Annotated in this window: 51 protein-coding genes and 3 tRNA genes (1 of these 54 running past the window's edge); 29 read left to right on the top strand and 25 right to left on the bottom strand. The window is 65.0% G+C overall.

Features of this window, described 5'->3' with window-relative positions; all coding sequences use genetic code 11:
- Positions 1–206, bottom strand: the 5' end (the start) of a protein-coding gene (gene trmFO / locus RIA72_RS03195) for a methylenetetrahydrofolate--tRNA-(uracil(54)-C(5))-methyltransferase (FADH(2)-oxidizing) TrmFO (protein ID WP_350030926.1). The gene continues 1,141 nt to the left of window position 1, outside the view; only the first 206 of its 1,347 coding nucleotides appear in the window; the start codon lies at positions 204–206; its stop codon lies beyond the left edge, outside the window.
- 78 nt (positions 207–284) lie between these two features.
- On the opposite strand from trmFO, the gene RIA72_RS03200 reads away from it, so the two are divergent.
- From RIA72_RS03200 to RIA72_RS03215, 4 genes are all read left to right on the top strand, one after another.
- Positions 285–983 carry a lysoplasmalogenase gene (locus RIA72_RS03200; RefSeq protein ID WP_350030927.1) on the top strand — a complete coding sequence of 233 codons (699 nt, stop codon included), beginning with the start codon at positions 285–287 and terminating at the stop codon, positions 981–983.
- A 62-nt stretch (positions 984–1,045) separates the two neighbouring features.
- Positions 1,046–1,780, top strand: a complete 735-nt coding sequence (locus tag RIA72_RS03205) for a hypothetical protein (RefSeq protein ID WP_350030928.1) — start codon at positions 1,046–1,048, stop codon at positions 1,778–1,780.
- 122 nt (positions 1,781–1,902) lie between these two features.
- Positions 1,903–2,283 (top strand): glycine zipper 2TM domain-containing protein, encoded by a 381-nt coding sequence (locus RIA72_RS03210; protein ID WP_350030929.1) that lies wholly within the window; start codon positions 1,903–1,905, stop codon positions 2,281–2,283.
- 166 nt (positions 2,284–2,449) lie between these two features.
- Positions 2,450–3,010, top strand: a complete 561-nt coding sequence (locus RIA72_RS03215; RefSeq protein WP_350030930.1) for a peroxiredoxin — start codon at positions 2,450–2,452, stop codon at positions 3,008–3,010.
- An 18-nt stretch (positions 3,011–3,028) separates the two neighbouring features.
- On the opposite strand, the gene RIA72_RS03220 is transcribed toward RIA72_RS03215, so the two are convergent.
- On the bottom strand, positions 3,029–3,352 hold the full coding sequence (locus tag RIA72_RS03220) for a DUF952 domain-containing protein (protein WP_350030931.1): 324 nt from the start codon (positions 3,350–3,352) through the stop codon (positions 3,029–3,031).
- Positions 3,349–6,057 carry a DNA gyrase subunit A gene (gyrA, locus tag RIA72_RS03225; RefSeq protein ID WP_350030932.1) on the bottom strand — a complete coding sequence of 903 codons (2,709 nt, stop codon included), beginning with the start codon at positions 6,055–6,057 and terminating at the stop codon, positions 3,349–3,351. Before gyrA ends, RIA72_RS03220 begins: the two co-directional genes overlap by 4 nt.
- Before the next feature lie 263 nt (positions 6,058–6,320).
- Between gyrA and RIA72_RS03230 the strand changes: the two genes are divergently transcribed.
- Genes RIA72_RS03230 through RIA72_RS03240 form a run of 3 tightly spaced genes read left to right on the top strand, consistent with a single transcriptional unit; the run spans position 6,321 to position 9,872 of the window.
- The gene (locus RIA72_RS03230; RefSeq protein WP_350030933.1) at positions 6,321–7,535 is read left to right on the top strand and encodes a hypothetical protein; all 1,215 of its coding nucleotides are present in this window, start codon (positions 6,321–6,323) and stop codon (positions 7,533–7,535) included.
- A gap of 58 nt (positions 7,536–7,593) precedes the next feature.
- Entirely contained in the window at positions 7,594–8,502 is a 909-nt protein-coding gene (locus RIA72_RS03235; protein WP_350030934.1) for a hypothetical protein, read from the top strand.
- Positions 8,499–9,872, top strand: coding sequence for a sensor histidine kinase (locus tag RIA72_RS03240; protein WP_350030935.1), 1,374 nt, complete (start codon positions 8,499–8,501; stop codon positions 9,870–9,872). The genes RIA72_RS03235 and RIA72_RS03240 overlap by 4 nt, the downstream gene beginning before the upstream one ends.
- Positions 9,873–9,900: 28 nt before the next feature.
- On the opposite strand, the gene RIA72_RS03245 is transcribed toward RIA72_RS03240, so the two are convergent.
- From RIA72_RS03245 to tpiA, 4 genes are all read right to left on the bottom strand, one after another.
- Entirely contained in the window at positions 9,901–10,584 is a 684-nt protein-coding gene (locus tag RIA72_RS03245; protein ID WP_350030936.1) for a Crp/Fnr family transcriptional regulator, read from the bottom strand.
- A 21-nt stretch (positions 10,585–10,605) separates the two neighbouring features.
- On the bottom strand, positions 10,606–12,237 hold the full coding sequence (gene pyrG / locus RIA72_RS03250) for a CTP synthase (RefSeq protein WP_350030937.1): 1,632 nt from the start codon (positions 12,235–12,237) through the stop codon (positions 10,606–10,608).
- A gap of 109 nt (positions 12,238–12,346) precedes the next feature.
- A complete protein-coding gene (gene secG, locus RIA72_RS03255; RefSeq protein ID WP_350030938.1) occupies positions 12,347–12,805 on the bottom strand; it encodes a preprotein translocase subunit SecG in 459 nt (152 codons plus the stop codon).
- Positions 12,806–12,918: 113 nt separating this feature from the next.
- A complete protein-coding gene (gene tpiA / locus RIA72_RS03260; RefSeq protein WP_350030939.1) occupies positions 12,919–13,665 on the bottom strand; it encodes a triose-phosphate isomerase in 747 nt (248 codons plus the stop codon).
- Between the two features lie 176 nt (positions 13,666–13,841).
- On the opposite strand from tpiA, the gene RIA72_RS03265 reads away from it, so the two are divergent.
- From RIA72_RS03265 to RIA72_RS03290, 6 genes are all read left to right on the top strand, one after another.
- Positions 13,842–15,788 (top strand): peptidylprolyl isomerase, encoded by a 1,947-nt coding sequence (locus tag RIA72_RS03265; RefSeq protein WP_350030940.1) that lies wholly within the window; start codon positions 13,842–13,844, stop codon positions 15,786–15,788.
- A 3-nt stretch (positions 15,789–15,791) separates the two neighbouring features.
- Complete coding sequence (trpE, locus tag RIA72_RS03270) at positions 15,792–17,309, top strand: anthranilate synthase component I (protein WP_350030941.1); 1,518 nt, start codon at positions 15,792–15,794, stop codon at positions 17,307–17,309.
- Positions 17,310–17,875: 566 nt separating this feature from the next.
- On the top strand, positions 17,876–19,126 hold the full coding sequence (locus RIA72_RS03275) for a lipoprotein-releasing ABC transporter permease subunit (protein ID WP_350030942.1): 1,251 nt from the start codon (positions 17,876–17,878) through the stop codon (positions 19,124–19,126).
- Positions 19,119–19,796 (top strand): ABC transporter ATP-binding protein, encoded by a 678-nt coding sequence (locus RIA72_RS03280; protein WP_350030943.1) that lies wholly within the window; start codon positions 19,119–19,121, stop codon positions 19,794–19,796. Before RIA72_RS03275 ends, RIA72_RS03280 begins: the two co-directional genes overlap by 8 nt.
- Before the next feature lie 323 nt (positions 19,797–20,119).
- Positions 20,120–20,467 (top strand): hypothetical protein, encoded by a 348-nt coding sequence (locus tag RIA72_RS03285; RefSeq protein ID WP_350030944.1) that lies wholly within the window; start codon positions 20,120–20,122, stop codon positions 20,465–20,467.
- A gap of 1 nt (position 20,468) precedes the next feature.
- A complete protein-coding gene (locus tag RIA72_RS03290) occupies positions 20,469–20,945 on the top strand; it encodes a glutathione peroxidase (RefSeq protein WP_350030945.1) in 477 nt (158 codons plus the stop codon).
- Positions 20,946–20,955: 10 nt separating this feature from the next.
- Here RIA72_RS03290 and RIA72_RS03295 read toward each other — a convergent pair whose 3' ends face one another.
- From RIA72_RS03295 to RIA72_RS03310, 4 genes are all read right to left on the bottom strand, one after another.
- Complete coding sequence (locus RIA72_RS03295) at positions 20,956–21,639, bottom strand: Fe2+-dependent dioxygenase (protein ID WP_350030946.1); 684 nt, start codon at positions 21,637–21,639, stop codon at positions 20,956–20,958.
- 99 nt (positions 21,640–21,738) lie between these two features.
- Entirely contained in the window at positions 21,739–23,976 is a 2,238-nt protein-coding gene (locus RIA72_RS03300) for a TonB-dependent receptor (protein ID WP_350031026.1), read from the bottom strand.
- A gap of 182 nt (positions 23,977–24,158) precedes the next feature.
- A complete protein-coding gene (locus RIA72_RS03305) occupies positions 24,159–24,878 on the bottom strand; it encodes an energy transducer TonB (RefSeq protein ID WP_350030947.1) in 720 nt (239 codons plus the stop codon).
- A 45-nt stretch (positions 24,879–24,923) separates the two neighbouring features.
- Positions 24,924–25,793 carry an alpha/beta fold hydrolase gene (locus RIA72_RS03310; RefSeq protein WP_350030948.1) on the bottom strand — a complete coding sequence of 290 codons (870 nt, stop codon included), beginning with the start codon at positions 25,791–25,793 and terminating at the stop codon, positions 24,924–24,926.
- Between the two features lie 106 nt (positions 25,794–25,899).
- Here RIA72_RS03310 and RIA72_RS03315 point away from each other — a divergent pair, with 106 nt between their 5' ends.
- On the top strand, positions 25,900–26,691 hold the full coding sequence (locus tag RIA72_RS03315) for an SDR family oxidoreductase (RefSeq protein ID WP_350030949.1): 792 nt from the start codon (positions 25,900–25,902) through the stop codon (positions 26,689–26,691).
- Between the two features lie 43 nt (positions 26,692–26,734).
- Here the strand turns inward: RIA72_RS03315 and RIA72_RS03320 are convergent.
- Positions 26,735–26,809: transfer RNA gene (locus RIA72_RS03320), tRNA-Val, on the bottom strand.
- Between the two features lie 70 nt (positions 26,810–26,879).
- Positions 26,880–27,257, bottom strand: coding sequence for a cell cycle two-component system response regulator CpdR (gene cpdR / locus RIA72_RS03325; protein ID WP_350030950.1), 378 nt, complete (start codon positions 27,255–27,257; stop codon positions 26,880–26,882).
- Positions 27,258–27,400: 143 nt separating this feature from the next.
- On the opposite strand from cpdR, the gene RIA72_RS03330 reads away from it, so the two are divergent.
- A complete protein-coding gene (locus RIA72_RS03330) occupies positions 27,401–28,276 on the top strand; it encodes an N-formylglutamate amidohydrolase (RefSeq protein WP_350030951.1) in 876 nt (291 codons plus the stop codon).
- Positions 28,277–28,459: 183 nt separating this feature from the next.
- Here RIA72_RS03330 and RIA72_RS03335 read toward each other — a convergent pair.
- Positions 28,460–28,536: transfer RNA gene (locus RIA72_RS03335), tRNA-Pro, on the bottom strand.
- Between the two features lie 109 nt (positions 28,537–28,645).
- Positions 28,646–29,077 carry a JAB domain-containing protein gene (locus tag RIA72_RS03340; protein WP_350030952.1) on the bottom strand — a complete coding sequence of 144 codons (432 nt, stop codon included), beginning with the start codon at positions 29,075–29,077 and terminating at the stop codon, positions 28,646–28,648.
- Between the two features lie 115 nt (positions 29,078–29,192).
- On the opposite strand from RIA72_RS03340, the gene thyA reads away from it, so the two are divergent.
- From thyA to RIA72_RS03360, 4 genes are all read left to right on the top strand, one after another.
- Positions 29,193–30,155 (top strand): thymidylate synthase, encoded by a 963-nt coding sequence (thyA, locus tag RIA72_RS03345; RefSeq protein WP_502957927.1) that lies wholly within the window; start codon positions 29,193–29,195, stop codon positions 30,153–30,155.
- A gap of 93 nt (positions 30,156–30,248) precedes the next feature.
- Positions 30,249–31,544 (top strand): 3-methyl-2-oxobutanoate dehydrogenase (2-methylpropanoyl-transferring) subunit alpha, encoded by a 1,296-nt coding sequence (locus RIA72_RS03350; protein ID WP_350030954.1) that lies wholly within the window; start codon positions 30,249–30,251, stop codon positions 31,542–31,544.
- Between the two features lie 20 nt (positions 31,545–31,564).
- Positions 31,565–32,569 carry an alpha-ketoacid dehydrogenase subunit beta gene (locus tag RIA72_RS03355; RefSeq protein ID WP_350031027.1) on the top strand — a complete coding sequence of 335 codons (1,005 nt, stop codon included), beginning with the start codon at positions 31,565–31,567 and terminating at the stop codon, positions 32,567–32,569.
- 71 nt (positions 32,570–32,640) lie between these two features.
- Positions 32,641–33,936: a dihydrolipoamide acetyltransferase family protein gene (locus tag RIA72_RS03360; RefSeq protein ID WP_350030955.1), complete on the top strand. Its 1,296-nt coding sequence runs from the start codon at positions 32,641–32,643 to the stop codon at positions 33,934–33,936.
- Between the two features lie 19 nt (positions 33,937–33,955).
- Here the strand turns inward: RIA72_RS03360 and RIA72_RS03365 are convergent, their stop codons facing one another.
- From RIA72_RS03365 to RIA72_RS03385, 5 genes are all read right to left on the bottom strand, one after another.
- On the bottom strand, positions 33,956–35,521 hold the full coding sequence (locus tag RIA72_RS03365; protein WP_502957928.1) for a PQQ-dependent sugar dehydrogenase: 1,566 nt from the start codon (positions 35,519–35,521) through the stop codon (positions 33,956–33,958).
- A gap of 77 nt (positions 35,522–35,598) precedes the next feature.
- Positions 35,599–40,692, bottom strand: a complete 5,094-nt coding sequence (locus RIA72_RS03370; protein WP_350030957.1) for a hypothetical protein — start codon at positions 40,690–40,692, stop codon at positions 35,599–35,601.
- A 68-nt stretch (positions 40,693–40,760) separates the two neighbouring features.
- On the bottom strand, positions 40,761–41,825 hold the full coding sequence (locus tag RIA72_RS03375; RefSeq protein WP_350030958.1) for a hypothetical protein: 1,065 nt from the start codon (positions 41,823–41,825) through the stop codon (positions 40,761–40,763).
- 74 nt (positions 41,826–41,899) lie between these two features.
- Positions 41,900–42,364, bottom strand: a complete 465-nt coding sequence (locus RIA72_RS03380; RefSeq protein WP_350030959.1) for a hypothetical protein — start codon at positions 42,362–42,364, stop codon at positions 41,900–41,902.
- Between the two features lie 11 nt (positions 42,365–42,375).
- Positions 42,376–43,380, bottom strand: a complete 1,005-nt coding sequence (locus RIA72_RS03385; RefSeq protein ID WP_350030960.1) for a hypothetical protein — start codon at positions 43,378–43,380, stop codon at positions 42,376–42,378.
- 166 nt (positions 43,381–43,546) lie between these two features.
- Here RIA72_RS03385 and RIA72_RS03390 point away from each other — a divergent pair, with 166 nt between their 5' ends.
- Both RIA72_RS03390 and RIA72_RS03395 read left to right on the top strand, forming a co-directional pair.
- Positions 43,547–44,773: an AI-2E family transporter gene (locus tag RIA72_RS03390; protein WP_350030961.1), complete on the top strand. Its 1,227-nt coding sequence runs from the start codon at positions 43,547–43,549 to the stop codon at positions 44,771–44,773.
- A gap of 43 nt (positions 44,774–44,816) precedes the next feature.
- Positions 44,817–44,893: transfer RNA gene (locus RIA72_RS03395), tRNA-Asp, on the top strand.
- Positions 44,894–44,971: 78 nt separating this feature from the next.
- On the opposite strand, the gene RIA72_RS03400 is transcribed toward RIA72_RS03395, so the two are convergent.
- From RIA72_RS03400 to RIA72_RS03415, 4 genes are all read right to left on the bottom strand, one after another.
- The gene (locus tag RIA72_RS03400; protein ID WP_350030962.1) at positions 44,972–45,202 is read right to left on the bottom strand and encodes a DUF2842 domain-containing protein; all 231 of its coding nucleotides are present in this window, start codon (positions 45,200–45,202) and stop codon (positions 44,972–44,974) included.
- The gene (locus RIA72_RS03405) at positions 45,199–45,792 is read right to left on the bottom strand and encodes a 5-formyltetrahydrofolate cyclo-ligase (RefSeq protein WP_350030963.1); all 594 of its coding nucleotides are present in this window, start codon (positions 45,790–45,792) and stop codon (positions 45,199–45,201) included. Before RIA72_RS03405 ends, RIA72_RS03400 begins: the two co-directional genes overlap by 4 nt.
- Positions 45,793–46,010: 218 nt before the next feature.
- The gene (locus RIA72_RS03410) at positions 46,011–46,457 is read right to left on the bottom strand and encodes a cell division protein ZapA (protein WP_350030964.1); all 447 of its coding nucleotides are present in this window, start codon (positions 46,455–46,457) and stop codon (positions 46,011–46,013) included.
- Positions 46,450–46,650, bottom strand: coding sequence for a hypothetical protein (locus tag RIA72_RS03415; protein WP_350030965.1), 201 nt, complete (start codon positions 46,648–46,650; stop codon positions 46,450–46,452). The genes RIA72_RS03410 and RIA72_RS03415 overlap by 8 nt, the downstream gene beginning before the upstream one ends.
- Positions 46,651–46,808: 158 nt before the next feature.
- On the opposite strand from RIA72_RS03415, the gene tkt reads away from it, so the two are divergent.
- From tkt to RIA72_RS03440, 5 genes are all read left to right on the top strand, one after another.
- Positions 46,809–48,776: a transketolase gene (tkt, locus tag RIA72_RS03420; RefSeq protein ID WP_350030966.1), complete on the top strand. Its 1,968-nt coding sequence runs from the start codon at positions 46,809–46,811 to the stop codon at positions 48,774–48,776.
- 36 nt (positions 48,777–48,812) lie between these two features.
- Positions 48,813–49,820 (top strand): type I glyceraldehyde-3-phosphate dehydrogenase, encoded by a 1,008-nt coding sequence (gene gap, locus RIA72_RS03425; protein ID WP_350030967.1) that lies wholly within the window; start codon positions 48,813–48,815, stop codon positions 49,818–49,820.
- A gap of 17 nt (positions 49,821–49,837) precedes the next feature.
- A complete protein-coding gene (locus RIA72_RS03430; protein ID WP_350030968.1) occupies positions 49,838–51,034 on the top strand; it encodes a phosphoglycerate kinase in 1,197 nt (398 codons plus the stop codon).
- A gap of 100 nt (positions 51,035–51,134) precedes the next feature.
- Positions 51,135–52,004 carry a fructose bisphosphate aldolase gene (locus RIA72_RS03435; RefSeq protein ID WP_350031028.1) on the top strand — a complete coding sequence of 290 codons (870 nt, stop codon included), beginning with the start codon at positions 51,135–51,137 and terminating at the stop codon, positions 52,002–52,004.
- An 18-nt stretch (positions 52,005–52,022) separates the two neighbouring features.
- The gene (locus RIA72_RS03440; protein WP_350030969.1) at positions 52,023–52,679 is read left to right on the top strand and encodes an O-methyltransferase; all 657 of its coding nucleotides are present in this window, start codon (positions 52,023–52,025) and stop codon (positions 52,677–52,679) included.
- Positions 52,680–52,782: 103 nt separating this feature from the next.
- Here the strand turns inward: RIA72_RS03440 and RIA72_RS03445 are convergent, their stop codons facing one another.
- Entirely contained in the window at positions 52,783–53,181 is a 399-nt protein-coding gene (locus tag RIA72_RS03445) for a hypothetical protein (RefSeq protein WP_350030970.1), read from the bottom strand.
- A gap of 35 nt (positions 53,182–53,216) precedes the next feature.
- On the opposite strand from RIA72_RS03445, the gene thiE reads away from it, so the two are divergent.
- The 3 genes from thiE to RIA72_RS03460 all read left to right on the top strand — a co-directional run bounded on the left by thiE (position 53,217) and on the right by RIA72_RS03460 (position 55,735).
- On the top strand, positions 53,217–53,867 hold the full coding sequence (gene thiE, locus RIA72_RS03450; RefSeq protein WP_350030971.1) for a thiamine phosphate synthase: 651 nt from the start codon (positions 53,217–53,219) through the stop codon (positions 53,865–53,867).
- Between the two features lie 386 nt (positions 53,868–54,253).
- Positions 54,254–54,817, top strand: coding sequence for an elongation factor P (gene efp / locus RIA72_RS03455; protein ID WP_058801378.1), 564 nt, complete (start codon positions 54,254–54,256; stop codon positions 54,815–54,817).
- A 99-nt stretch (positions 54,818–54,916) separates the two neighbouring features.
- A complete protein-coding gene (locus RIA72_RS03460) occupies positions 54,917–55,735 on the top strand; it encodes an inositol monophosphatase family protein (RefSeq protein ID WP_350030972.1) in 819 nt (272 codons plus the stop codon).
- Positions 55,736–55,766 lie beyond the last annotated feature (31 nt).

Consider the following 55,766-nt stretch of genomic DNA (forward strand, 5'->3'; position numbering starts at 1 on the left):
AGGCCGACGGCATTGCTGTCGCCATCGTCGCTGCGAAAACTGTTCGAGCAAACCATCTCGGCGAGCGTGTCGCCCTGATGCGCCGGGGTCATGTCGCCGCCTCCGCGCATTTCGGACAGGCGGACGCGAAAACCCGCTTCGGCAAGCTGCCACGCCGCTTCGGACCCTGCCAGGCCGCCGCCGATGATATGAATATCGTAACGCATTTACCGTGTCCGTTGACTTGCTTGGGGTGGGCTGCGCACTAGTCCGGTTGGGGCGAAGATGCAAAGGGGCGGAGGTTGATGGCGGCGAGAAGGGAATGGGAGCGGGCGCACTGGTTATGCCTGGCGGCGCTGGCTGGAGGGACAAGCTATTTCTTCGCGGTGGTGCTGCGCTGGGACGGCGCGGCGGTTCACATGTGGAAAGCGTCGGGGGTTGCGCTGCTCGCGGCATGGGCGGTGGTCAACGCGCGCACTCTCGATGGGCGGATGATCGCGGCAGTGATGGCGTGCGGGGCGCTGGGCGACTGGCTGCTCGACGCCGTCGGCATGTTGCAGGGTGCGGCGGCCTTTGCTGTCGGTCATGCGGTGGCGATCATCCTCTATCTGCGCCATCGGCGCGCCCGCCTGTCGGCATCGCAGCGCGCGCTGGGCTGGCTGACCGTGCCGCTGGCGCTGATCATCGTGTGGGCCTTGTCGCGCGGCGCAGCGCCCGATCTGGCGATGGCGGCGATCGGTTATACCGCGATCGTCGCGGCGATGGCGGCGGCGGCCTGGACCAGCCGTTTCCCGCGATACCGCACCGGGATCGGCGCGATGCTGTTCCTCGCGAGCGATCTGTTCATCTTTGCGAGCGAAGGCGGCACGCTGTCAAAGGATGTGACGTTGTGGCTGGTCTGGCCGCTCTATTTCGGCGGACAGGCGCTGATCGCCCGGGGCGTGGTGAGCACGCTGGCGCGCGAGGCGGACGCCCCTTCGAAGGGGACGGCTGGGGCGGGGTAGGCGGGTCAATCCATGTGTCTTGCCTGCGCCGGGCAAATTGGTATCGAGGGGCAGGGGGCGAAGTGGAAAAGCGCTGGGCTGCAGACCGGGGAAAGAGCTTTTATCTCGGCTTCGGGATAATCGGCCTCCTCATCGTCCTGTGCGGGTTTGGCGTAACCTATGGCCTTCCCATGGCGCGGGGCACATTTTCGGCGCCCTGGTATGTGCATTTGCACGGTGCGGCGGCACTGGGCTGGGTTTTGCTGTTCATTGCCCAAACGAGCTTGGTTGTGTGCGGGCGAAGCCCGCTGCATCGGCGGCTGGGTGGATGCGCGATCCCGATTGCTGCCACAATCTGGGCAAGCGGGGTGGCCACATCCGTCTGGGCTGCCGCACGAGACTTGCCCTTTTTGGGGAGCGTCGCGACATCGGCGATTGCGGGAACGCTGACCGGGCTGGGGTTTTACTTTTTCATCGTGCTGGGGGGCCTCGCCCTGCGACGGCGACCCGATTGGCACAAGCGGCTGATGATGTTGGCAACCATCCATCTGCTGTGGCCGGCATTTTTTCGCCTGCGCCATTTGCTGCCCCTGATTCCCGAACCCGAGATCAGCCTGGCGCTGGTGGTCGCCTATACGCCCATCGCAGTCGCGGCGATACGCGACCGTCGACAATTTGGCGCAATACATCCGGTCTGGCTGTTCGTGGCGCCGCTCCTCTTTGTCGAGCAATGCGTCGAAGTCGCGATATTCGATCAAGGATGGCACCGGAGTTTCGGCGAAGCGCTGTTCGGCCTGCTGAGCCAGCGAGGCAGTTGAGGCAAGGCGCCCGGAAAGCTGGTCGAAGCGAGGCTTTGCGGAATACGGGGAGGTAGCAGTTCAGCGGGGCGCCATCTTTGCTGTCCTAGACGGGGCATCAGCGAACAAGATGGAGAAGCGAGATGTTCCAGCTCAAGAAACTGGCGCTGACGGCGCTGATCGGTGCCAGCGCGATCGCGGCACTGCCGACCGACGCCGAGGCGCGCGACCGGCATCACCGCCATGGCTATTATGATGGCGGCTATGACCGCGACTATCGCGATTACCGACGCGATTATCGCCGCGACGCGCGGCGCGATTATCGGCGGAACTACTATCGCGACCGCCGCTATTATTGCCGCCGCGGCAGCGGGACGACCGGCATGATCGTCGGCGGGGCCGCCGGGGCGCTGCTGGGCCGCGAGGTCGACCGTTATGGCGATCGCGCACCCGGCACGATCATCGGCGCCGCCGCCGGTGCGCTGATCGGGCGCGAGATCGATCGCGGCGGTCGCCGCTGCTGACCGCGCGCCGCGTATCGGCCGATGCCGCGCCGCACGGGCCACAGGCTCGCGCGGCGCGGCGCGGTGCCGGCCGGTCGGCCATGGGTTTGATTGCGGTCTGCAAATTTCAGCGTAGAGTAGGCGCCGGAGCAGGATTGTCCTGCCGTTGGAAAAGGAGGCCGCTCAAATGACCTATCTGGCAAAATTTGCGCTGGCCGCCGGGCTGGGCCTGTCGCTGACGGCGCTTCCCGCGACCGGCATCGCGGCGCTCCAGCAAGGCGCGCAGGCGCCCGATTTCACATTGAACGCCGCGCAGGGCGGAAAACCGTTCAGTCTGTCGCTCAAACAGGCGCTGAAGAGGGGGCCGGTCGTGCTCTATTTCTTCCCCGCCGCCTTCACCCCCGGCTGCACGATCGAGGCGCATCTGTTCGCCGAGGCGAGCGACGATTTCAACCGACTGGGCGCGCGCGTCATCGGTGTGACGGCCGGTAATATCGAGCGCGTGGCGGAGTTTTCGCGATCCGAATGCCGCGACAAGTTCGCGGTCGCCGCCGATCCGGGCGCCAAGGTTGCGGCCAAATATGATTCGACGATGCAGCGTCCCGACGGGACGATGCTGTCGAACCGTACTTCCTATGTCATCGCGCCCAACGGCACGATCCTGCTCAGCTACACCGACAGCAAGCCGCAGGCGCATGTCGAAAAGACGATGGCCGCGGTGCGCGCGTGGAAGGCACGGCGACGTTAGGCGCCGCGACCGGACCCCTTATTCCGCGCCGTTGCTGCGCTGCCTTATGCTTACCACCGCCTCGATCGGTAGTTCGGCATAGATATGCGGGAAGAGATCGCCGCCGCGCGCCGCTTCCCAGCGGACGCTGCCGCCGAGGCGCGCCAGATCGACCTCGGCGATGATCAGGTCCGCCTCGCCGGCAAAATATTTGGCGATCGTCGCATCGAGCTGCGCCGCGGTCGAGAGGTGGATATAGCCATCCTCGATGTCGACCGGCGCGCCGCGGAACACGCGCTCGCGCTCGAAATCGGCCCATTGCTGTGCGGTCAGCACCTTGAAGGCCGTCGCGGGCCTCGTCATTCGGTCGGCGCTTCCGCGGCGGGGGCGTCGGTTTCGGCGTCCTCGCCGCCGTCTTCCTCGCCCTCGTCGATCAGCGCGGCCGAGACGACATGCTCGTCATTGGCGACGTCGAACAGGCGCACGCCCGCGCTGCCGCGACCGATGATGCGCAAGCTGTCGAGCCCCATGCGGATGAGCTTCGCCTGGTCGGTGACGAGCATCAGTTGATGCGCCTGCGTTGCCGGGAAGCTCGCGACGACGGGGCCGTTGCGGCCGATATTGTCGATGTTGGTGATCCCCTGGCCGCCGCGGCCGGTGCGGCGATATTCATAGGCCGACGACAGCTTGCCATAGCCGTTCGCACAGATGGTGAGGATGAACTGTTCGCGCGCGGCAAGCTCGGCCATGCGCGCGCTGTCCAGCGCCGGTTCATTCTCATTGTCCTTCCACGGTGCGGCGCGAAGATAGGCCTCGCGCTCCTCGCTGCTCGTGCCGACACGGTGAAGAATCGACAGCGAAATGACCTCATCGCCGTCGGCAAGCCGCATCCCCCTTACGCCGGTCGAATTGCGGCTCTGGAACTCGCGGACATCGTCGCCGGCGAAGCGGATCGCCTTGCCCTGCCGCGTCGCGAGCAGAACATCGTCGCTTTCCTCGAGCAAGGCGACGCCGATCAGCCGGTCGTCCTTATCCTCGCCCTCGAACTTCATCGCGATCTTGCCGTTCGAGGGCACATTGGTAAAGGCGTCCATGCTGTTGCGGCGCACGCTGCCCTTCGCGGTCGCGAACATGACATGCAGCTTGCCCCACTCGCCCTCGTCCTCGGGCAGCGGGAGCACGGTCGAGATGGTTTCGCCCTGCGCGAGCGGGAGCAGGTTGATCATCGGGCGGCCGCGCGTCGCGGGCCCGCCTTCGGGCAGGCGCCACACCTTCAGGCGATAGACTTTGCCCGCGGTCGAGAAGAAGAGTACCGGCGTGTGCGTCGAGGTGACGAACAGCTCGGTCACGACATCCTCGTCCTTCGTCGCCATGCCGGCGCGGCCCTTGCCGCCGCGGCGCTGGGCGCGGAAAGTGTCGAGCGGCGTGCGCTTGATATAGCCGTCCATCGTGACCGTGACGACCATCTCTTCGCGCTCGATCAGATCCTCGTCGTCAATGCCGTCGGCGGCGGGGGCGACGAGCGTTTTGCGCGGCGTGGCAAATTCGTCGCGTACCTGGACGAGTTCCTCGCGCATCACGCCATAGAGCTTGACCCGGTCGGCGAGGATCGAAAGAAGCTCTTCAATCTCGGTCGCCAACTCACCGAGTTCCTTGCCGATTTCGTCGCGGCCGAGCGCGGTCAGCCGGTGGAGGCGGAGATCGAGGATCGCCTTCACCTGAATTTCGGAGAGGCGATAGGTGGCGCTGTCCTCCATCTCGCCCTCGATCGCTTCGACGAGGCGGATATAGGGTGCGATTTCGCCGATCGGCCATTCGCGCGCGAGTAAGGCTTCGCGCGCCGCGGCGGGCGAGGGCGAGCCGCGAATGATGCGGACGACTTCGTCGAGGTTGCTGACCGCGACGACTAGGCCGAGCAAGATGTGCGCCCGGTCGCGCGCTTTCGCCAACTCGAACTTGCAGCGGCGCGTGATGACCTCTTCGCGAAAGGCGATGAAGGCAGCCAGAATGTCGTGCAGCCCCAGCATTTCGGGGCGGCCGCCGCGGATCGCGAGCATGTTCGCCGGGAAACTCGACTGCGCGGGCGTGTGGCGCCATAGCTGGTTGAGCACGACTTCGGCGGTCGCGTCGCGCTTCAGCTCGATGACGACGCGCACGCCTTCACGGTTCGATTCGTCGCGGATGTCGGCGACGCCCTCGATGCGCTTGTCGCGCGCGGCTTCGGCGATCTTCTCGACCAGGCCCGATTTGCCAACCTGAAAAGGAATCGATGTCAGAACAATAGATTGCCGGTCATTCTTTCCTTCCTCGATGATATGCGTCGAGCGCATCATGATCGAGCCGCGGCCGGTGGCATAGGCGTTCCGCGCGCCGCCCTGGCCGAGCATCATGGCGCCGGTGGGAAAGTCGGGGCCGGGGATGATGGCCATCAATTCTTCGAGGCTGAGCGGCGGCCCGCCTTCGAGCTGGCGGTCGATCATCGCGAGCGTCGCGTCGACGACTTCGCCCAGATTATGCGGCGGTATGTTGGTCGCCATGCCGACCGCGATCCCGCCCGCGCCGTTGACAAGCAGGTTGGGGAAGCGCGCCGGGAGCACCGTGGGCTCGTCGCGGCTGGCGTCATAATTGGGCTGAAAGTCGACCGTATCCTTGTCGAGATCGCTCAGCAGCACCATCGCGGTCTTTGCAAGCCGCGCCTCGGTATAGCGCATCGACGCCGGCGGATCAGGGTCCATCGAACCGAAATTGCCCTGACCGTCGATCAGCGGGACGCGCAGCGACCAATCCTGCGTCATGCGGGCGAGCGCGTCGTAAATCGCGCTGTCGCCATGCGGGTGGTAATTACCCATGACGTCGCCGACGATCTTCGCCGATTTCTTGTACGGACGCCCCGGAACGAAGCCGCCTTCCTGCGCGGCGTAAAGAATGCGGCGGTGGACGGGCTTCAGGCCGTCGCGCACGTCGGGAAGCGCGCGGCTGACGATCACGCTCATCGCGTAATCGAGGTAAGACGTCTTCATCTCGTCGACGATATTGATCGGCGAAACGCCGTCGTCGAACGGTTGCATAGGCGTATTTTCTTCGGTCAAGACCCGGCCTTTTTTCTGCTTATCGGGAGATGATTTGGGATTAGCGGATGGACGCGGTAAAGGCCAGCGATTCGGTCGGTTTTGTGCAGATTTTTTGCGCTGTGCAGTGGCAACGAGAAGGCGCTGTTCACCCTTCGGATTTGTGCCCCTGCGAAGACGGGTTCGAAAGGTGGCGGCTTGCCAATCGCCCGATCGACCCTAAAGCTTTTTTCGATGACGATTTGCCTGCCTGGGGGATGCAAATGGCGCTGATCGCGCTGGTCGGGGCCAGCGAAACCCTGCCCGAAGGGGGGCTGCGCGCGCTTGTCGCCGTCGCGGGCGAAACGCTGATCGAGCGGCAGGCGGCGCGCCTTGCCGATGTCGGCGTGACGCACATCGCCGTTGCGGTCGCGGCGGTTCCCGCCGAACTGACCGCCGTGTGCGATCGCATCCGTCGGCGCGGGATGACGGTGACGCCGGTGCGCGCGGCGCCCGACCTTATCGGACTGGTCGAACCCGACGACCGCGTCATCCTGGTCGCCGATGGCCTGCGCGCCGGCGGCACCCACTATGCCGCGATCGCGCGGCCCGGTTCGCCCGCGATACTGGTTACGGGCGACACTGTGTTGACGCAGGGGTTCGAGCGGATCGACGCGACGCGGCGCTGGGGCGGCCTCGCCTCGATTTCGCAGCCGATGGTCGCTGAACTGGCCGCGATGCCGGGCGAGTGGGACATGATGCTGACGTTGCTGCGGCTTGCCGTGCAATCGGGCGCGCGACGGCTGTATTGCGAACCCGCGCTGTTCGAGCAGGGCGAGATCGCGATCGTCGCGGATCGCCCCACCGCGGCGCTCATCGAGCAATCGAGTCTGCAACAGGTCGAATATGGCGGCATGGGACTGGGACGGTCGGCGATCATGATGCCGCTGGTACGCCTGGCGGGACCGTGGCTGGTCAAGTCGCCGAACATCGCCCGCTATCTGCCCTATGTCACCGCGGCGCTGTGGCTGGGTGTCGCGGCGCTGACGGCGAGCGGGCTTGCGGCGGCGGGCGCGCTGGCGGCAATTTTCGGCGGGCTCGGGCTGGCGGCGATGCGCTTCCTGTCGTCCTTTCGCGCCGAAAGCGCGGCGCGCGACCGGGTTCGTGCGATCATCCGTGGGTTCGCACTCGCCCTGCTCGCGCTTTTCCCGTGGATTCTGGCGCTCGGCGCACCACAGCGCGCAGCGCCGCCCTTTGCCGAAGCCGCGCTGGCGCCTTGCCTCGCTGTGACGATCCTGCTCGCGCGCGCGCTGTACGAGGACGGCGGCGAGCGGCGGCGGTTCCACTGGCTGCTTCCCGACGCCGATCAGGCGTGGATCATGCTGGCGCCCGCGCTCCTGTTCGGCCTTGCCCCGCCCATGTTCGCGATCCTGCCCCTGCTCGCATTGTTCCAGATCCTGCTCTGGCTGCGCCTCGCGCGGCGGCCCGATGGGCGCTAAAACAGGCTCCTACAAGGTTTAAGCCCTATTAACGCCAAGCTGCTATTGGCGGGGGCGCATGAGTGAATCGCTCTCCTTTTCCGGCGCCGAACCGCCGTCGCCGACCCTGTCTGCGCGGTTGAGTGAACTCGCGGGCTTTTTCGCAGCGCCCGCCGCGGGGCGGCTGACCGAGGAGCAGCGCGCGCTGTCGCTGGGCATCGCGCGGCGGCTGATCGCAGAGGTCGCCATGCGGATCGACCCCGCGATCGACAGCGGCGCGCTCTGGCAAGCATGGCTCCGCAGCGGCATTCCCGGTGGCACGCGGCTCGCCGGGGCCTGTTTCGCGCGCGCCGAAGAGCATCGGTGGCGGCGGCAATCGGCGGAACGCGTCATCGCGGTGCCGCTGCCAAGCGAGACGCCCGACGAAGCGGCTCCCGCCGACGCATCCATGACCGCGCGCGAGCGTGCCTATCTGGACCTGCGAATCGCCGACCGGCGGCGCTTCGACGCCTATGGCCAGCCCATGCTGGCGATCGCCGATCTCGACGGCGACTTGTTCCGCGCGCTGTTGCACGATGTTGCGGCGTGGAGGCTGGCGGCGGTCAGCGTCGATACCGGCCGCGCTGCCGATCTGGGCGAAGCCGTGCGCCAGGCGATCGAGCGGCAAGCGGATGAACCCGGCATGACCGCCGCGGCCATCGCCTACCACGACGCCCTCGACGGGGCACTACCCGATGCTGCGCGCGAGGCGATTGCCGCGCACGACTGGCCGGCGCTGATCGCGCTGGCGGCCGCGGTGCAGCAGCGTCGCTATGCCGATATGGCGCTGGCGCTGCTGACCGCCGAGCCCAGCGCACTGCCTTCGCTGCTCGCGCCCCTGCATCTCGATGCCGAGGCGCTGGCGCCCCTCGAAGCGTCGCTGGCGATGCTGCCCGCACGCGCGGTAAGCGATTTCGATGTCGGCGCCGGACCGGAGGGCGGGCGGTGACCGATCGCGTCATTTGCGGCCGGATCGACCGGGCGGGCGTCCTTGTCAATGCGGACACGCCGTTGCTGCGCTTGCAGCAGCGCGCGGGTTCCGGGCTCGGCAAACCGCTCGCGCTACCGCATCTCGCGCGGCTTGCCGCGCTGGCGCAGCGCTTGCAGCGCGACATCAGCCGTCCTCTGCGAACGGCCGACGACCATAGCGACGTTCACGCGCTGGTGCGCATCGCGCCCGACGCCGACGGCGCGAGCATCGAGATCAGCGACTGGCGGGCACGCGCCATGACCCCGCCGGAAATGGCTGCGGCTGCCGAAGACACTGCGTTGGCGGACGGCTGGACCTGGGAATGCGATCAGCAATTGCGCCTTGTCGCGCTGCGCGCCGCGGGAAGTACGCCGCCGGTGCCGCCGGGGTGGGAAGGGCGCTCGCTGTCCGAAATTTTCGAGCTGCGACCCGATGGCGACGGTCGCTTTCCCGTGCTGCGCGCGCTCGCGCGGCAGGCGCGTTTCGACGGGCAGAGCGTCAGCGTCGCGGGCGCCGCGATGACGCTCGCGGGCGATGCGCTGTTCGACGCGACGGGACGCTTCACCGGCTTCCGCGGCTTTGCTTCGGTCAGCGAACCGGCGGGGCCTGCCCCCGAGGCGAAACCCGCCCCCGCGTTCGTCGACCCCGCCTTCGGATCGCTTCCCTTGTCCGACCCGCAATTCGGCCGCCGCATCGACGGCGCGCTGCGCGGCCCGCTGAGCCGCATTATCGCCACGGCCGAGACGATTTCGGGGCAGTTCGACGGGCCCATTCGCGCCGATTATGCGCGCTATGCCGGCGACATTGCCCATGCGGGGCGGCATCTGCTCGGGCTGGTCGACGACCTTGCCGACCTTCAGAATATCGAGCGACCCGGGTTCAAGGCCGCGCGCGACGACATCGACCTTGGCGATCTCGCGCGCCGCGCGGTCGGACTGCTCGGCATGAAGGCCGAAGAAAAGGGGATTCGCATCTCCGCCCCGGCGGCCGACGACCGGATGCCCGCGACCGGCGAGTTTCGCCGCGTGCTGCAGGTGCTGCTCAACCTGCTCGGTAATGCCATCCGCTATTCGCCCGATCATTCGCAGATATGGCTCCGTGTCGATCGCCAGGGCGACCGCGCGACGATTACCGTTGCCGATCAGGGGCAGGGGATCGACGCCGACCAGCAGGCGGTCGTGTTCGAAAAGTTCGAGCGGCTGGGCCGTACCGACAGCGGTGGATCGGGGCTTGGGCTCTATATCGCGCGCCGCCTGGCGCGGGCGATGGACGGCGAGCTGACGGTCGACAGCGCGCCGGGGCAGGGCGCGCGTTTCACGTTGAGCCTGCCGGCGCGCGACGACGGATAGGCGGCGGGGAGACGGGGGCGAAAAGCTCTCAGCTTTCGCTTTCGCTGATGTCCTCGAGCATGTCGGGATCGAGCACGCGAACACGGCCCTGTTCGAGCGCAATGATGCCCGATTCTTCCCAGCTTTTGAGCTGGCGGTTGATATGTTCGCGGCTCATCCCCGCGAAATTTCCGAGTTCGGTCTGGCTGAGCTCGACGCGCTGCGCGACTCCGACATCCTTGCGGATCAGGCGTTTAAGGTAGCGCGCGAGCCTGGGGCCCGAGGCATAGGCGCGGTCGCTTTCGATCGTCTGATCCGCGGTGCGCAGCCGGCGCGCGAGTTGTTGCATCAGCGACCAGGCAAATTCGGGATGGCTGGCGGCGAAATCCTTGAGCGCGTTGCGGCCAAGCTGGAGCGCGCTGCCGGCGCTGGTTGCGGTGACGGATGCGGTACGGTCGCCGCCGTCGAGCAGCGCAATCTCGCCCAGCACCGCGCCCGGTTCGGCATAGGCAAGCACGATCTCGCGTCCCCCTGCCGTCAGCATCGATACGCGCGCCGTCCCTTCGGTCAGGATCAGCATCATGTCGCCCGGATCGCCCTGAACGAGCAATTCCTTGCCCTTGACGAAATTGATCTGAACGGCGCGGCTGACGATTTCGGCCCAGTCTTCCACCGAAAGACCCGAGAAAATGCTGTCGGGGCTCTGCAGCGCGGCAAGTCTTGCGTGATCCATGGCCCCAATCCCCCTTGTCGTTCAGACCAGCCGGCTCTGTTTCACCGCCGCTTCGATAAACCCTGCGAACAGGGGATGCGGGTCGAAGGGTTTGGACTTGAGCTCCGGATGGAATTGTACCCCGATAAACCACGGATGGTCCGGGCGCTCAACGATTTCCGGCAACATGCCGTCGGGCGACATGCCGGAAAAGACCAGCCCGCCCTTTTCGAGTTGCTCGCGATAGGCGCCGTTGACCTCGTACCGATGGCGGTGCCGCTCGCTGATCGCGTTCGCGCCATAGACGCTTGCGACATGGCTGTTCGGCGACAGTTTCGCTTCATAGGCGCCAAGCCGCATCGTGCCGCCGAGGTCGGTGTTGGCACCGCGCTTTTGAAGCCCCTCGGCGCTCATCCATTCGGTGATGAGGCCGACGACGGGCTCGTCGGTCGGGCCGAACTCGGTACTCGACGCCTTGGCGATCCCGCTCGTGTTGCGCGCCGCCTCGATGCACGCCATTTGCATGCCAAGGCAGATGCCGAAGAAGGGGACGCCCCGTTCGCGCGCGAAACGGACGCTGGAGATCTTGCCTTCCGACCCGCGCTCGCCAAAGCCGCCGGGAACCAATATGCCGTGCAACGGCTCCAGATTGGCGGCAAGTTCGTCGTCGCGTTCGAACATTTCGGCATCGAGCCAGCGGATATTGACCTTGACCCGGTGCGCCATGCCGCCGTGGACAAGCGCCTCGTTGAGCGACTTGTAGGCGTCGGGCAGCGAGACATATTTGCCGACGACGCCGATCGTCACCTCGCCTTCGGGATGCTGTTTGCGGTCCATGATGTCGTACCAGGCGGTGAGGTCGGGCGCGGGCGCATCGTGGATGCCAAATGCGTGGAGTACTTCGGCGTCGAGGCCCTCGCCATGATATTGGACCGGAACCGAATAGATGGAGTCCGCATCGAGTGCGGGAATCACCGCTTCCTTGCGGACGTTGCAGAATTGCGCGATTTTCGCGCGCTCATTGTCGGGAAGCGGCTTTTCGCAGCGGCACAGCAGGATGTCGGGCTGTACCCCCAGCGACGCAAGTTCGCGAACGCTGTGCTGCGTCGGCTTGGTCTTGAGCTCGCCCGCCGCGGCGATATAGGGCACCAGCGTCACATGGACCGAGATGGCGTTTTCGCGCCCGACCTCGTTCTTCAATTGGCGGATCGCCTCGATGAAGGGCAGCGATTCGATGTCGCCGACGGTCCCGCCGATCTCGCACAGGACGAAATCGAGGTCGTCGGTCTCGGCGCGCGCAAATTCCTTGATCGCGTCGGTGACGTGCGGGACGACCTGCACCGTCGCGCCCAGATAATCGCCACGGCGCTCCTTGGCGATGATGCCCTGATAGATGCGACCCGACGTCACATTGTCGCTCTGCCGCGCGGCGACGCCCGTGAAGCGTTCGTAATGGCCAAGGTCTAGGTCGGTTTCCGCGCCATCGTCGGTCACATAGACTTCGCCGTGCTGATAGGGCGACATCGTGCCGGGATCGACGTTCAGATAGGGATCGAATTTCCGGATGCGGACACGATAGCCACGCGCTTGCAGGAGGGCGGCGAGACTTGCCGCCATCAAACCCTTGCCAAGCGAGGAGACCACGCCGCCGGTGATAAAAATGAACCGCGCCATGGGAGGAAAGACTTACTCAAATCGAGGGGGACGGCGCAAGCCGTCGAATCGCGAACCGCGGAAATAAATTCCGCGGCGTGCGGGCTGATATGGTGGCCTGAGCCGCCGGTTATTTGGTTGGAGGCGGCGCCTTCTGCGCGTCGGCCGGCACCGCGTTCTGGTTCGCCGCGGCGGCGGCCGCAGCCGCCAGCGGATCGTCAGACAACTGGGCAGGCGCCGTGCCCGCCGCAGTGCCTTCGGCGGGCTGTGCCGGCGCGGTGATCGACGCCGCGGGGGCAGCGCCACTCGTTTGCGCCGATTTCGAAAGCGACGTGTCGATCGTCGAGCCGCCGCGCCCGACCGATGCCATCGCCGCGAGGACGATCGACAGGCCGACGAACAGGCAGGCAAGCACCGTCGTCGCACGGGTCATGAAATCCGCCGCGCCGCGTGCCGAGAGCAGCCCCGCGGGGCTCCCGCCGACGCCGAGGCCGCCGCCTTCCGATTTCTGCATCAAAATGACGCCGATCATCGCCGCGGCAACGAGCGCCTGGACGACGAGCAGGAAGGTGAAGAGGCTGGACATCATATTTTCCCGAACTTGCGCGGCCTCATGCAGACCGCGCCCGCGGCGCACATAGAGACGAAGCGGCAGGGGTTCAAGCCATACATGGCGTCACCCCTGCACCGCGGAGGCAGCGATTATAGCGCCGCCGCCGCTTCGACGATCGGTACGAACTTTGCGGCGGTCAGGCTCGCGCCGCCGACCAGCGCGCCGTCGACATCGCCGGCGTTCAGCAATTCGGGGGCATTGTCCCCGTTGACCGAACCGCCATAGAGGAGGCGCATCGCCTGTGCCGCGTCGCCGAAACGTTCGGCCAGCGCCCCGCGGATCGCACCGTGCATCGCGGCGACATCGCCGACCGTCGGGACCAGCCCGGTGCCGATCGCCCAGATGGGTTCATAGGCGATGGCCAGGCGTTGCGGGTCAAAGCTTTCGGGCACGGACCCCGCGACCTGCGCCAGCACAAAATCGATCGCGCCGCCCGATTCGCGGACTGCAAGCGGTTCGCCGACACAAAGGATTACCGACAGGCCCGCGGAAAGTCCCGCCTCCGCCTTCGCGCGCACATCGGCGTCGCTTTCGCCGAAGCCTTCGCGCCGTTCGCTGTGGCCGACGATGACGAGCGAAGCGCCAGCGTCGGCGAGCATCGGCGCGGCGACCGATCCGGTAAAGGCGCCCGACGCCGCGCCGTGGCAATCCTGCCCGCCCACCGCTTTGCCGGGTGCCGTCGCGACCATCGCGCCGATCAGCGTGAAGGGCGGGCAGATCGCGACATCGACGCTCGAATGGCTATCGGCGGCGGCAAAAATCGCCCGCGCTTCGCCGAGCGCGTCCGACAGCCCGTTCATCTTCCAGTTGCCGACCACAAATTTGCGCCGCGCCATCGTCCCGTCTCTCCCGTCCGTCCGAACACCTGTGTCCTGCCCCTAGCGGCGAAGGGCGCGGCGAGGCAAGCCGGGCGGAGCCGAAAGCAGCTTTCGCGCCTTGATGCCGCGGCATCGCGCCTCTAAAGCAGCGCGATCGCGCGTGATCGCGCCCTGCCGGAAAGACTGTCTGTTCCATGATTACCGCCATTCGCGCCCTTTTTTCCTCGACGATCGGCAAATTCATCGCCCTGGCCTTCGTCGTCCTCGTCGGCGTTGCCTTTGCCCTGAGCGACGTGACCGGCAATTCGACCTTTGGCGGTATCGGCGGTGCCAATGTTGCAAAGGTCGGCAGCGAAGAGATCGGCGTCGGCGAACTGCGCGACCGCGTGCGTCAGGCCTATGACCAGGCGCGCCGCGACCAGCCGGGGCTTACGATGGCGGCGTTTGTCGAAGGCGGCGGGCTCGACCAGGTGCTTGGGCAGCTCATCGACGGACTCGCCTTCGACCAATATGCGACCGAGCTGGGCTTCGGCGTCAGCAAGCGGCTGATCGACGGCCGCATCGCCGACCTGCCTGCTTTTGCAGGCGTGTCGGGGCGATTCGACCAGACGGTGTTTGAAAATTTCCTGCGCCAGAACGGGATCAGCGAAGCACAGCTTCGCCGCGACCTGCGCCAGCAGCTTCTGCTCGAGCAGCTGGCGGCGCCGATCGCGCAGATGCCGCAGATTGCGACCGCAATGGCCGAACCCTATGCCGCGCTGCTGCTCGAACAACGGCGTGGGCAGGCGACCTTCATCCCGTCCAGCCCCTTTGCGCCCAAGGGCGATCCGGGCGATGCGGCGCTGCGCCAGTTCCTGACGCAGAACGCTGCCAAATTCACCGTGCCCGAACGCCGCGTGATCCAATATGCGACGTTCGACCGGGCTTCGGTGCCGGTCCCGGCCGTAACCGACGCCGAGATCGCGGAGGTCTACAAGAAGAATGCCGCGCAATATGCCGCGAGCGAAACGCGCCGCTTTGCGCAGGTCATCCTTCCCGATCAGGCGGCCGCGAACGCCTTGGCGGCGAAAGTGCGCGGCGGGACGTCGATCGCCGCGGCCGCGGCGGCGGCGGGGCTTTCAGCCTCGACCACCGGGGACCTGACCGAGACCGCCTATGCCGCGACGGCCAGCGTTGCGGCCGCGAAGGCCGCCTTTGCGGCAAAGCGCGGCGACGTGGTCGGGCCCGTGCAGACCGGCCTCGGCTGGGCCGTCGCGCGGGTCGAGGATGTCACGGCGCGCCCGGCGCGAAGCCTGGCGCAAGCCAGCGACGAGATCCGCGTCGAGCTCGCCAAGAACAAGGCGAATGAGGCGATCGTCGATTATTACAATGCGATTCAGGACGCGGTGAACGGCGGGGCATCGGTCGAGGAGGTCGCCGCCGATCGCAAGCTGACGCTGGTTGAGACGCCTGCGATCCTGCCGAGCGGGCGCGCGCCCGGCCAGCCCGCCTTTGCCCCCGCGCCCGAACTCGCGCCGATCGTGGCACAGGCCTTTCAGGTCGGCGGGGAAGGCGAGGGGCAGATTGCCACGATCGCCGAGAATGAAAAATTCGCGGTCTTTGCGGTGAAGTCGATCGTCGCGGCGGCGCCGCCGCCCTTTGCCCAGATTCGCGGCGATCTTTTGAACGAATGGCGGTTTGCCGAGGGGCAGAAGGTGGCGCGCGACAAGGCGCGTGCGATCGTCAAGGCGGTCGAGGGGGGCAAGAGCCTGTCCGAAGCCATCGCTGCCGCGGGGCCGAATATCGGCAGCGTACAGGCGATCGGCGGCCGCCGCGCCGAACTTGGTGCCAATGGCGAACGCGTTCCCCCCGAACTCGCACTACTCTTTTCGATGGCCGAGGGCAGCGTCAAAACCCTCGAAATCCCCGGCAATCGCGGCTGGATGGTGATCGCGCTCAGCGAAGTGCAGCGCCCCGATCCCAAGGCGATCGAGCCCGAGCGCGTTGCGGCAATCGCGCGGCCGCTCGCGCCCGCTTTCGGCAACGAGCTGGTCGAGCAGATGGCCGCCGAAGCCAAGCGCCGCGCCGGGGTGACGATCAACAAGGAGCTGGTCGACCAGTTGCGCCGCGAATTGACCGGCACCGCGCCGGTTGCCGAATAAGCCGTGAGCCTCGAAGGCAGGGCCGCCGCGCTCGAAGCGCTGGCCGCGGGGCGCGGGGCCGCGGTGTGGCAGCGACTGATCGCCGATGTCGAAACGCCGGTATCGGCTGCGCTCAAGCTCATCGAGCCGGGGCGCGGCGACTGGGTGCTCGAATCGGTCGAAAGCGGCGAGACGCGCGGGCGTTACAGCTTGATCGGGCTCGATCCCGACCTGATGTTCGAGGTGCGCGGCGATACCGCGCGGATCAACCGCGACTGGCGCCGCGACCGCGAGGCCTTTGTGCCGCTGGAGCACGGCGCGCTGCAGGCGCTGCGCGATCTGGTCGCCGAATGCCGCTTTGACGTGCCGGGCGCGCTGCCCAAGGCGCTCGCGACGCTTGTGGGCTTTTTCGCCTATGAAACCATCGGGTTGGTCGAGCGCATTCCGCGTGCACCGGGGGCGGGGCTGGGCCTGCCCGACATGATCTTCGTGCGCCCGACCACGATCCTCGTGTTCGACCGGCTGGCCGACGAACTGTTCCTGATCGCGCCGATCTGGCCCGATCCCAAAGGAGCGATCGACCGCATGATCGAGGCGGCCGAAGAGCGGCTCGAGAGCATCGCCGCGCGTCTGTCGAGCGCCAGCGCACACGCCGACCGCGCGATCACGGTCGTACAGCCCGACAGCATCGCCGCCACACCCGCGACCCCGCCCGATCGCTTCGCGGCGATGGTGGCATCAGCCAAGGACTATATTGCCGCGGGCGATATTTTTCAGGTCGTGTTGTCGCAGCGCTTTTCGACGCCGTTCGACCTGCCGCCCTTTGACCTTTACCGCGCGCTTCGCCGCGTCAATCCGTCGCCTTTCCTCTATTTCCTCGACCTGCCGGGCTTCGCGCTGATCGGCTCGTCACCCGAGATATTGGTGCGTGTCCGCGATGGCGAGATCACGATCCGGCCCATCGCGGGCACGCGCCCGCGCGGACGCACCAGCGCCGAAGACGCCGAGAACCGCGAATCGCTGCTCGCCGATCCCAAGGAACGCGCCGAACATTTGATGCTGCTCGATCTCGGGCGCAACGATGTCGGCCGCGCGGCGGTCGGCGGCAGCGTGACCGTGACCGATAGCTATACGGTCGAATTCTACAGCCATGTGATGCACATCGTGTCGAACGTCATCGGCCGCATCGCGCCGGGCAAGGACGCGATCGACGCGCTGTTCGGCGGGTTTCCGGCGGGCACCGTCAGCGGCGCGCCCAAGGTGCGCGCCTGCCAGATCATCGCCGAGCTGGAGGCCGATGCGCGCGGGCCCTACGCGGGCGGCGTCGGCTATTTCGCGCCCGACGGCAATATGGACAGCTGTATCGTGCTGAGGACCGCGATCGTCCAGGACGGCATGATGCACGTCCAGGCGGGCGCGGGAATCGTGGCCGACAGCGATCCGGCGTATGAACAGCGCGAGTGCGAGGCAAAGGCGGGCGCGCTGTTTGCCGCGGCGCGCGAGGCGGTGCGCGTGACGGGAATGCCGGGTTACGGGCAATAGGGGGCAGCGCCCCATAATTGCACTCCGCCGCATTGAACAGGATGTCGGTTTTTGCCCGACGGGGAACATTTCTTTCATCGTCATCCCGGACGTGATCCGGGATCCATTTTTCCAACGTCGCGCAGATGGATCCCGGATCAGGTCCGGGATGACAAAAATGGGCAATAATGAAGACGAATTGGGGCAAAGGCTGGCGCCCACGCCATTTCAGCCAACCTCACCCGCCGGAATCACAACGCCCGGGCCTTGTTCCCAAGACCCGGGCGCCTGTGACGAACACTCGCCATCCCCCTTGTCGCAGGCCTGGCGAAAGGCCTGCACTCCCTGGAGCCGGGCCTTTGGCCGCGTTGATCCAGAAGCCATGGGGGTAGGTGCGCGAAGGCTCTTTGTCACCCTCCTGTGGGCGTTTCGGCACGCTTTTGCGCGCCGCTGTGGCCATTGAGCAACATTTGCTGCGAATCGCTCGCACCGAAGCAGGGGCGGGTGCCCATTGCCAGCGCCGTATGACCTGCCTAAAGCAGCGCAATGCGTGACCCTTTTTCTGCGCCGCAAAGGCCGCGTTTCCCATGATCCTCCGCCCCTATGAGCGCATGATCTTCAAACGCTATATGCTGCCGCAGCGCGGCGAGGGCTTCATCTTTGTCGCAGCGGCATTCAGCTTCACCGCGGTGATGCTGGGGGTTGCGGCGCTGATCGTCGTGATGAGCGTGATGAACGGCGTGCGCAGCGACCTGTTCGACAAGATCGTCGGGCTGAACGGCCATGCCGTCGTCCAGGGTTTCGGCGGGCGGCTCGACGACTGGCAGAGCGTGCTGAAACAGGCCAGGGCGACGCCGGGCGTGACGTCCGCGACGCCGCTGATCGAACAGCCGCTGCTTGCCACCTCCAGCGGCCGGGTCGAGGGGGTGCTGGTCCGCGGGATGACGGTTGCCGACATTCGCAGCAACGCGGTGCTCGGCGGCAAGGTGTTGCAAGGCCGCCTCGACACCCTGACACCGGCCTCAGGCAACGTCGCGATCGGCAGCGAACTCGCCCGTAATCTTGGTGCGACGGTTGGGTCGAACATTACGATCATCAACCCACAGGGCCGATCGACACCGTTCGGAACGGTGCCGCGCGAGATCGGCTATCGCGTATCCGCCGTGTTCGAAATCGGCGTCTATGATTTCGACAAGGCCTATGTGGTCATGCCGATGGAGGATGCGCAGCTGCTGTTGCTGACCGGCGACCAGATCGGGATGATCGAAGTCAAGACCGAGGACCCCGACCGCGTGGACGAGATCTTGCAGCCGCTCAAGGAAAAGCTCGCAGCACAGGCGGTGATCAGCGACTGGCGGTCGATGAACGCCAGCCTGTTCGAAGCGCTGTCGATCGAGCGTGTGGCGATGTTCGTCATCCTGTCGCTGATCATCCTTGTCGCCTCGTTCAACATCATTTCCTCGCTGATCATGCTGGTGCGCGCCAAGACGCGCGACATGGCGATCCTGCGCACGATGGGCGCGCCGCGCGATGCGGTGATGCGCATATTCATGGCGATCGGCCTGTCGATCGGCGTTGCGGGCACGATCGCGGGAATGATCGCCGGTTTCGGGCTGCTTTATTTCCGGCAGGGCGTGCTGCGCGGGGTCGAGTTGCTGACCGGTCAGCCGCTGTGGGACCCCTCGATCCGCTTCCTGACCGAATTGCCGTCGAAACCCGACCCGGTCGAGGTCGTCGGCATCGCGGTAATGGTGATCGTCTTCAGCTTTCTCGCGACGCTCTACCCCGCCTATAAGGCGGCGAATACCGATCCGGTGCAGGTGCTGCGCTATGAATGACGCGGTTCTGGAACTTGTCGGCCTGAAGCGCAGCTTCACCCAGGGCGACGTCACCATCGAGGTGCTGCGCGGGGTCGATGCCTCGCTGCGCCGCGGCGAGATTGTCGCGCTGCTGGGGCCATCGGGATCGGGGAAATCGACGATGCTGCAAGCCGTCGGCCTGCTCGAAGGCGGGTTCGGCGGCACGATCCGCCTTGATGGCGAGGATGTAACACGCTTTCAGCAGGGCGAGCGGACCAGGGCGCGGCGCGAAAAGATCGGCTTCGTCTATCAGTTCCATCACCTGCTTCCAGATTTCAACGCGATCGAAAATGTCGTGCTGCCGCAGATCATTCGCGGCGCAGCGCAGGGGGAGGCGGAGGAACGCGCCGCCGACCTCCTCTGCCGACTGGGGTTGGGGGAGCGGTTGCATCACAAGCCGAGCAAGCTGTCGGGCGGCGAACAACAGCGCGTCGCGGTGGCGCGCGCGCTCGCGAACCGGCCGTTGCTCGTGCTCGCCGACGAACCCACGGGCAATCTCGACGAGGCGACCTCCGATCGGGTGTTCGAGCAGTTCGTCGGACTCGTCCGCGACCATGGTTCGGCGGCGCTGGTTGCGACGCATAACGAGCGGCTCGCGGCGCGTATGGACCGGGTGTTGCGCTTGCACGAGGGGCATATCGAGGCTTAGGTTGTCGTCTGTACGGGGAAGAGGATCTGTCGATGACCGTCCATTCGATGATTATGATGGTCGCTCTGCCGCTGATGGGAACAGGCGCCACGTCGGCTCAGTTTCCATCTCCGCTTCCGCCCCCGCTTCCTCCATTGTCCGCGCCCCCACCACCACCGCCGTCGCCACCCCCACCGCCGCCAACCGTACCTGCGCCGCCTCCGCCGTCCGCGCCGCCTGTCTGCGCCGGCGCGGATTATCGTGCCTTCGATTTCTGGGTCGGCGAGTGGGACGTTTTTCCCAACGGCGGGGCGACGCAGGTTGCAACGAGCAGTATCGAAGTGATGTTCGGCGGCTGTGCGATCCGCGAGACATGGAAGCCCTTTAAGGGCGCGGGCGGTGGGTCGTTCAGCCATTATGACAAGGAACGCCGCCATTGGCGGCAGGCGTGGGTGGATAGCAGCGGCACGCGCGTGGACTTTGACGGGGGACCTGTGCAGGGCAAAATGGTGCTCACCGGCCGATGGGCCAATGTCGCGGGAGCGGGCCGGGACGGGCTGATCCGCATGACCTATAGCCGCGAGGCGGGGGGCGCCGTGCGGCAGCGTGGCGAACAGTCGCTCGACCATGGGCTGAGCTGGACGACAAGCTTCGATTTCATCTACAAGCCGCGCAAGGCGGGGGAGAATTGAGATGGGGTTGTACGATCTTTCGGCGAAGCTGCCCGGTGGTGGCGCGCAATCCCTGGCCGATTACAGGGGCAAGGTGCTGCTTATCGTCAACACCGCCTCCAAATGTGGCTTCACCCCGCAATATGAAGGGCTGGAGGAGCTATATCGCGATTACAAGGATCGCGGGTTCGAGATATTGGCGTTCCCGTGCAACCAGTTCGGCGCGCAGGAACCGGGCGATGCCGAAGAGATCGCGAATTTCTGCTCGCTGACCTATGACGTCTCCTTCCCGCTGATGGCGAAGATCGACGTCAATGGCGACGATGCCGATCCGATTTTCAAGCATCTGAAGAAGGAAAAGACCGGATTGCTGGGCAGCGCGATCAAATGGAATTTCACCAAATTTCTGGTCGATCGCGACGGCCATGTCGTATCGCGTCATGCGCCGACGACCACGCCTGAGCAGCTGCGCAGGGAGATTGAAGAATTGTTAGCCTAGCCTCCGGAGCCTAGCTGTCGGCCCAGAGCCGCAGAAGATTGTGATAGACGCCGGTGAGTTCGATCACCGAGCGATCCTTGCCACCCAGTTCATCCGTCAGCCGCTGCACTGCGCGGTCGAGATCGAACAAGGTGCGCCGCTTTTCGGCGTCGCGGACCATCGATTGCAGCCAGAAAAAGGAGGCGACGCGGCGGCCGCGCGTGACCGGGGTGACGCGGTGGAGGCTCGACGAGGGATAGACGACTGCGTGTCCCGCCGGCAGCCTGACGCGCTGGACGCCGTAATGGTCCTCGACCTGCAGCTCGCCGCCGTCATAGTTTTCAGCCGCCTCCAGAAAGACGGTAATCGACAGGTCGCTGCGGATCCGAAAGTCGCTGCCGCGCTTGATGCGGATGGCATTGTCGACATGGGTGTCGAACGCCTGCCCCTCGCCATAGCGGTTGAACAGCGGCGGAAAGATGCGAAGCGGCAGCGCGGACGCAAAGAAAAGTGGCGAGCGGCCGAGCGCTTCGAGGATCAGGCGGCCCGCGGCTTGTGCGGCGTCGCTGTCTTCGGGCAATTGCTCATTGTTCTTGGCGAGCGCCGACTGATGCCCCGAGGTGGCGTTGCCGTCGATCCATTCAGCGTCGTCAATGATCGCGCGAACCTCGGCAAGTTCGGCGGGCGACAGCAGGTCGGGAATGGCAATCAGCATCGGCGGGGTGTCCCTTGGCGGCGTTATGGGTGTGCGCTGCCATAGCTAGGGGCGCTTATCAACGAGGGGAGCAGGTCGCCGCCTGCTCCCGCCCGCTCGTCAATAGCTGTAGGTCAGCGAGAAGACCGCCGCGCGGCCGTCGCCCGGCGTGGCCCAGCCATTGTTGCGAATGCGCGTGAAGTACAGCTTGTCGGTGAAATTCTTGACGTTGAGCTGGGCCTTCAGCCCGTCGTTGACCGCGTAGCTAACATAGGCGCTGTGGACGAGATAATCGTCCGACCGGAAGATCGTCGTACTTGTCGCGGTCGGCAGGTTGAGCGCAAAGCTGCCCTGATAGGTCAGGCTGTATCCGACGGTCAGCCCGAAGGGCAGTTCATAGGTGGTGAACAGGCTGCCCGAATGTCTGGGCGTGTTCTGAAGCTGCGCGCCGGCGGCAGGATCGGGCAGGCCGTCGGCAACCGACTGGATCAACTCGGCGTCGAGATAGGTGTAATTCGCAGTGATCGACCAGGCCGGGGTGATCTTGCCGATCACGCTCAGCGCAATGCCGTCGACGCGCGAATGGCCATCGAGCACCTGATCGGGAATAGTCGGATTGCCCGACGGTACGCGATACTGGTTGCGTTCGTTGCGGAACAGCGAGCCGGCGAGGAGCAGTTTGCCGCCCGCGACCTCTGCCTTGGCGCCGATTTCGTAATTGCGGGCGGTTTCGGGATCGACGTTACAGGTTTCGGCGGTGCAGCTGCCGTTGACCGAGCTGATCGAAGGCGTCTTGGAATTGCCGTAAGCGGCGTACAGCGTCACCGTTTCGACGGGCTTGTAAACGAGCCCGATGCGATAGGAGAAGAGGTCGGCGTCGTTGCGGAAGATTGCGCCCGGCGTCACGACACCCGACGGTGCAACCGTATCGGCGCGGCGGTTGGCGCTGTTGTTTTCCCAGCGAAGTCCGCCGTTGAGTTCGAACTTTCCGAGCTTCATCGTGTCGAAGAGGTAGAGCGCGTAATTGTCGACCTCGCCGCGCTGGCGGCTCGTTTCGATAAAGTTGATCGGACCCGTGTAGACGTTGCTGCCATAGGTGAAACCCGGCGGTCCCTGAACCACCTCGTTGGGATTGGCGATGTTGATGAGCGGGTAAGGGGCGAAGGCGGGCGTACCGTCGGGGTTGCGATAGACATTGCCCGACGAGAGCGAATATTTCTCCCAGCTCGCCGACGCGCCGGCCACCAACGTATGTTCGATCGCGCCGGTGTTGAAAACAGCGCGCAGGTCGAGCTGATTGTATAGAATCTCATTCCTTGAATCGCGCGTATTGCCGCGTGGTCCGCCGATCAGATAATAGCCCGCCGGAACCGTCGCCGGGCAGGCGGCGCCCGAAGGCTGGAGACCACTGGCGAGGCAATAGGTGCCCTGCGGCGGGCCGACGATGGTGAACTGCGTCACCTGTTGCCAGCGCGAAAGATTGCGAAGCGAGACGCTGTCGCCGATGTCGGTTTCAAAGATGGCGGTCGCCTGATCGACGGTGATGTCCTGCCTATCGACATTGCGATAGCCGAAATAGTCGCTGCGATGGACACCGGGCAGCATCCCGCCTGCGACCGCGTGATAGGGGACGCCATATTGCGCGATATTGTCGTCCTCCTGATGCAGATATTGCAGCGTCAGGCGCGTCGGGCCGTCGATGCCGATCGTGGCCGATGGGGCGACGCCCCAGCGCTTGTAATCTTCCACGTCGCGGCCGGGCACGTCGTTCCTGTGCGCCATGGCATTGAGTCGAAAGGCGATCAGGTCGCTTGCGCGGACATTGGCGTCGACCGTTCCGCGATAATAATTGTCGGTACCGATGCCGCCGCTGACGACGACGCGCGTGGCGGCGAGCGGGCGCTTGGTCACGAGATTGATCGATCCGCCGACCGAACCCGACCCGCCATAGACCGAGTTCGCGCCGTTGACGACTTCGAGCTGTTCGAGGTTGAACGAATCTGAGCGGTTATAGGCGCCACTGTCGCGAACGCCGTCCTGCGTGATGTCGGAACCAGCGGAATAGCCGCGCAGGTTGATCGAATCGGCGGGCGGCGAGCCCCCCTCTGCCGCGCCGAAGGTGATACCGGGGACGGTCGAGAGCATATCGCGTAGCGTCAGCAGATTTTGTTGTTCGATCGTCTCGCCGGTGATGACCGTCACCGTCTGCGGTGTATCGCGCACGGGGCGCGTCGATTTCGGCGATTCCTGTTGCGTCTGATAATGCTGGCCGGTGACGATGATCTGTTCGCGTTCGGCACGGCGTTCGCGCTCGCTTTGCTGATCGGCCGACAAATTTGCGTCGGTATCGGCCGCCATCGCCGCGGTGCTGATCAGGCTGCCGACGCAGGAAAGGGCCAGGAAGGTGGCGGAGGTCGATGATTTCACGGCTGATACCCCTTGTTGTTGTCGGGGCGCGGCTATTGCGAGTCCTTCTCAGAGTCAATGAGATTGATAATCGTTCGCATTTAAGTTTGAGGGATTGAATGTCGAAAACGGGATTATCGCCGCGGTTCGAGCCACCAGCGCTGTCGCCACCCATATCGGCTGGCGATGGGGTGTCCCGCGGCGTTGGTCGCGGGTCGGAAACGAAAGCGGGCCTCGATCAGATCGCAGGTCGTCCGATCGAGCGCGGCATTGCCGCTGGATCGCGTGACGCGGCATCCGGTGACGCGGCCGTTCGCTTCGATGACGAAGCCGACTTCGACCTCGCCGCCTGCCCGTTCACGCCTGGCGTCGCGCGGATAGTCGCGGTCGCGGATCGTGCCGCTTCGCCACACGGCCTTCGTTCCGCCGCCGGTCCCCGCCCCCGATCCGCCCGCCCCGGTGCCGTCGCCGCGGCCGCCGGCGCCCGATCCAGGGCCGGGATCGGGGGTCGCTCCGGCCGATGCATCGCTGCCAGCGCCGGGCTGCGGTGCGGCGGCAACGGACGGGGTGAGCGGCAGAAGCTTGGGCGGCGGGGCGGCGACGGCCGTGGCCTTCCGGTTCGCCGCCGATGCCTTTCCCGCGGCGCGCGGGGTGGGGGCCGGGGCGGGCACGGCCTCTTCGCCCGGTGGCGGCGGCGCGGGCAGGGCGATTGCGGTGATCGCTTCGCTCGCCCGGCGCACGACGTTAAGATCGAGCCCGCTGGCAAGGCCGAAACCGACGGCGAGCATCGCTGCGACCGCTGCGCCGCCCGACACCATCTTTTGCGGCCCGGAAACCTGCCCTGAATAGGTCATCGCGCGTCTCATCTTCCGCGGCTGAAAGTGCCGCCGACGCCCGTTTTAGAGGAAATCGTCTAACGTCGCGATGAACCGTTCGAACTGATCGTGATGAAGCCAATGGCCGGCATTTTCGAACTCGATGACGTTTGCGCTGCTGAAATGCGTTATCCGCCCATCCTTTTCGGGGTTCGAGGCCCAACTGTCGGCGCCGTAAAGCAGCAGCGTGGGGCAGGTGATTGCACCCCATAGTGACTGAAGATCGTCCTGCGGCACATCGAACGCCGGCCAGACGTTCAGATAATTGTCGAACTTCCAGCTCCAGCTGCCGTCCTCGTTACGGCTGACGCCATGGATGGTAAGGTGGCGCGCCTGCGCGTCGGTCAAATAGGCATTCTCTGCCATCATGCGCGCCAGCGCATCCTCGATCGTCGCATAGCGTCGCGGCGTGCGTCCCGCGGCCTGGCGCTTGTCGTCGATCCACTTGCGAAACCGCTCGGCATAGGGGGTCTGTGCGCGCTCGGCGAGCAGCTTGGGCGACGGGCCGAGCCCTTCGATCGCGACGAGCTTTTTTACATTGCCGGGATACAGGCCGGTGTAGCGAAGTGCGATGTTGCCGCCCATCGAATGCGCGACGATTGAGACCGGGCCGCGATCGAGCTGGTGGATCAGCTGCGCCAGGTCATAGACAAATGTGTCAATCGTGTAATTGCCGTCGGGCGACCATGCGCTGTCGCCGTGGCCGCGCAGGTCGGGGGCTATCACATGGTATCGATCGCGGAGCCGTTCGGCGACCCAGTCCCAGTTGCGGCAGTGATCGCGTCCGCCATGGACGAGCAGGAGCGGGGGCGCGTCGCGATTGCCCCAATCCACATAATGAAGCTTCAGCCGCTGCGAGATAAAGCTGTTCGAAGTGGGGCCGGTGCTTGCCATCGGATCATCCTTGCTGTCTGGTCCAGTTTCAAAAGGCGACTGGTTTCGATCCGTCAACCCCCGGATCGGTGTCGCGCTGTCACAAAGAAGTGAGGGAGAGAAAGAAATGACGACATTCCGCGACGGCCTGCTGGCCGGCAAAACCGCCTTCGTCGCAGGGGGCACGAGCGGGATCAATCTGGGTATCGCCAAACGCTTTGCCGAACTCGGCGCGAAGGTTGCGGTTGCGGGGCGCGATCCCGAGAAGGCCGCGCGTGCGGCCGCCGAGATTGGCGGGGGCGCGCTCGGCCTGTCGGGCGACGTGCGCGACTATGCGGCGATTCGCGGCGTGATGGAGCGCGTTGCGGGCGAACTGGGGGCGATGGACATCGTCGTTTCGGGCGCAGCGGGCAACTTCCTTGCGCCCGTCCTTGGCATGTCGGCGAACGCCTTTCGCACCGTGGTCGACATCGACCTCAACGGGACCTTCAACGTCTTTCGCGGTTGCCATGATCTGCTCAATCGGCCCGGCGCGTCGCTTATCGCGATCACGGCGGGGCAGGCGGTCAACGCCTCGGCGTTGCAGGCGCATGCGTGTGCGGCGAAGGCCGGGATCAACCAGCTGATTCGCGTGCTCGCGCTCGAATGGGGGCCAGAGGTGCGCGTGAACGGGATTTCGCCGGGACCGATTGCCGATACCGAGGGCATGAAGCGGCTCGCGCCCGACGCCGCAACGCGGCAGTCGCATTACGACCGCATCGCGATGAAACGCTGGGGCAAGATCGAGGAGGTCGCCGAATCGGCGGTGTTCCTCTGTTCGCCCGCCGCGGGTTATATCACCGGGACGATCCTCGATTGCGACGGTGGCAGTCAGATCGGCGACGCGTCGCGCGGCGACTTGGCGCGTGGCATGGCCTGAAGGCAAAAACGCCGCCAACCCGTCGGGGTGGCGGCGTTTTGAATGGTGGGCGTGGCAAGGATTGAACTTGCGACCCCTGCGATGTCAACACAGTGCTCTACCACTGAGCTACACGCCCATCCGTTGGGGTGACGCGCCCCCTAAAGGCCTTGGCGCGGCTTGGCAAGCCCTTCGGTGCGCCCACCCGCTTATTGTTGATGCGACTGATCGGCGCGTCCGAACAGACTGTCGACCTCGCGCACCAGATCCTTGAGGTGAAAGGGTTTGGACAGGAGCTTTGCCTCCGGAACATTTTCCTCCGCGCGCAGCGAAACTGCCGCGAAGCCGGTAATGAACATCACCTGCGTTTGCGGGGCCACTTTCGCCGTGTGCTGCGCAAGTTCGATCCCATCCATTTCGGGCATGACAATATCGGACAGGAGCAGATCAAAGACACCCGAATCGACGTAGGGGACCGCCGCCGTGCCGCGATCGACGGCGGTGACGTGATAGCCCGCGCTGGTGAGAGCGCGCGACAGATATTCGCGCATCACGTCGTCGTCTTCGGCAAGCAGGATGCGAATCATCGTGAAATCTGTTCCCTGGTCCTTCGGCGCCGCCGGTTCCGTGCGGCGGCGGGGCTGTCATCGAAACACGGCATAGCGGCAGAGATTTAACAAATTGGCGTGGCTCGCTGGATTCCTCCGGCTTTTTTTGCCACCCATCCACCATGACGGCGCGCATCATCCTTTCCCCGGCCATCGCGGTCAAGCGCCCGCAGGCGGCGGGTCCGGTCGTCGTGTCCGTGCCGCACGCGGGACGCATCTATCCGCCGGAGATTCTCGCCGCAACGCGCGTCGACCGGGCTGTGCTGGAACGGCTGGAGGATCGCTGGTGCGACCGGATCGCGGCGGAAGCGAACGAAGCGGGCGCTACGGTTGTCGAGGCGCTGTGGGCGCGCGCGGTCGCCGACTGCAATCGCGGCGAAGGGCAGATGGCGCCCGGCGAGGTCGCGCCTATCCTGCGCGCGCAATTTGCCGCGCCGGGCCGAAAGGAGCGCGCCGGACTGGGGGTTGTTCCCACGCGGCTTGCCGACTGCGGCCCCTTGTGGCGCCGGCCGATCGACCGTGCAGCGCTGGAGTGGCGGCTGGAGCAGCTCCATCGCCCCTATCATGGCGCCCTTGCCGCCGAAATTGACGCCGCGCGGCAACGATTCGGATTTGCGATCCTGATCGACCTCCATTCGATGCCGACGATCCCGGCGGGGCAGGCGGGCCATGGCGCGCGAATCATCATCGGCGATCGTTTCGGAGCGACTGCGGCCGAGTCACTTGTCCAGGCGGCGCTCGACTCGGCAGCGACGCTGGGCGAGGCGGCGCTGCGCAACCGGCCCTATGCCGGGGGACATATCGTGCGCACCCACGCCCGGCCAAGCGAGCAGGTTCATGCGATTCAGATCGAAATCGATCGCAGCCTTTATTTGACACGGGAACGCGCCCCCGATCCTGCACGTGTGGCGCGACTGTCGCGCTGGTTCGCCCAACTGGTTCGCGATGTGGGACATCGGCGACCCGATGCCGATAGTCTGCCAGAGGCGGCCGAATAAAAAACCACCCCGTACCGAAGTACGAGGTGGCCAGGGTCCAGGGAGGACGCGCCCACGCCGAACCCGACGGGGCACTCACCGCGATGGAAAGGGGGAAAACCATGGCGGCGTAACTGAAATCTAGGGATATGTTCGCCGACTTACAAGAAGCGACGGTGCAAATTCTGCATTATGTGAAGAAATTGGTCGGGGAGAGAGGATTCGAACCTCCGGCCCCTGCCTCCCGAAGACAGTGCTCTACCAGGCTGAGCTACTCCCCGACCGATCCGCGCCGCAGCCGTGAGGCCACCGCGAAGGCAGGGCGGTCCTCTAGACGCGCAATCTGCGAACTTCAAGCGCCAATCGGCACAGCGAAGAGGATTGCCGCCATCACAGCATTTCGGCAGTCCGGAAGCTGAAATGACCGTCAGCAACGAAAATCAGATGATCGATCAGGTCGACGTCCGCTGTCCGCAGGAAAAGCGCGGAATCATGCGTGGCGGCGATGTCGGCATCGCTCGGCCAGGGGGTGCCCGACGGATGGTTGTGCGCCATCACGGCGGCTACGGTGCGTTCGCCGATCAAGGCGCGCCAGCATCGCGGCGGCACGGCGCAGCGACGTGGGGTGCCGCTATCGACGCGCTCCAAACAGGTGAGGCGGCCAAAGGCGTCGAACCCGGCGAGGATCATGCTTTCGCGGTTGTCGGCGAATTGCGGACGCAGGAGTTCCCGCGCGATCGCATCTTCGGCATCGCGCGGAACGAAACCGCGATGCTCGGTGGAAACAGGACCTTCTTTCCCGACGGGCTTAAAGATCGTCATCATCGCGCCATGGCGCAGCAGGCCGCCAGCCCCAACGTCGAATTGCCCCGCAACGGACGAACCCCCGCCGCCGCGCGGGCGCGTCTCTTGTCGGCACGCGGCGCGCGGCCTAGCAATGGAAGAGAAATTAAGGGAGCGCGCCTTGGCTGATTCCATCCATTATGAACTGCAATATCTCGACCTGATGCGCCGCATCTGGGTCGAGGGCGACGAGCGCGTCGACCGCACCGGCGTCGGGACGCGGTCCTTGTTCGGCGAGACGATGCGATTCTCGTTGCGGGATGATGCCATTCCGTTGCTCACGACAAAGCGCGTCTATTGGAAGACCGCGCTTCGCGAATTGTTGTGGTTCCTGACCGGCGACACCAACATCCGGCCGCTGGTGGCGCAGGGCGTCAAAATCTGGACCGACTGGCCGCTGGACAAATATCGCCGCGCCACCGGCGATGACATCAGCGCGGAGGATTTCGAGGCACGCGTCATTGCCGACGACGACTTCGCCGAACAATGGGGCGATCTTGGCCCCGTTTACGGCCATCAATGGGTCAACTGGCCGCGCTATGAGCCCGCTGGCGACGGGCTGTTCCGCCGCGCCGACCGCGGGCACAACCAGATCGCCTCGCTGATCGTATCGCTTCGGACCAATCCGGGATCGCGGCGGCACATCTTCACCGGCTGGAATGTCGCCGATCTCGACCGAATGGCCCTGCCGCCATGCCACATGACCTACCAGTTTCACGTCCGCAGCGACGGCGGCCTTTCGTGCCTGCTGTTCCAGCGGTCGTGCGACCTCGGCCTCGGCTTTGCGTTCAACATTTTCGAGGCGGCGCTGCTCACGCGGATGATTGCGCAGCAATGCGATCTGCACGCGCATGAGGTCGTGTGGACCGGCGGTGATGTGCATCTTTACCTGAACCACGCCGACCTGGTCGAGCAGCAGCTGGCGCGGGTGCCCGAAGGAACGCCGCGGCTGCGCCTTCTTCGCCGCCCGGCCAGCATTTTTGATTACCGGTTCGAGGATTTTGCGGTCGAGGACTATGCTCCGCAAGCCCATATTTCGGCGCCGGTCGCGGTTTGAGGCGCGGCGTTGCATTCCTCTGGCGACCGTAATAATATGTCGCCAACTTGAAATATAACTAGGCGCGCGATTCGCGTCCGAAGGGAAGAAGATATGCCTGAGTCGGACAGCCGACCGGCGAGCAACCTGCCGCCGCTGTCGCTTCACATACCCGAACCGCGCTATCGCCCCGGCGATACCCCGGACTTCGGTGACGTCGACGTTCCCGCGGTCGAAGCGATGCCGCGCCCCAGCGAAGCCACCAAGCCCGATGCAATGCGCGAGCTGTGTTATGGGCTGGTGCGTGTGCTCGATTTCGACGGGCAGGCAAAGGGACCGTGGGATCCGAAACTGGCGCCCGAACGGCTCCGCACGATGTTGCGGTACATGATGCTGACGCGAGCGTTCGACGATCGAATGTTCCGTGCGCAGCGGCAGGGCAAGACCAGCTTTTATATGAAGTGCACCGGCGAAGAGGCAACGTCGATCGCCTCGACGATGGCGATCGACCGCGCCGACATGTGTTTCCCCAGCTATCGCCAACAGGGCATTTTGATCGCGCGCGACTATCCGCTGATTCAGATGATGAACCAGATTTATTCGAACCGCGGCGACCATCTGCTCGGCCGTCAGCTGCCGATTATGTATTCGGCGCCCGAGCATGGCTTTTTCAGCGTGTCGGGCAATCTTGCGACACAATATCCGCAGGCGGTCGGCTGGGCGATGGCGTCGGCGTCGAAGGGTGACAACCGCATCGCGACCGTCTGGTGCGGCGAGGGGTCTTCGGCGGAGGGGGATTTCCACTCGGCGCTGACCTTTGCCACGGTTTATAATGCACCGGTTATCTTTAACGTCGTCAACAACCAATGGGCGATCTCCAGCTTTTCGGGCTTTGCCGGGGGCGAGCGGACGACCTTTGCCGCGCGCGCGGTGGGGTATGGCATCGCCGGGCTGCGCGTTGACGGCAACGACCCGCTCGCGGTCTATGCCGCCACGCAATGGGCCGCCGACCGTGCCCGCACAAACAATGGTCCGACGCTGATCGAACATTTCACCTATCGCAGCGAGGGGCACAGCACGTCCGACGATCCCAGCGCCTATCGCGCCGCAGACGAGGCGACGGCCTGGCCGTTCGGAGACCCGATCGCGCGGCTTAGGCAGCATCTGATTGCGCTCGGCGAATGGGACGATGCGCGCCACGACGCGCAGGCGAAGGAATTGGACGATTTGGTGAAAACGACCCAGAAGCAGTCGGAAAAGCTGGGGATTTTGGGTCACGGCATGCACCAGCCGTTCGAAACGATGTTTCAGGACGTGTTCGAGGAGATGCCTTGGCACCTCAAGGAACAATGCGATCAGATGCTGGCCGAGCAAAAGGCCAAGTTCGGCCCCGACTGGAAGCCCGAATGATGAGCGCGGATAGCAAGACCATGAACATGATCGAAGCGATCAACAGCGCCATGGACGTCATGCTCGAACGCGACCCGGCAACGGTCGTCATGGGCGAGGACGTCGGTTATTTCGGCGGCGTGTTTCGCGCAACGGCGGGGCTGCAAAAGAAACACGGCAAGACGCGTGTTTTCGACACGCCGATCAACGAATGCGGGATCATCGGCGTCGCGGTCGGCATGGGCGCTTATGGCCTGCGGCCTGTACCGGAAATCCAGTTCGCCGACTATATCTACCCCGGTCTCGACCAGTTGGTCAGCGAAGCGGCGCGGCTGCGTTATCGCTCCGCGAACGATTATATCTGCCCGATGACGGTGCGCACGCCCTTCGGGGGCGGCATTTTCGGCGGCCAGACGCACAGCCAGTCGCCCGAAAGCATTATGACGCATATCTGCGGCGTGAAGACGGTGATTCCGTCGAACCCCTATGACGCCAAGGGGCTGCTCATCGCGGCGATCGAGGACAATGACCCCGTCGTCTTCCTCGAGCCCAAGCGCATCTATAACGGGCCGTTCAGCGGTTATTACGATCGTCCGGTCGAGCCTTGGTCGAAACATGCGGCGAGCGCGGTGCCGCAAGGCTATTACCGCATCGAGCTCGGCAAGGCGGCAACGGTGCGCGCGGGCGAGGCGCTCACGATCCTCGCCTATGGCACGATGGTTCATGTGACCAAAACGATCGTCGAGGAAATGGGTGTCGATGCCGAGATCCTCGACCTGCGCACCTTGCTCCCGCTTGACATCGAAGCGATCGAGGCGTCGGTCAAAAAGACGGGGCGCTGCCTGATCGTGCACGAAGCGACGCGAACATCGGGGTTCGGCGCCGAACTCGCGGCGCTGGTGCAGGAACGCTGTTTCTATCATCTCGAGGCGCCGGTCGAACGCGTCACCGGTTTTGACACGCCTTATCCGCACAGCCTCGAATGGGCCTATTTCCCCGGCCCGATACGCATCGCGACCGCGCTTACCAAGATCATGGGCGATTGACATGCGAAGCATGGCAAGCGCGCGTGCCCCGGACCGCGATCCGGGGTCCATAACGAAAAAGGACTGACGCCATGGCCCGCTATTCATTCCGTCTGCCCGACATCGGCGAAGGTATCGCCGAGGCCGAAATCGTCGCCTGGCACGTCAAGGTCGGCGAACGCGTCGAGGAGGACGCGCAGCTTGCCGACATGATGACCGACAAGGCGACCGTTGAAATGGAATCGCCGGTCTCGGGCGTCGTCGTCGAACTGGCGGGCGAAGTCGGCGACCTGATCCCGATCGGATCGACGCTCGCGGTGATCGAGACCGACGGGGACGGGGAGGGCGAGGGCGAGGTCGATGCGCCACCCGCCGATACGCCTGCCGAGGAAAAAGTCGCCGCGGAAACGCCGGGCGCCGAAGAAGTGTCGGTCGCCGAAGTTGGAACGCCCGCACCTGTTGCTGCGCCTGCACCCACGCCTGCCCCCACACCTGCGCTTGTTCCGGTTACTGCGGCCGCGCACGACCGCCAGATCCTCGCATCGCCCGCGGTCCGCGCGCGCGCCAAGGACCTCGGCGTCGACCTCGGCCAGGTCCACGCCGAGGGCGACCGTATTCGTCACGCCGACCTCGATGCTTTTCTTCGTTACAGCAGCGGGCAGGGCTATCACGCGCCCGGCGCGAGCCGCGCGCGCGCCGACGAGCCGATCAAGGTCATCGGGATGCGCCGCAAGATTGCGGAGAATATGGCGGCATCGAAGCGTGCGATTCCGCATTTCACCTATGTTGAGGAAATGGACGTTACCGCGCTCGAAGAAATGCGCGCCGACCTCAACGCCAATCGCGGCAATCGCCCCAAGCTGACGATGCTGCCCTTCCTGATCGTAGCGATCTGCCGTACCATCCCGCAGTTTCCGATGATCAACGCGCGCTACGACGACGAAGCGGGTGTGGTGACGCGCCACGGCGCGGTACACCTCGGCATGGCTACGCAGACCGACGCCGGGCTGATGGTCCCCGTGATCCGCGATGCGCAGGACAAGAATGTCTGGCAACTCGCGAGCGAAATCAGCCGCTTGGCAGAGGCTGCGCGCACCGGCAAGGCCAGGCCCGCGGAGCTGACCGGCGGCACTTTGACCGTCACCTCGCTCGGCCCGCTCGGCGGCATCGCGACGACGCCGGTGATCAACCGCCCCGAAGTGGCGATCATCGGCCCGAACAAGATCGTCGAGCGCCCGGTGTTTGACGGTGACCATATTCGCCGTGCGAAGCTGATGAACCTGTCGATCAGCTGCGATCACCGCGTCGTCGATGGCTGGGACGCGGCGAGCTATGTGCAGGCGCTCAAGAAACTGATTGAAACGCCGGTCCTGCTGTTCGCGGATTGACCCTTGCGGCCCTGCAATCCTATTGGGTCAGCGCGTAGAACAAAAAGCCGCGTGGGCCGAATTCGACGCCATCAAATTCGCGTTGTAGCATGTAAATGCTGCCGTCGTCCATGACCGCAAAGTCCCGATAGTCGCCGAGTCCGATAGTCGACGGATTCGGGGCGAGGCCGCCTTCGATCCTGAATCCCTCGATCGTCGGGATACGGCTTTCGATCTGCGTGAGCGTCGTACCCTGTGCGATCCGGCCAAGCGGAACCGAGAAGGTTGCGCCATAGGCCGGATCGGAAAAGAGCAGCCGGTCGGCAAGGTCCGGGTCTGTCCCGTGATAGGCGCCGACGATCTGCATATAGCCGCCGATGTTGGCGCCAATCGCCATATGAATGATGGGGGAGATGACGGTCGCTCCTGCCGCAGCACCATAGCCATAATTGGCTCCGGTATCCTGTGGCCGGAACAATATGGCCTTGGGGCTGCAGCATCGCGGCAGATTATTCGGACGCGTCGACATGCCGACGATGAGCCCCAGATCGGTAAAGGCCATGGATTGCGGATGCTGCAGACCGATGGCCATGATTTCAGGAGCGGCGGTGCTCGATCCGGCATAGGGATTGCCTGCCGGGATAGCGTAGTTTCGTGCCGCGTCGCCGGGAAAGTCGTCGCGGGAAACGTCGATACGCAGCAACTTGCCGCGCAGTGACTGGAGATCTTGTGCCGAAGTAGCGTGGAATGCGGCATAGCCCGCCGTGCCGGTTCCAATGTAGAGAAAACCGTCGGGGCCGAACTCGAGCGCCCCGCCCGGGCCATCCGGATCGCTGCTGGCGTTGATCCTCGGCGCGGGCGCGGGAATGGCGATCCGCATTACGATTTCCTCCGACGCCAGATCGCCGACCCCGCTGGTGGTACGCCCATAGCGTCGAAGTTGCAGTTCGTTCGCGGTTGCGATCAGGACATAAAGGGTGCCGCTTTGGGCGTAGTTGGGGGCGGAGACGATGTTGATCACTCCACGCTCAACCGCAGGCGCGAAGCTGATTCCCGGGATCGTCAGATAGAGTTGATTGGTTCCGGAGCCGGTTGGATCATAGGCATAGATGCGGCCATTCTGTTCGGCGACGAACACCGTCGACGAGCCGCGCGCCGACGCGATAGCGACGGGCGCATCATAGGCGCCGATCTGCTTTGCTGTTGTGCTTTCAAAGATATTCATCACCTGGACCGACAGCGCCAGCACCGCTTCTTTCGCGCCATCGCTGGCGGCGATCTGAATCTGATAGATATTGTCGCGATTGGCGTCGGCCGGGGCTTCGAAATCGGGAGCGGTCTTGAAGGTCAGCTTGCCGTCGGCGGTCAGCGTGAACAGCGCGGCGTCTGCGCCGCCGACGATAGAGAAGGTGATCGGTCGCCCCTCCGGATCGTTTGCCACCGCCTGATAGGCGGTGGCGCTTGATCCTTCTTGGAAGGTAACGCTTGTCGCGGACGTGAAGGTTGGCGGCAGATCGGCTGGCGGTGTCGGCGAATTTCCTCCCGATCCGCAACCTTGAAGAAGCATCAGCGAAGCCAGAAATGCGAGTTTCGTATATCTAAGCATCTCGATCCCCCAGAATTTCCAGGGAATTCAAAGCGGAAAAGATGGCAAAGTCAAGTAGTGGAGGTCGGTGCAGCTTCTCATAGCTCCAGTCCCGCAAAACTGGTCTGATCGAACTTCAGCTTGAAGGTGACATAGGCGCCCGAGCGCGAGAAGCGTGCGTCCTCGAAATCGCGATCGTGGAAGCCGGCGAAATTATAACCGAAGGTGACGTTCGCGTTCTTCATCGGTGTCAGCGTCAGTGTCGGTCCGCCTGCCCAGCTCAGCGTATCGGCGTCTGTCCCGATGCGCACCGTGCCCGACGCGCCAACGTCGAAATGCTCACTCAGGTTGAACCTGAAATCGCCGCCGAGCAGGTTCGACCAGCCCTTGACGTCATCGGCCCCGAAACGGTCGAAATTGTAACGCGTGCCCCAAAAGACGCTGATTTCGGCGCGCTCATGCCACATGGCCGCCTCGCCGCGCTCACCAATCGGGCTCCAGTTGAGCGACAGGCTGTTCAGCAGGCGGCGGCTTGTCGCGTCGCCGTCGATCGTCAGCGCACCGCCGATCGGCCCCGGCTGGCCAGCAACTGCGCCGCGAACCTTGTCCGAGCGAAACTCGCTTTTGTTGAGCCACGCAATGCGCGACGTCGCGGGGCGATGCGCCCAGCTCATCTCGAACTGGATCACTTCGGTCGTCGGCGTCGCGCCGCTACCGCTTGCCTTGGCATAGGTGAAGAGCGCACCGAGCGCGCGGCCTTCGCCCAGCTGGCGGAGTCCACCGAGCGTCAGTCCATAGCGGTCGGCGATCTCGCCATCGCGATATTCGGCGCGCCCCGTCAGCGTCCAGCGGTCGGCGCGATATGTGGCCCCTGTGCTGATCGCCAGGAAATCCTCGGTGAGTGTGCCGTTTCCGCCAAGAAAGCCACCCGATGCCACCGGATGTTCGGCATTGAGTACATCGCCCGCGCGCACGCCGCCAAGCGTGCGATTGCCGTCGACCGACACGTCGACCGACAAGCGCTCGCTGAGCTTCACCGACTGCGACAGGCCATAGGCGGCGAAGCTGCGCGGACCATATTCGCCAATCTCCTGCCGGTTCGCCGCGGCGAGGAGCCGTGCGCCCGCCCATGGCGTCAAGTCGAAGCCGAGGCGGGCGGTGCGCGCGCGCAGGCGGTCGCCGTCGGCGATCTCATAGCTGCCGACGAGATTGACGTCGCGCGTCACCGCGAAGCGCGCACCGAGGCGGTGGCGGGTCGGGAAGTCGACGCTCGCATCGTCGCCGCCGAGTGCAAATTCGGTCTGCGCGTCGAGTTCGAGACGCCGGGCGAACAGCCTCTGCGTCGCGCCGAGCTGGACGATGTTCGACCGGTTGCGCGTGCCGTCGGTCAGGCGGTCGTCGGCGTGGGTCAGTCCTGCCCGGCCGACGCTGACGCCATTGTCATATTCGGCGAGCAGGCGCGCCGCGCGACGCCGTGCGCCGCCGTCCAGATAGTCTTCCTGCCACGCGCTGCCCGTGATCGACAGGTTGCGGCTGGCCTTCATGCGTGCGTCAAAACCGAATTTGCGCGTGGCGTTCTCGCCGCGGTTGAGTTGGCCGGTGCCGAAACCTGCCTCGCGTTCGCGGATATAGGCGAGGACGTCGGCGTTGCTGCCGTGATGTTCGGCCTCGATCAGCCAGGCCTTTGCGGTTCCGTTCGCCGGGCCGCTGCCATTCACCGCCTTGCTATCGCTGACTGCGATTTCGGCACGAATTTCGGTTTCGATCGTCGGACGATACCGCGCGTCGATGCCGCCCAGATTGGTCCGGCTGTTGCCGTCTTCGTCGTGAACGAAGGTCGCGCCGATGCGCAGTTTTTCGTCGTCGGAGCGATAGCTCACGCGGCCACCGGCGTTGAGCACGCGTTGCCCGACGCCGTCGACTTCATATTCGGCGACGATAAATTGCGGGTCGAGCGCCGACGAACGGCTGAGCACCGGCTCGCGGAAGCGGATCGTGCCTGCGAGATAGTCGATGTCATAGTCGACATGTCGCGTCAGATTCATCGTCGCGACGATGCGCTCGCTGTGCAGCCGATCGCGCGTTTCGATCACAATCCGCTCGCTGTTCGGCACGATGTCCTTCGCGCCGAGCTGATACGGGCCGGTAAGACCATTGCCCTGCATTTCGTCGCGCCGGAAACGATATGGCGTGTCGGCGACAAAGGCGGTCGCGGCCAGGTTGCGCCCGCGATATTCGGCCTTGCCGCCATTGAGCGCGCGCTGGTAACGTGCGAGCTGCGGCTCCGAAATGCCCGTTTCGATATCGCCGAACATTGCATAGAATTGCGGGCGTTCGAGGCGGAGGTAGAGCTTGCGTACCGATGCGGCGTCGTAGCGCGTCTCGTTGCGGTCGGCGTAGATGGTGTAATAGGCGCGCGGATCGATCACGCCGCCAAAGCGCGCGTCGTCCTTTTCCTTGTCGCTGTCATAGGCCAGCGTCATCAGCCATTTGCCCTTCACGCGGCCCTTGGCGTAAAGCGCAAGCCGCGCGTCGGCGTTGAGATCGTCCAGCGTCTCCGCCGCCGGCTCCATGCGGTCGTTCAATGTGTTGTAGCCAAGCGTGCCCGCGGCGAACCCCACAACGGTCCACGGCCGATTGCCCGGATCGAGCCAGGTTTCGATCGTCTGCGTACGCGTCACCCGATCATCGCGAAATGTGAAGTCGAGCGACAGGGTGCCCGACGCGGTCGTCGGTTCGAGTTCGATATAGGCGATGCCGTCGTCGCCGTCGATCTTCCACACCGGCGGCGCACGTTCGAGCCCCGCGAGTTGACGCGCCTGCTGCGCATCGGCTTCGACTGCGGGATAATAGGGGGCAGGGACGCTGAAGTCGCCCGTCAACCCGGCGCGGACCGGCTGGCCGTCGCGGTCGGTCAGCCGCACCGCGATCACCGGGCGCGTCACGCCATCGGCGACCAGTACCGATTTTTCGCGGATCAACGCCGCGCGCATCGGGGTGATCGAATAATGCACCTTGCGTTCGATCGTTTCGACGATCACGCCCGCGGCGTCGAGTACGCTGGCGACGAGAAGATTTTCGCCCTCGCGGATTTCGAGACCACGCCACAGGCTGACCGCGACACGCCCGTCAGCCGACTTGCTCATGCCGTCAAAGGTCAGCGGATCGACCGCCTTGCCGTTGACGCGCAGCGACACCGTCTGGCCCGGCGCATGTTTGATTGCTGCGCGGATCGCCTTGGCGCGCGGGTTGTGGTCGATGGCGGGAAAGAGCCAGCCGATTCCGGGCGCCTGTCCCGCGAGCCAGTCGCGATTGGCTCCCGCCGCTTCGGCGTCGGTGAGCGGTTTAGGCACGTCGATCACCGGTGTGTGGGACGCCGCGCGCGGCGCGCCGGGGGTGACGCGGAAATCGGCGCGTTTGAGCGCTCCGCCGCGCCCTTCGACAAAGCGCGAGATGGCGCTGCCCGCGCTTTGGGTTGAACGCGCGCAGTCGATCGCTTCGCGGTCGAGCGGCAGTGTCGACGGCTCGATCTGCACGACATGCAGCCCCGGCCGAACGCCCTCGAAATGATAACGGCCGTCCTCGTCAGTGACGGTGTAGCTGCCGTCCTGAAGCATGACGCGCACGCCGGCGATCCCCGGCGCCTTGCCCGGATCGACGCCGCAGCCGCCATCGGTAATGCGCCCGATGATCGTCATCCGGTCTCCGAGCTGATCGCGCCTGATCGCCACGGTCGCTTCGGCGACATTGCTGGTCGCGCCGCGATTGTCGGTCGCGGTCGCGCGGTTGAGCGCATTGCCGGACTCCGCCGACACGATCACTTCGGCGAGATAGGTGAGCAGCGCCGACTTCGACGGCGCGATACCGGGAAGTGTAACCGAAAATTCGCGCCCGTTTGCCCCGACCATGGCGTCGGTCCGCACGCCATCGACGCGCACCGTATCGGGGCGAAGCCGCATACCTGTCGGCAGCATGTCGCGTACCGTCACCATGCCGCTGCTGCGCCGCGTATCGCGGTTCGCCACCTCGATCCGGTACTGGATCACATCGCCCGGCACCGCAATCTGCGTGGAGGTCGTTTTGCGGAGGACGAGCGGCAGGCCGGGCTGGTCGACCGGAATGTCGACGCGCACGGGCGCCGGGCTGTCGAGGGTGAAGCTGTTGCCATAGCTTGCGCCGGTGATTTCGAACGGCAGCCCATCGTCCGGGCGGCGGAGGTGCGCCAGCGCGGCGGGCGTGGAGGACGAAGGCGCCGTGAAGGGCGTCGGCGGCTCGACAATCAGGCGATAGCTGCCCGGCGCGACGAAGGGAAAGCGATAGTCGCCGGGCGGGAAATCATATCTGGTGCCGCCCGAATCGGTGACGCTCTGTCCCGTAACGACGCTCGATGGATAGGCGGAGACACCGTCGTCGCCGAATACCCGCGCCGGCTGGCCTGTCGCGGCGTCGACGATCGACACGCGGCTGCCGGGGACGGGTGCGCCGTCGCCGCTGTCGAAAACGATCCCGAACGGATCGACCAGGAAGTTGATGGTCGCCAGCGCGACAAGGCTCGAGCTGTCCCGGTCGGTGACGCGCAGGCTCAGTGCGGCGCCGGGATCGACCGACAGGCGGCAATCGCCCCGGACCACAGCGGGAGGAACACCGATCGTATGGATAAAGCCGGTGAACACGCCGCTGTTGTTCGCGGTTTCGGTAAGGACGATCGCCTCGCGGTCGCCGTTTTGGAGCTCCAATACGACGGGCAGGCTGTCGCGCTGCCGCGAATCGCTGTTCGCCGACGCGAACGTGACACCGATCACCAGCACCTCGCCGGCGCGGAAACTGTCGGTGCTCTGGAGCGACGCGGGGGCAGTCGCGATGCCTTCGTACGCCCCGCCAAGGTTGATCGTCGTTGGCGCACCCAGGGCGGTCGCACCCGCTCCCGCCGCGGTGCACCGGGTCGGCGCCAGCGGAGCCAGCGTCCCGCCGCTGCCATTGGTGAGCCGGTAGGTCGTGATCGCCGGGAGCGGGGGCGGCGTGACCGCCACGTCGACGCGGTTCGACAGCGCCGTGCCGGACTGTCCGCCTTGCGTCCAGTGCGCGGAGGCCGTGTTCGTGATCACTTGCGCGTGCGCAGACGGCGTCGCGGGTAGCAACGCTGCCGCGACCAATGCGGTCACGAAACCGGAAAATGTCGGTCGAATCGCCATGCAAGCCCCGAAGGGGACGGCAGCGTCCGGAGCGTGCCCGAACGTTCGCCGTCCCGTCCGTTACCCGGTCAGTTGACCGTTGCGCGGAAAACGAGCGTGCGCGTGGCGCCCGCCGCGATCGTCGCGATCGTGCCCGACACATTCGGCGCAGCGTAGCTGCCGCCCGCCGTGCCGTCGGCATTGCAGGTCGCCCCGGTGACGGTTCCATTGAGCAGGATTGTCCCCGAATTGAACGTCAGCTGCCCCGGCACGGGGTCGTTGATGACAACTGATGTCGCGGCGGCGCTGCCGCTGTTGGCGACCGCGATGCAATATTCGACGACCGCGCCGGGAATCAGCTTTGGATTTGTCGTGTTGTTGAACGGATCGGAAATGACGCGGCTGGTCTTGGTGACGGCAAGCGTCGCTGTCTGGACCGTATAATCGTCATCGTCGCTGTGCGAACCGTCGCGCGCTGCGTCGCCGGCAACGCCGGCGATGTCGGCAAAGACGGTATCCTTGCCTGCGGTGTTGGCGCCCGTCGTTTCGGTGATCGCCGCGCCAAGGCTGCCCGAAGTACCGCCTTCGCGCGCCGTCGCACGCAGCGTGACGCCGGCAACAGCATTGTTGGCGAGTGCAGCGGGAACATCGGCGACGACGAACAGGCGGATCGCGGTGTCGACGACGAGTTCGTCGATATAGCCCGAAACGAGCGTATCGCCCGCGTCCCAGCTGCCGACGGTGCCGGTCGCCGTATTGTCGCGGTAAATCCGCACGTTGGTGACGTCAAAGCTGTCGGTCCCGCCATGTGCCGCCGTGCCGCCCGCGAGCTGCGAGACGACGAGCGCGAAATCGAGCGTCTCGTTCGAGCTATTGGTCAGCTGAAAGGTCGTCACCGCATTGGTCTGGCCCGGAACCACGTTGGTCGTGACCGTCCCCACTTCTTCGACAAGCAGGTTGATCTTGCGGTCGACGACAAAATTGTTCGATGCCGATTGCTGTCCCTGTGCGACGCCACCGACCTGATAGTCGACGGTGGCAGTATTCGTGATCGTGGTGCCGGCGGTCGTACCGGCGGCAAGCGCCGGTGTGGCGGCGACGCTCGAAAGCGCCGCCAGACTGATGGCACCCTTATAAGTCAGCTTGCTGGTCATAGCTGAGCTCCCGGGCTTGTTCTGGTCGCCGTTTCCCCACCGCTGGCAACCGTTAAGCGGTTTTATTCACTGGTTTATTTGACAACTCCTCGAAACATGAGCTTGCCCGTTCCACCGATCGGGATCGGGTTCTGGAAAGCCCAGCGAATATGCGTCACATCGGCTGGCTGCGCGGCACGGCGCGCGCCGCCCTCCGTCGGCACCGACAGGTCGGCAAGCAGTCCCCACTGCTTGCCCCCGTCGACCGAAACGAGCGGGCGCGTATCACCGGCGTCGGTAAAGCGGACCGCGGCCGGCAGCGGATTAGTGATGACGAATTTGTCGGCCGGCTGCGCACCGGCGTTGCGATAGTTGAGCACGAAGACGAGCCGGTCGCCGGGGACGACGATCTTCGGTTCCTCGAGCAGAATGCGTTGCTTGCCGGTGGCATCGGTCGTCACGCGTTCGACGAACACATGATTGTCGAGCGCCACCTGGTTCGCCGCGGCGGCCGGTCCCGGCAGCATGGCGGCGAGCAGAAGCAGGAGGATTGGTCGCATGGGCATCTCCATCAGTCGATCGTTGTGCGGAAGGTGACGGTGCGGCTCTGCCCGCCGGGCACGGTGCCGAGCGTCACATTGACGCGCGTGCCGTTGAAATCGCCGGCGTCGGCATCGACCGCATCGGAGAGCGCAGCGCCGCCGAGCGTGATCGAACCTGGCACATAGCTGGTGTCCGCAGGGATATTGTCGGTGATCGCCAGCCCGCTGACCGAACCGCTGCCCGCGACAGTGGCGACGATCGTATAGGTGATTGTGGCGCCTGGGATCGGGTCGGCGGTGCCGAGCGGATTGGTCACGACCGCCGACTTGACGAGTGTAACGGTCGCGGCCGAGACGACATATGCACCGGCATCGCTTCCGTCGGCGCCGGTTGCGCCGACGACCGCATCGCCGCCGCCTTCTCCCTGGCCAGCGAAGCTGTCGCCGGGTGCCCCCGTGCCGGTCTTGGCCGCCGCCACGAGGCTGACGATACCTCGGTTGCCGTCGACCACCGTACCCGGCGTCGTTGCCAGGACGAAAACGGTGATGCTCTGGTCTGGATCGAGCGACGGGTCGTTCGCGCCCGGTGTATAGAGCGTGTCGGTCCCGGCGTCGAAAATGCCGTCGCCATTGTCGAGATAGATTTGCGTGACGGTGGGATCGTAATCATCGCCGCCGCCATTGGCGATCGTCGTCAGCCCGAAAGCCTCGACGCCATTGCCGTTGTTCGTGACCGAGAAGGTCAGCATCTGCCCCGTCGCGCCGGGCGTCGTTGGGACGTCGGCGGGGTCGCTCGAATCGACCGTCACGTCGAGTACTTCGTCGACGAGCAGGTCGACGCGGTTCGAATCAACCGTCGTCGTCCCGCCGCCCGCGTCGAAGCTGGCGGTTGCGGTATTGCTGATCGTCGAACCCGCGCGCGTGCCCGCGGCACTGGCCTGCGCCGGCAGCGCGAGCGCGGCCAGCAGGGCGATGGCTGAACAAGAGGGAAGAAGCCGATGCTTCGCGCCCCCCACAGGCGCTATCATCATCATATTGACTCCGAAGAGGTTGGTCCTTGGAGCCATCAGTCGCCGAAAAAGGGAAATTTCTGGTTAATAAGTCATTAGAAACCACTGTTTTGCTCCAATCGGGGACAGGTGGCGCCCTGCTTTTGCCGCAAAATGGGGCGACTGGCGGGATGGAGGAAGCGCGCGTAAGATGAATCGACCAACAGGGAGAAGCGGCGTGGCCGAAGACAGGGGCAGCAAGGACCCGCGATCGTCGCGCGTCGATCCGCTGCGCCAGATCGAGATAGACGACTTTCGCCGCGACCGGCTGCTCGCCGCGCTTGCGCTGATTCTCGGCGCCAGCTTCTGCCTCGGGCTGCCATTTGCGTTGCAAGCGGGCGCCGAGTTTTTCCTGCCGCTTACCGCGGCGATCGTGATTGCGATCGCGCTGGTGCCGCTGCTCGAATGGCTCGAACGACGCGGCGTGCCATCGGCTCTGGCGGCATTTCTGTCGCTGGCCGCCTTCCTGGCGATCGTCAACGCGGCGCTGGCGATCATTGTCGTCCCGGCGACCGGCTGGTTCGCGCGGCTTCCCGAATCAATCCCCCGGATCCAAAGCAATTTGGCGCCGCTGATCGATTTCTATTCGACGCTCCAGCGTTTCGTCGATCGTACGCTGATGTCGGTGGCGAGCGGGACCGAAGCGACCGCGCAGGCCGTGGCGGCCACGGCCCCGACCTCGGTTGTCGATTATTTCATATCCGCGGCGCCCGCAGCCGCCATCCAGCTGTTCTTCGCCGTGCTGGTGATCTTTTTCTTTCTCGCCGGCTGGACGCGGCTGCGCCGCGGGACGATCCGGCGCCGGGGAAGTTTCGACGGCGCGATGCAGACCGCGCGCGTTATTCAGAATGTCGTCGACGCCACGGCCGATTATCTGGCGACGATCACGATGATCAATGCGATGCTGGGGCTGATCGTCGCGCTGTTGCTATGGGCGCTTGGGATGCCGTCGCCCTTCATGTGGGGCGGGATCGTCAGCATCTGCAATTTCGTGCCCTATCTCGGCCCGATCGTCGCCGCGGTGCTGCTCGGCCTCGGCGGACTGATGACCTTCGACGCGGTCGGACTCGCGCTTCTGCCCGCGTTGATCTTCATCGGCGTGCATCTGGTCGAGGCGAATCTGATCACGCCGCTGGTGCTCGGCAAGCGCCTCACGATCAATCCGCTGCTCATTCTGGTATCGCTGAGCTTCTGGGGATGGGTGTGGGGCACGCCGGGTGCGCTGCTCGCGGTGCCCTTGCTATTGATCTTGCAGACCGTGCTCGCGTCGACCGGAACGCCCGATCTGGCGGGTTTCCTGTTCGAACATGGTACGCTCACCACCTCCGACGAGGTGCGCGACCGATTAAATCGCACACAAGATGAAAGCGACGGTTGACAGGCCGGGGCGGGGGCCATATTGGCGCGGCTCCCAAGCACACGCGGGTGTAGCTCAGTTGGTTAGAGTGCCGGCCTGTCACGCCGGAGGTCGCGGGTTCGAGCCCCGTCACTCGCGCCATTTCCTGTCCCCGGGGACGGAATGGCCACCGCAGCTTGGGGCCCTCCATCACTGGAAATTGTGGACTGGCGCCGCCGCTTAGCGGCGCCAGGTCCCCAGCTCCATCCAGCGCAGCAACGGCTTCAGCGGCGCGATCCATATGATCCCCGCAACCAGATAGAATATCGCCTGCAGCAGCACCGGCCATGTGCCGACCCATGGCGACAGGCTGACGATGATTACGGTCCAGCCCGCGATCAGCGCCAGGATCAGGAACATGCCCGCGGGCTTGCGCCAACTCGGCTGGGGGTCGGCAGGCTTGTCGTTCACAGGCGGTCTCCACAAAGGATGAGTTCTTGTTCGGTCAGCACGGCGTCGAGCGTGGCGTCGGTCGATTCGCTGGGGCAAGCGTCGATTTCCTGAACCGACCAGCCGACACCGATGCGCAGCGCCGCCGGATGGGCCGCGAAATAGCGGTCGTAATGACCGCCGCCCTGTCCGATACGGCCGCCGCGCCGGTCGAAACCGACGAGCGGGCAGAAAATCAGTCTCGGCTCGGCTGGCGGTGCGTCGTTAGTGGGCTGCTGTGTACCCCAGGGGCCCTTCGTCAGCGAGTCGCCGGGACGCCAGCGGCGGAAATCCATTACGGGGCCTCGCATGCGGTGATGGGGAAGGGCAAGCGCGCCCGCTTCGCCGACGCCGGCGACCATCGGCAGAATGTCGGGTTCGTCGTTCCACGCGACATAAGCGCCCACGACGGCATGATGGGCCAGCCGTTCGACAAGCGCCGCCGGCAAGGCGCGAAACGCGGCAAGCTGGGCCATGTCGTCGAGATTCGCGGCAAAGTGCCGACGGCGAAAGCGCAGTCGATCGCGCAGTACATGCTTTTGGGCGGCGACGTCGCCAGAGAGGTCGGTCATCGCCTCCTCGGGAGCGAATGGGTGGGTTGGCGGGACCACCATAGTCGTTTGCCGGAAAATCCTCTGACGCCATGAACGTCAGGTGGGAACCATATACGTCGGACCAGGGCCCGGGCAGGGACAGCTCCCTTGGATGATGTATCGCCTCAGGGATATTCGCAGCGGCTCGTGCAGGGCAGTGCCCGCCGCCCTCTATGTAGGGGCGGAGGCGCCTTTGCTCAAGGGAGTTGCTCGACCCGTATCGCCAGCGCCTCGATACGGTCGGCGATTTGCAGCAGCGCGCGACTGTGTGCCGGGTTGGCCGAGGCGGCCGGGGCTGGCGTCGCATCCCGCGCCGCCTGGAGTTCCTTGAGCGCGGCTTGTTCGCGCGCGATCGCCGCCTGGAGCTCGTCGCGCGCCTGCGCCTCGCGGCTTTCGGCCAGCGCGACTGCGGCACGGAGCGAATCCGACTGCGGTTCGACCTTGTCGACCTTGCCGCGCGCCTCCTGTGCCTCATCAGCAAGCATCAGCGCCGCAAAGAGCAGTTGGCGGACTTCGGTGCCGCCGGGTATCGTGCGTATCTTCGCGTCGACCGCCGACGCGAGTTCGATCAGCTGCGCTTCCTCGCCATCGGCGCAATGAACGTCATAGGGGCGGCCCCCCACGGTCAGCTTGACGTCAGCCACGATCGGCCTCCGCAATCAGCCGGTCGAGCTCGCCGATAACCGCCGCCACTTCGGCCTTCAGCGCCGACTGATCGGCCGCGGGGTCGGCAGCGGCGGGACGGTTTGCGCGGTCGGCCAGCGCCTTTTCGATGCGGCTCAGCGCGCGCTCGATACGACCGATGGCCAGGCTGGATTCGTCGAGATCGAGTTCCATGGCGCGAAAGTTAGCAGCGTGAGGGAAGGGGCGCAATCGCCGCGGCGGTGTGAAATTCCCCGAATTTGTGCCGCGGGCGGTTGACTCCTGACGGTACGGCCGCAAAGGGCTGTCCCCACCGAATCCGGCCATCCCAATATCCGTCACCGGGGGACTGAATGACACTGCCCGAACGTCAGCTTGCCAACGCGATCCGTGCGCTTGCCATGGACGCCGTCCAGGCCGCAAACAGCGGCCATCCGGGGATGCCGATGGGCATGGCCGATGTCGCGACTGTGCTCTATTCGGATTATCTGAAATTCGATCCCAGCGATCCCAAATGGGCCGATCGCGACCGATTCGTCCTTTCCGCGGGGCATGGCTCGATGCTTGCCTATGCAACGCTGCATCTTGCGGGCTATGCGCGGCCGACGATCGACGACATCCGCAATTTCCGCCAGTTGCACAGTCCATGCGCCGGACATCCCGAAAATTTCGAGCTGGCGGGCGTCGAAACGACGACGGGGCCGCTGGGACAGGGGTTGGCAACCGCGGTCGGCATGGCGATTGCCGAGCGGCATCTCAATGCGCTCTATGGCGACGAACTGGTCGATCACCGGACCTGGGTGATCGCGGGCGATGGCTGCCTGATGGAAGGCATTAATCACGAAGCCATCGGACTCGCGGGCCACCTCGGCCTCGGCCGCCTGATCGTGCTTTGGGACGATAACAAGATCACCATCGACGGGTCGACCGACTTGTCGACGAGCGAAGATGTGAAGGCGCGCTACGCAGCGACGGGTTGGCATGTCGAAAGCTGCGACGGCCATGATCCCGCCGACATTCGCCGTGCGATCGACGCCGCGCTGGCCGATTCGCGGCCGTCGCTGGTCGCGTGCCGCACGATCATCGGCTTTGGCGCGCCGAACAAGCAGGGAACCTCGGCAACCCATGGCGCGCCGCTCGGTGCCGAAGAAATCGCCGCGGCGCGCACCGCGCTCGGCTGGGCCGCCGATCCCTTTGTCATTCCCGCCGACGTCGCCGCGGCTTGGGCCGCGTTCGGCGACAAAGGCAAGAAACTTCATGCCGATTGGAATGATCGCCTCGCAAATAGCGAGAAAAAAAGCGATTTCAATAATCGCCTGAGCGGCAAGGTCGTGCCGGGCGATGCCTTCAAGGCCTATCTTGACGGGCTCGTCGCCGAGCCGCCGAAGGTCGCGACGCGCAAGGCTTCGGAAAATACGCTGACCGCGCTTACCGCCGATATCGCGTCGCTGATCGGAGGGAGCGCCGATCTTACCGGTTCGAACAACACTAAAACATCGTCAACCAAGGCGCTGACAAAAGAAGATTATTCGGGTCGCTATATCTATTATGGTATCCGCGAATTCGGTATGGCCGCAGCGATGAACGGCATGGCGTTGCACGGCGGCGTCGTGCCCTATGGCGGCACCTTCCTGGTGTTCGCCGACTATTGCCGCGCCGCGATCCGCCTGTCGGCGCTTCAGCGGCAGCGTGTCGTCTATGTGATGACGCACGATAGCATCGGCCTTGGCGAAGACGGCCCGACTCACCAGCCGATCGAGCATCTTCAGTCGCTCCGTGCGATGCCGAACCTGCTCGTGATGCGCCCCGCCGATGCGGTCGAGACCGCCGAATGCTGGGCGCTCGCGCTTGCACAACAAGATCGCCCGTCGCTGCTCGCGCTGACGCGCCAGAATCTGCCGCCTGTCCGCCATGACGTCACGAAAAATCTTTGCGCAAAAGGCGGTTATCGCCTGCGCGCAGCGTCGGCCGCGCGCAAGGTCGTGCTCGTTGCAACCGGCTCCGAAGTGTCGCTCGCGCTCGAAGTCGCCGACAAGCTCGAAGCTGCGGGTCAGGGCGCCGATGTCGTCTCGATGGTCTCGACTCAATTGTTCGACGAACAGGACGCCGCGTGGCAGGCCGACATCCTGCCCGACGATGCGCTGATCGTCTCGATCGAGGCCGGCACGACCTTCGGCTGGGAACGCTACACTGGCCGCCACGGCCTTCGCTTTGGCATCGACAGCTTTGGCGCATCGGCCCCGATCGAAGACCTATTCAAGCATTTCGGCCTTACCGCCGATGCTATCGCACCCCAGATCCTGGCAAAGCTCGGCAACTAAGGACCGGCTTACCCCTCGCAGAAAGGACGTTTCGACATGGCAGTGAAAGTCGCAATCAACGGTTTCGGGCGTATCGGCCGCAATGTGGCGCGCGCCATTCTGGAACGGACCGATCATGATCTGGAACTGGTGTCGATCAACGATCTGGCCGACGCCAAGGCGAACGCCCGCCTGTTCCAGCGCGATTCGGTCCATGGCCCGTTCAACGGCACCGTCGAAGTCGACGGCAACGACCTGATCGTCAATGGCAAGCGCATCCAGGTGACCGCCGAGCGCGACCCCGCCAAGCTGCCCCACGCCGCCAACGGCATCGACATCGCGCTTGAATGCACGGGCTTTTTCACCGACCGCAAGGGCGGCCAGGCACATCTCGACGCCGGGGCGAAGCGCGTCCTGATCTCGGCCCCGGCCAAGGAAGTCGACCTGACCGTCGTTTATGGTGTGAACCATGACAAGATCGGCGCAGAGCATGTGATCGTGTCGAACGCATCGTGCACCACCAACTGCCTCGCCCCGCTGGCCAAGGTCCTGCACGAGAAGATCGGCATCGAGCGCGGCTTGATGACGACGATCCACGCTTACACCAACGATCAGAAGATTCTCGACCAGATCCACTCGGACCCGCGCCGCGCCCGCGCCGCCGCGATGTCGATGATCCCCACCTCGACGGGCGCTGCCGTGGCCGTCGGCCTCGTTCTGCCTGAACTCAAGGGCAAGCTCGACGGGTCGTCGATCCGCGTCCCGACGCCCAATGTCTCGGTCGTCGACCTGACTTTCACGCCGCTGCGCGAAACGACCGCTGAAGAGGTCAACAAGCTGCTGAAGGAAGCCGCCGAGGGCGAGCTTAAGGGTGTGCTCGGTTTCACCGACGAACCGCTGGTCTCGATCGATTTCAACCATGATGCGCACAGCTCGACGATCGACAGCCTCGAAACCGCGGTCATCGACGGCAAGCTCGTGCGTGTGCTCAGCTGGTACGATAATGAATGGGGTTTCTCGAACCGCATGATCGACACCGCAGGTGTGATGGCCAAGTTCCTCTGACTTAAAGGGAAACGTCGATGACCGCGTTCAAGACACTCGACGATATCGGTGACGTCTCCGGCAAGCGCGTGCTCGTGCGCGTCGACCTCAACGTCCCGATGACCGATGGCGCGGTCAGCGACGCAACGCGGATCCAGGCGGCGATGCCGACGATCCGCGAGCTGGCGGACAAGGGCGCGATCGTCCTGCTCCTCGCGCATTTCGGTCGGCCGAAGGGTGCAAAGAACCCGACCCAGTCGCTCAGCCTTGTCATGGGCGGCGTCGAGGATGTGCTGGGCCATTCGGTGATGTTCATCCCCGAAGCGGTCGGCGAGGGCGCGAAGGCGGGTGTCGCGGTGCTGGCGCCGGGCGACGTCGCGGTAATGGAAAACACGCGCTTCTATCCAGGCGAGGAAAAGAATGACCCCGCCTTTGCCGATGCGCTCGCCGAGATCGGCGATCTTTACGTCAACGATGCTTTTTCGGCGGCGCACCGCGCGCATGGCTCGACCGAGGGTATCGCCCACCGACTGCCCGCCTACGCCGGGCGCGCGATGGAAGCCGAGCTCAAGGCGCTCGACGCCGCGCTCGGCAGTCCCGTGCACCCCGTCGCGGCGGTCGTCGGCGGCGCCAAGGTGTCGAGCAAGATCGATGTGCTGCGTAATCTGGTCGGCAAGGTCGATCATCTGATCATCGGCGGCGGCATGGCCAACACCTTCCTCGCCGCGCGCGGGGTCGATGTCGGCAAGTCGCTGTGCGAGCATGATCTGGTCGATACCGCCGATGCGATCTTCGACGCCGCCGATGCCGCGGGCTGTACCATCCACCTGCCCTATGACGTCGTGGTGGCAAAGGAATTTGCCGCGAACCCGCCGACCCGCACCGTGAATGTTCACGAAGTTGCGGCCGACGAGATGATCCTCGATGTCGGACCGGCGGCGGTCGAGGCGCTGTCGGATGTGCTCAAAAATTGCCGGACGCTGGTATGGAACGGGCCGCTGGGCGCGTTCGAGACGCCGCCGTTCGACGCGGCGACCGTTGCGCTTGCCAAGACGGCGGCGGCGCTGACGCGCGAAGGCTCGCTGACCTCGGTGGCGGGTGGCGGCGATACGGTCGCCGCGCTCAATCATGCCGGTGCCGCCCGCGATTTCACCTTCGTTTCGACCGCCGGCGGCGCCTTCCTCGAATGGATGGAAGGCAAGCCGCTGCCGGGTGTCGACGCGCTCAAAGCCTAGAATTTCCTCCTGCATTGCGTCCCGCGTGCGGGGTCGCTATGCGCACCGCGACATACGTATGCAAACAACCGGAGATGTTATGACGACCGCCCATGCCGCCATGCTCGACCAGATCAAATCGGGACAGGGTTTCATCGCCGCGCTTGACCAGAGCGGCGGTTCGACACCCAAGGCATTGAAGGGTTACGGGATCGAGGCCGACGCCTTTTCGAACGACGAGGAAATGTTCGCGCTGATCCACGACATGCGCAGCCGCATCGTCACCGCGCCCTGCTTCAACGGCGAAAAGGTGATCGGCGCGATCCTGTTCGAACGCACGATGGACGGCGAGGCGGGCGGCAAGCCGGTTCCGGCGCTCTTGTGGGAGCGCGGCGTGGTGCCCTTTCTGAAGGTTGACAAGGGGCTTGAGGACGAAGCCGACGGCGTTCAGTTGATGAAGGCCAACCCCGGCCTTGACGAACTGTGCCAGCGTGCGGTCGCCAAGGGCGTGTTCGGCACCAAGATGCGCAGCGTGATCAACCTCGCCAACGCGGCGGGGATCAAGGCGATCGTTGCGCAGCAGTTTGCCGAAGCCGCGCGCATCGCGGCGCATGGCCTCGTCCCGATCATCGAACCCGAGGTGAATATCAAGAGCGCCGAGCGCGATGCCGCCGACCGCCTGTTGCTGAAGGAACTGCTCGCCGCGCTCGACGCATGGACCGGTGCGCCGGTGATGCTCAAGCTGTCGTTGCCGACCGAAGCCGGCCTGTTCCAGCCGCTCGTCGATCATCCGAAGGTGCTGCGCGTCGTCGCCTTGTCGGGCGGTTTCGCGCGCGGCGAGGCGTGCGTCGAACTCGCCAAGAATCCGGGAATCATTGCCAGCTTCAGCCGCGCATTGCTCGAAGACCTCCGCCATCAGATGAGCGACGACGAATTCAACGCCTCGCTCGGCGGCGCGATCGACGAAATTCACGCGGCGTCCGTTGCCTGATGCGATGGGGCGTCTGAAATGAGCGCGCGGTGGCAAGCCGTCGACGCTTATATCGCCGACAAATTGCTCTGCGCCGACGACGCGCTTGCCGCCACGCTCGCCAACAACGCCGCGAAGGGCCTGCCGCCGATCGACGTGTCGGCGGCGCAGGGCAAGATGCTCTTCCTGCTCGCGCAGATCGCGGGCGCACGGCGCATATTGGAGATCGGGACGCTCGGCGGCTATTCGACGACCTGGCTTGCTCGTGCCTTGCCCGATGACGGCGAACTGGTGACGCTCGAGCTCGACGCGCATCATGCCGCGGTTGCGCGCGAAAATCTGGAAAATGCGGGCGTTTCGGCGAAGGTTGACATCCGCGTTGGCCCGGCCGCTACAAGCCTCGCCGCGATGATCTCCGAGGCGCCCTTTGATTTCGTCTTCATTGATGCGGATAAGCAGTCGGGCGCGCATTATGTGGGCGAGGCAATCCGGCTCGGCCGCCCCGGCACGACGATCATCGTCGATAATGTCGTGCGCGAAGGCGGTGTACTCGACGCGAATAGCGAGGATGAACGCATCGTCGGCACGCGTGCGCTGTTCGACAGGATTGCTGCCGATCCCCGGCTCGACGCGACCGCAGTTCAGACCGTGGGAGCGAAGAAATGGGATGGCTTTATGCTGGCGCGGGTGCGCTAGCCAGTCGTCCCGTGTCTGGTGTCATCCCGGCGCAGGCCGGGATCTCGCCGGTGCGTCAGGACGCAAGGTAGAGATCCCGGCCTGCGCCGGGATGACGAGGGATCTATAACCCCCCAGCGAAACGGAATGAGAAGCGATAGTCGGAAGGTTTCAGGGTCAGGTCGATCCGCTTCTCTGGACGAACCGATTCGAGAATGAATTTGCCGTCGGCAAGTTGCGTCTCCTCGCCCAATGTCACCTCGAAAGGCTGCTTGTCGCCATTGCCGCGGTGCCACAGCATCTGCACCCGCACACGGCCCGGCCATATGCAACGCGCATTTTGCGGGCAGCGGCTGTCTTCGATGACCGCGACCGGCTCGACGATGGGGCCATCGACATAGGCCTTCTGGCCGAGCGCGACATTGCTGCCGTCGGGCAGCGGCGCACCCGCGGTCGTCGCGCACGCCGAAAGCGCGATCGCGGCGGGAAGGGCGAGGGTCACGAAGCGAACGCTGTTCTGCATTTGCCCGCCTCTGGCACCGTCGCTATGAACGCGCCATGACCACTGCATCGACGGCATCCCGTTGCCAGCTTTACCTGATTTCGCCGCTCGACGTCGGCGGCCATTTCCCCGCGCGACTGGAGGAGGCCCTGGCCGCCGGGCCGGTGGCGGCTTTTCAGTTTCGCGTCAAGGGATTGGACCAGCATGAGGCGGCGCGGCTTGCCGAGCCCTTGCAGGCGATCTGTGCGGCGCACGATGTGGCCTTCATCGTCAACGACGATGTCGCGCTGGCCAAGCGGTTGAAGGCCGACGGCGTCCATTTGGGGCAGGGCGACGGCGATCCGAGAGAGGCGCGCCGCCTGCTCGGCGCGAATGCGCAGATCGGCGTGACGTGCCACAACAGCCGCCACCTTGCGATGGAAGCGGGCGATGCGGGGGCCGATTATGTCGCCTTCGGCGCTTTTTTCCCGACCACGACAAAGACCGTCGAGCATCGCGCCGACCCGGAAATCCTGACCTGGTGGCAGGGACTTTTCGAGCTGCCCTGCGTCGCGATCGGCGGCATCACGCTGGACAATGCGAAAGCGCTTGTCGAGGCGGGGGCCGATTTCCTCGCCGTGTCGGGCGGTGTCTGGGCGCATGGCGATGGGCCTGGCGCCGCGGTGCGCGGCTTTGCCACGATGTTCGAGGATCAGCCTGCGGGATAGTCGCGCCCGGGCTTTCGGGGTTCGGTCTGATCGGGGCGCTGTGCCGCTGCATCCTTGCGCCAGCCGAAAAGGCCGGCGCAAGGGGCTCCGCGCGGCGAAGGTGCTGCGTTTCCGCGCGAAGGCGGCGGCGGAACCGGTCGGGATAGTTCGGCGTTCATCATGGCCGCTCCTATGCCAGCGGCGAACGGCTGCATATTGGACCGATCCGTCAAATCGGTTTCGGTTCGTCGCATTGCTGTCGGCGCCTGGCGCGGACCTGCCGGGGTTTGTCCGCCCGATACGGCGGCTTGCCCTTCGGCGCGCGCGCGGCTAAAGGCGCGCTCCTGTGTCCGGCATATACACGATGCCGGCGGCTCTTTCCATCCTTGTCCAAGTGAGTGTGCGCGATGAAAATCACCGGCGTTGAAATCCGTCCCGGCAATATTATCGAATATGAAGGTGGTATCTGGAAGGTTACGAAGATCCAGCACACCCAGCCGGGCAAGGGCGGCGCCTATATGCAGGTCGAGGCCAAGAATCTGATCGACGGGCGCAAGCTCAACAACCGGTTCCGCAGCGCCGACACGGTGGAGAAGGTGCGCCTCGACACCAAGGATTTCCAGTTCCTTTACGCCGAGGGCGACGATCTGGTGTTCATGGACAAGGACAGCTTCGAACAGATCAACATCTCCAAAGAGGTCGTCGGCGAAGCGCATGAATTTCTGCAGGACGGAATGGACGTCGTGCTTGAGCTTTGGGAAGAGCGCCCGATCTCGGTCGAACTCCCCGAAACGATCGAAGCCACGATCGTCGAGGCCGACGCGGTCGTCAAAGGGCAGACGGCATCGTCGTCGTACAAGCCCGCGATCCTCGACAATGGCGTGCGCGTCATGGTGCCGCCCCATATCACCAGCGGAACCCGCATCGTCGTGCATGTGTACGACCGCGAATATGTGCGGCGCGCAGATTAAGTAACGTCGCCCCCGCGAAGGCGGGGGCCGCTAGCAATCTGGCGCAACGCAGCCAGCGGCCCCCGCCTCCGCGGAGGCGACGCGTTGAAGGAAACGAAAATGGCCGTATCCGGCATCATCACCGTTATGGAACGCGCCGCGCGCAAGGCCGGCACGAAACTGCGCCGCGATTTCGGCGAGATCGAGCATTTGCAGGTTTCGCAAAAGGGGCCGGCGGATTTCGTATCGAAAGCCGATCAGGCGGCCGAGCGCACGCTGTACGACGAACTCACTCATGCGCGTCCGGGCTGGGGCTTCCTGATGGAAGAGGCGGGCGAAATCGAGGGCGAACCGGGCAAGCCGCGGTTCATTATCGACCCGCTCGACGGTACATCGAACTTCCTTCATGCGATTCCGCATTTCGCGATTTCAATCGCGGTACAGGAACCCAAACTCGGCGGGGGCTGGGGCGACGTCACGGCGGCGCTGATCTATCAGCCCGTTACGGACGAAAGCTATTGGGCCGAGCGTGGCCGCGGTGCATGGCTGCACGATCGCCGCCTGCGCGTGGCGTCACGACGCCAGCTGAACGAATGCCTGATTTCGACGGGAATCCCCTATATGGGTCACGGCAATATGGCGCAATGGAGCCGCATTTTCGGTGCCGTGGCGCCGGAAGTCGCCGGCATCCGCCGCTTCGGCGCCGCCAGCCTGGACCTCGCATGGGTTGCCGCGGGGCGCTACGACGGTTTCTGGGAAAGCGACCTTCAGGTCTGGGACGTCGCCGCGGGGATGCTCCTGGTGCGCGAGGCGGGCGGTTTCGTCACCGATTTTCGCGGCGGCGACCGCGCCGTCGAGCGCAGCGAATTTATCGCCGGGAGCGCCGCGGTACATTCCAAGCTGCAAAAGCTGGTCGCAGGCGCGCTGCGCAACGCCTAATTTCAGCCGTCATCCCGGCGAAGGCCGGGAT

The sequence above is a fragment of the Sphingopyxis sp. genome (assembly GCF_040216815.1).
Taxonomy (GTDB): domain Bacteria; phylum Pseudomonadota; class Alphaproteobacteria; order Sphingomonadales; family Sphingomonadaceae; genus Sphingopyxis.

What these genes read in the sequence shown, in the direction of transcription:
- thiE (WP_350030971.1), top strand. Translation starts at nt 53,217, where the DNA reads ATGACCACTGCATCGACGGCATCCCGTTGCCAGCTTTACCTGATTTCG.
- RIA72_RS03280 (WP_350030943.1), top strand. Translation starts at nt 19,119, where the DNA reads ATGAATGACGCGGTTCTGGAACTTGTCGGCCTGAAGCGCAGCTTCACC.
- RIA72_RS03440 (WP_350030969.1), top strand. Translation starts at nt 52,023, where the DNA reads ATGAGCGCGCGGTGGCAAGCCGTCGACGCTTATATCGCCGACAAATTG.
- pyrG (WP_350030937.1), bottom strand. Translation starts at nt 12,237, where the DNA reads ATGGCGCGGTTCATTTTTATCACCGGCGGCGTGGTCTCCTCGCTTGGC.
- gyrA (WP_350030932.1), bottom strand. Translation starts at nt 6,057, where the DNA reads ATGCAACCGTTCGACGACGGCGTTTCGCCGATCAATATCGTCGACGAG.
- RIA72_RS03285 (WP_350030944.1), top strand. Translation starts at nt 20,120, where the DNA reads ATGTTCGGCGGCTGTGCGATCCGCGAGACATGGAAGCCCTTTAAGGGC.
- RIA72_RS03405 (WP_350030963.1), bottom strand. Translation starts at nt 45,792, where the DNA reads ATGACCGACCTCTCTGGCGACGTCGCCGCCCAAAAGCATGTACTGCGC.
- RIA72_RS03415 (WP_350030965.1), bottom strand. Translation starts at nt 46,650, where the DNA reads ATGGAACTCGATCTCGACGAATCCAGCCTGGCCATCGGTCGTATCGAG.
- RIA72_RS03200 (WP_350030927.1), top strand. Translation starts at nt 285, where the DNA reads ATGGCGGCGAGAAGGGAATGGGAGCGGGCGCACTGGTTATGCCTGGCG.
- tpiA (WP_350030939.1), bottom strand. Translation starts at nt 13,665, where the DNA reads ATGGCGCGGCGCAAATTTGTGGTCGGCAACTGGAAGATGAACGGGCTG.
- RIA72_RS03375 (WP_350030958.1), bottom strand. Translation starts at nt 41,825, where the DNA reads ATGACCAGCAAGCTGACTTATAAGGGTGCCATCAGTCTGGCGGCGCTT.
- RIA72_RS03390 (WP_350030961.1), top strand. Translation starts at nt 43,547, where the DNA reads ATGAATCGACCAACAGGGAGAAGCGGCGTGGCCGAAGACAGGGGCAGC.
- RIA72_RS03230 (WP_350030933.1), top strand. Translation starts at nt 6,321, where the DNA reads ATGGCGCTGATCGCGCTGGTCGGGGCCAGCGAAACCCTGCCCGAAGGG.
- RIA72_RS03305 (WP_350030947.1), bottom strand. Translation starts at nt 24,878, where the DNA reads ATGACCTATTCAGGGCAGGTTTCCGGGCCGCAAAAGATGGTGTCGGGC.
- RIA72_RS03370 (WP_350030957.1), bottom strand. Translation starts at nt 40,692, where the DNA reads ATGGCGATTCGACCGACATTTTCCGGTTTCGTGACCGCATTGGTCGCG.
- RIA72_RS03330 (WP_350030951.1), top strand. Translation starts at nt 27,401, where the DNA reads ATGACGGCGCGCATCATCCTTTCCCCGGCCATCGCGGTCAAGCGCCCG.
- RIA72_RS03235 (WP_350030934.1), top strand. Translation starts at nt 7,594, where the DNA reads ATGAGTGAATCGCTCTCCTTTTCCGGCGCCGAACCGCCGTCGCCGACC.
- RIA72_RS03210 (WP_350030929.1), top strand. Translation starts at nt 1,903, where the DNA reads ATGTTCCAGCTCAAGAAACTGGCGCTGACGGCGCTGATCGGTGCCAGC.
- RIA72_RS03385 (WP_350030960.1), bottom strand. Translation starts at nt 43,380, where the DNA reads ATGATGATGATAGCGCCTGTGGGGGGCGCGAAGCATCGGCTTCTTCCC.
- cpdR (WP_350030950.1), bottom strand. Translation starts at nt 27,257, where the DNA reads ATGATTCGCATCCTGCTTGCCGAAGACGACGACGTGATGCGCGAATAT.
- RIA72_RS03365 (WP_502957928.1), bottom strand. Translation starts at nt 35,521, where the DNA reads ATGCTTAGATATACGAAACTCGCATTTCTGGCTTCGCTGATGCTTCTT.
- RIA72_RS03460 (WP_350030972.1), top strand. Translation starts at nt 54,917, where the DNA reads ATGGCCGTATCCGGCATCATCACCGTTATGGAACGCGCCGCGCGCAAG.
- RIA72_RS03430 (WP_350030968.1), top strand. Translation starts at nt 49,838, where the DNA reads ATGACCGCGTTCAAGACACTCGACGATATCGGTGACGTCTCCGGCAAG.
- efp (WP_058801378.1), top strand. Translation starts at nt 54,254, where the DNA reads ATGAAAATCACCGGCGTTGAAATCCGTCCCGGCAATATTATCGAATAT.
- tkt (WP_350030966.1), top strand. Translation starts at nt 46,809, where the DNA reads ATGACACTGCCCGAACGTCAGCTTGCCAACGCGATCCGTGCGCTTGCC.
- RIA72_RS03315 (WP_350030949.1), top strand. Translation starts at nt 25,900, where the DNA reads ATGACGACATTCCGCGACGGCCTGCTGGCCGGCAAAACCGCCTTCGTC.
- RIA72_RS03215 (WP_350030930.1), top strand. Translation starts at nt 2,450, where the DNA reads ATGACCTATCTGGCAAAATTTGCGCTGGCCGCCGGGCTGGGCCTGTCG.
- RIA72_RS03265 (WP_350030940.1), top strand. Translation starts at nt 13,842, where the DNA reads ATGATTACCGCCATTCGCGCCCTTTTTTCCTCGACGATCGGCAAATTC.
- RIA72_RS03380 (WP_350030959.1), bottom strand. Translation starts at nt 42,364, where the DNA reads ATGCGACCAATCCTCCTGCTTCTGCTCGCCGCCATGCTGCCGGGACCG.
- RIA72_RS03355 (WP_350031027.1), top strand. Translation starts at nt 31,565, where the DNA reads ATGAACATGATCGAAGCGATCAACAGCGCCATGGACGTCATGCTCGAA.
- RIA72_RS03220 (WP_350030931.1), bottom strand. Translation starts at nt 3,352, where the DNA reads ATGACGAGGCCCGCGACGGCCTTCAAGGTGCTGACCGCACAGCAATGG.
- RIA72_RS03290 (WP_350030945.1), top strand. Translation starts at nt 20,469, where the DNA reads ATGGGGTTGTACGATCTTTCGGCGAAGCTGCCCGGTGGTGGCGCGCAA.
- RIA72_RS03435 (WP_350031028.1), top strand. Translation starts at nt 51,135, where the DNA reads ATGCTCGACCAGATCAAATCGGGACAGGGTTTCATCGCCGCGCTTGAC.
- RIA72_RS03360 (WP_350030955.1), top strand. Translation starts at nt 32,641, where the DNA reads ATGGCCCGCTATTCATTCCGTCTGCCCGACATCGGCGAAGGTATCGCC.
- RIA72_RS03445 (WP_350030970.1), bottom strand. Translation starts at nt 53,181, where the DNA reads ATGCAGAACAGCGTTCGCTTCGTGACCCTCGCCCTTCCCGCCGCGATC.
- RIA72_RS03340 (WP_350030952.1), bottom strand. Translation starts at nt 29,077, where the DNA reads ATGACGATCTTTAAGCCCGTCGGGAAAGAAGGTCCTGTTTCCACCGAG.
- RIA72_RS03275 (WP_350030942.1), top strand. Translation starts at nt 17,876, where the DNA reads ATGATCCTCCGCCCCTATGAGCGCATGATCTTCAAACGCTATATGCTG.
- RIA72_RS03295 (WP_350030946.1), bottom strand. Translation starts at nt 21,639, where the DNA reads ATGCTGATTGCCATTCCCGACCTGCTGTCGCCCGCCGAACTTGCCGAG.
- RIA72_RS03245 (WP_350030936.1), bottom strand. Translation starts at nt 10,584, where the DNA reads ATGGATCACGCAAGACTTGCCGCGCTGCAGAGCCCCGACAGCATTTTC.
- RIA72_RS03300 (WP_350031026.1), bottom strand. Translation starts at nt 23,976, where the DNA reads ATGGCGGCCGATACCGACGCAAATTTGTCGGCCGATCAGCAAAGCGAG.
- RIA72_RS03350 (WP_350030954.1), top strand. Translation starts at nt 30,249, where the DNA reads ATGCCTGAGTCGGACAGCCGACCGGCGAGCAACCTGCCGCCGCTGTCG.
- gap (WP_350030967.1), top strand. Translation starts at nt 48,813, where the DNA reads ATGGCAGTGAAAGTCGCAATCAACGGTTTCGGGCGTATCGGCCGCAAT.
- thyA (WP_502957927.1), top strand. Translation starts at nt 29,193, where the DNA reads ATGGAAGAGAAATTAAGGGAGCGCGCCTTGGCTGATTCCATCCATTAT.
- RIA72_RS03310 (WP_350030948.1), bottom strand. Translation starts at nt 25,793, where the DNA reads ATGGCAAGCACCGGCCCCACTTCGAACAGCTTTATCTCGCAGCGGCTG.
- secG (WP_350030938.1), bottom strand. Translation starts at nt 12,805, where the DNA reads ATGATGTCCAGCCTCTTCACCTTCCTGCTCGTCGTCCAGGCGCTCGTT.